This is a genomic window from Pseudoalteromonas sp. S16_S37 (assembly GCF_014694405.1).
Taxonomy (GTDB): domain Bacteria; phylum Pseudomonadota; class Gammaproteobacteria; order Enterobacterales; family Alteromonadaceae; genus Pseudoalteromonas.
This window is the reverse complement of sequence record NZ_JAAUWV010000044.1, coordinates 1-42,617: the sequence shown is the minus strand read 5'-3', so window position 1 is coordinate 42,617 and position 42,617 is coordinate 1. Positions and strand designations below refer to the sequence as shown.

Sequence of the window (42,617 nt, the reverse complement as noted above, 5' to 3'; positions counted from 1 at the left end):
GCAAGACTATATGGCGGGGCTCCGGCATTTTAAGAAAACCATCACTGACTTGAATTGGCAAAATTTGGATGTTAGTGATGTGTTTGAATTTAAATGATTATTTATGGGGATCCCTCAGGTAAAAACCTATCACGTTGTAAGCCGTTTTTGTATAGCTCTGATGGATGACAATTTGAGGTAGCAACAAGGACCATTCCATGAGCAAACAACGAATCGAATAGCCGTGCCATTATTATTGCGTCACCAATGTCAGTAACGAAAAATTCATCAAAACACAGCACTTTCGATTCTTGTGCCCATTGTACAGCAATATTGGCTAATGGATTATTTAGCCCTTGAATACAGTTAAGTCGGTTATGCACCTTTTTCATAAAATGGTGAAAATGTAAGCGTTGTTTAGGTATGCCTTGCAAAGATTCGAAAAACATATCCATGAGCATGGTTTTACCGCGCCCCACAGGCCCGTATAAATAAATACCACGACATCGCGCGTTATTTATTAATTGCCGATGTAATTGCGCAAGTTCTGTAACTGCATGCTCCTGTTTACTGTCAAAGTTGAGTTTGCCCGCCAGCAACAGTTGTTGATATTGTTCGTGCATAGTACCTTAAAACTATTTAGAGTGTTTTGAACTATTCGATATAATCGAAAGCGACAACTTACTGTCGAATAAAACAATTTTGATTATTTTCCCGCGTGTAAAATGGAGTTCAAATGTCTGATGCACTCAAACAACTACGCAGAGTTATGGAAAGCTATTCTCCCATATCTCAAACAACATGGCAGCAAATAGTCTCCTTGTGTACGCAAAGCACTTATAAAAAGGATCAATACATTTATCCTTATGGCGAGTTGCCTAACAGTTTTGCTTTTATAAACCGTGGCATTGTTAGGCTATTTGCCTGCGACCATCAAGGTCATGAGTATAACAAGCGCTTTTTTTGCGCTGGTGAGTTTCCCGGTATAATGAGTGCACTTCATCAACAAAAAGCCGTTGAGCAGGGGATTCAATGTTTGCAAGACTGCGAAGTGTTATTAATCAATTTCAAAGCTTATCGTGAGATCTTGTTCGATAACCCTGAACTAATGCGTTTTCAAATTAAGTATCTTGAAAAAAATTGGTTGCTTGAAAAAGACCAACGTGAAATTTGCTTAATTCAGCAAGATGCCACCGAGCGATACCTGCTATTTTTGAAACAAAACAGTGCTTTGGTTGAACAAATTCCTCAATACCATCTAGCGTCACATTTAGGTATTAGTGCCACACAATTAAGTAGGATCAGAAAATCATTAAAAACTTCGAGTTCATTTACATAGGTAAATGAACCGCGAGCGCTGAGTGATTATGCTGCATCTATGATTACTTAGAGGTAGAGAAACTAATGCAAGCCGAATCACTTACTCATCTTCAACCGATGCTGCAATGGAGATACGCAGTTCGTCGCTTTTCCGATGAAATTGTCAGTGACACCAAATTAAATCAAGTCTTAAAAGACACTCGATTAAGCCCGTCTTCTTATGGCTTACAGCCTTATAAACTGTTAGTTATCAAAAATCGTGAAATAAAGGACAAGTTAGTCGAAGCTAGCTACGGACAAGAAAAAATCACACTAAATAGTCATTTACTTGTTCTAGCCGCTGATATGAGCCCAATAACCGAAATGGTTGAACAGTATGTCCTTAGGTACTCGCTGCATAACGACCTCATTGGTAAAAAGCTCAACGCAATGAAGCAAACTATGCTCAGTTCCGTTGCCAAATTTGATAAGCCAACACAGTACCAATGGGCATCAGAACAGGCGTATATCGCACTGAGTACGTTGTTACTTTCAGCTGCTTCTCTTAAAGTGGATGCTTGTCCAGTGGGTGGTATAGATAAGGACAAATTTGACCAAATTTTAGAACTAGATAAGTTTAGGCTCAAAACAGTTATAGCCTGCCCAATCGGCTATCGCCATCCATTAGATCACGTTGCGCATGCTAACAAAGTTAGAAAGCCAATTGAAGATCTGGTTATTAAGGTAGATTAATATGACGTTTACTATCCTTGCATTTTTTGCAGGCGCAGCAATTGCACTGCAAGCCAGTATGAACGCTCAATTGGGCAGCTTACTAAAAAACCCTATTTTGGCAACAGTCTGTGCATTTTCTTTTAGCGCATTTTTTTCTTTGCTTGCACTGAGTGCCTCAAATAACAGCGCTCCAAGCGCCAAGCTCGTTGCCAATGTGCCTTGGTATCTATGGGGAGTAGGTGGTATTTTGAGTACTGCGGGCGTTGGCTTATGTTACTTTTTGATCCCCAAAATGGGCGTTGGCAATTTGATGTCATTTGTACTGAGCGGTCAGCTATTAATGGCGATGCTAATTTCACATTATGGCTGGTTTAGTGTGCCTCAAGCGAGTATCTCACTACAAAAATTAATCGGGATTATTGCCATGATTATCGGCTTGATACTTGTTAATAAAGACTTTAGCGCGAGTTAATTGTTACGTTTCCATGGGGTACAACATCAACCCCATGATGTATATTCTGTTATTTATAAACTGATAAACTCGTCTGCTCCTCCTCGCAAACTGCCTTGATTGCGGGATGTTTGGCTAATCCTTTAAGGTAACGATTGAGATTAGCAAAACTTAATGGCGGTTTTTTCATCTCATCAGCCCAAATACAGAGCATAAACATATAACAATCGCACACTGTAAACTGATCGTTTACCATGTACGTTTTGTCACCAATGTGCTTGTTCAATATAGCCAAACACTCACTTACTCTAGATTGCTGCGTGTTAACTATATCGTCATACATGATGGCGCTTTGCGTGTGCCGTTCAGGATAAAAGTAAACCATTAATTCGTTTTGCACAGTGGTCGTTAAATACATCAGCCACTGATAAAACTGTGCTTTTGCTTTCGCCTCTGTTGGTATTAAATGACCATCGGGGTGTTTTTCACATAAATATAAGCAAATAGCGGCACTTTCAAATAGCACAAAGTCATCGTCTACCAGTGTCGGTATTCGCCCCGTTGGGTTGATTTTCAAATATTGCGCAGATTTTTGAACAACTTTCTTGCGGTCAACTAACTCTAGTTGAAATGGAACGCCCAGTGCTTTCAAAACAAAATGCGGCGCAAGGCTTGCGTTTCGAGGATAATAAAAAAGTGTGTACATATACTACCTTTATGATTGGTTAATATTTCATTAGAAACCTAAGCTCCTTTTTTGGTGGGTTCTATTGAACTGTAGGTGAGCATCCTCTATTTAACAAATCAATTTTTACTTATTATGTCAGTATTTTATACTTTTTTGTTCCTAAATCACTCCGTTTGAAATGAAAACGCCGACATAAGTCGGCGCTGTAAATCCTTAAGGCGTATAATATATCGGTGAGTTTGGCCCAACCGGTAAGCCAAATCCAAATACCCAGATATAGAACAATAATACCCAACCAACAAAAAAGCACATGCTATAAGGCAGCATCGTTGCAACCAACGTACCTATGCCCATATCCTTCTTATATTTGGTGGCAACTGCCAAGATCAGTCCAAAATAACTCATCATAGGTGTAATTAAGTTAGTCACAGAGTCACCTATCCTATAGGCCGCTTGAATGGTCTCAGGCGCATAGCCTATCAACATCAGCATAGGTACAAAGATAGGAGCTGTCACCGCCCACTGCGCCGATGATGAACCTAAGCTCAAATTTACAACTGCACACATGAATATGAATAACACGAATACTTCAGGACCAGTAAGATTAAGTGCAGTAAGCAGGGCGGCACCATTGATTGCTAAAATAGTACCTAGGTTAGTCCATTTGAAGAATGCCACAAACTGCGCTGCAAAAAACACCAGTACAATGTACATGCCCATTGAACTCATGGACTTACTCATCGCGTTTATCACGTCGCGGTCATTTTTCATCGTTCCTACCACGCGCCCATAAACAAAGCCTGGTATCGCAAACGTCACAAAGATAAAGACCACGATTCCCTTTAAAAACGGAGAACCAGCCACAAGGCCTGTTTCAGGATGACGCAATATGCCATTGTCGGGCACGATTGTCAGAGCAAGTAAAATAGATACGATTAACAGTGTCACTCCTGCCCATTTTAGGCCAGACTTTTCTTTTGCTGATAAGTGCTCAATATTGTTTTCACCCAAGTCGATGCTTGCATCATTTGGGTTATATTTGCCAAGGCGCGGCTCAACAATTTTTTCCGTTACCCAAGTACCAACAATGGCGATTAAAAACACCGACACCATCATAAAATACCAGTTCGCTTCTGGGCCTACCTGATATGTTGGGTCGATCATTTGTGCCGCTGGCGTAGTAATACCAGCAAGTAATGGGTCAATAGTACCTAGCAATAAGTTTGCACTATAACCACCCGATACCCCAGCAAATGCAGCAGCTAAACCAGCTAATGGGTGACGCCCTAAACTATGGAAAATCATCGCAGCTAACGGGATCAGCACTACATAACCAAGTTCAGACGCGGTGTTAGACAATATCGCTGCAAATACAATCATGAAAGTAACTAAACGTTTTGAAGCGCCCATTACCATGCCACGCATTGCAGCTGATAGTAGCCCCGAGTGCTCAGCAACACTTACGCCTAACAGGGCCACCAGCACGGTGCCCAGTGGCGCAAACCCTGTAAAATTAGTAACCAAGCCAGTAACAATTTTTTGTAAACCTTCTGCGCTTAGCAAACTAACAACTTCAATAATGCCATCTGGGTCACGACCTTTTGCACCTTCTGGACGCGGGTCAATCGCACTTAATCCCATCCAATCGGCAATACCGCTGAACACAACAATCGCGATACAGAACATCGCAAATAAAGTGATAGGGTGGGGTAACATATTCCCCAAAAACTCAACAGTGGCTAAAAATCGGTTAAACCAACCTTTATTTTCCTGCTGATCATCGGCTTGTGTCTCTACAACATTTGACATAGCTTATAATCTCTAATTCTAAAAATTTGCAGTAATTTACCATTTTTTAGCTTTACTATCACATAGATTCGTTGGCCAGCCACTTTAGCAAGACAAAATGATTCAACTTAAGCCAATTGAGCACCCGACTAATGCTATTGGAGCATTAAAATAGCGATAATTGGTTTTTATCAATGTTTATTGGCACCGTTTTTTTAAGGCTTCTACCGCGCCTTGATGCGTGTTTTTTAATAACTCGCTTAGTTTCTGCGCTGTTTAAATGCTGCTTGTAATAGCTGGAGATCTTAAGTTTCGCTTGTCTTGCTGCTTCATCAGGTAGTATTTTTGGCCTGTCGTAGCAGTCTGTTTTTAAGCCAGTGTACAACCAAGGCATATGAATGTAGCTGTCAGGCACATGTGCAAGCTCAGGTATGTACCTTCGGATAAACTCGCCTTTGGGATCAAACTTTTGCCCTTGCATTAAGGGGTTATAAATACGAAACGGATTGATGCCGGTTGTGCCGGATTGCATCTGAACTTGCGGGTAATGGATGCCAGGCTCGTAATCTACAAACGTACTTGCTAAATAAGCAGCTGTTTTGGGCCAGTCCAGCCATAAATGGTAGCTGGCGTAGGCAACTAACATTGCCCTCATGCGAAAATTAATCCAACCAGTTTGAATCAGCATTCTCATGCAAGCGTCAACAAACGGAACACCTGTTTGCCCAAGTTTCCAACGCGCAAAACTGGCCTCATCAAAATCGCTTTCGCGCATACTAACTAGCGAACGATTTACTGCTTGCGTTTCATATCTGGGTTCTGATTCTAGTTTTTGTACAAAGTGACTGTGCCAATATAGTCTGGCCAAAAATCCTGACCTTTGCCGTTTATCTACTTGCAGCTCGCAGGCCATTTGCATCACTTTTTTTAAACTCAGCACGCCATAACATAGATAAGGACTCAATCGAGAACTAGATGTTACTGATTTTACCGGACTGGATATACCAAACAGATAATGATTAATCCGCTGTTCAAAAAAACTGTGTAGTGTTGCGTTTGCGGCATCCACAGAGCCTTGTTGCATTTGCTTGGCAGCAAAGCTATCGTTGCCGGGGTAGTGGTCTAACAGATGTAATCCGCTGTGATAACTGAGCACTGAGCGCACTTGGCTGGGCGCCGGCAATGACTCGCTGTCTAGCCATTCATTAGCACGGGTTTGCCATGAATCTCGATTTAGCCGACCTCTAAAAACCGCTTGTTGCCGATATTCCTGTATTTTTACGTGCTTGTCTTTACACCATAAATAAACTGCTTTATCCCTTGCATACGTCCACTGGTTGCCCGTTTCTTGATGGCAAAATAGCGCTTTTATAGGATATTTTTGATGAATTTTGCTCAGTATATCTGCCACATTGCCACTGCGAACACATAAAAAGCCCCCTAATTTTTCGAGCTGTTTGGCGTAAGAAAGTACAGCTTGTGCGATAAACGAAAATTGCCTCGCGCTGGTATCATCAAGCTGCCAATATTGCGGTTCTATAACGTATAAAAATAAAGTTGGCTCGGCGCATTTTTGACTATGGTGCAGCGGCGCATGGTCATCAACCCTAAAATCCCGCTTTAGCCAAACAACATTAATCACTTGCCACGCCTTTAAAAAGTAAGGGATAGCGCCTGATCCGTTTACCAATGTAATCATCGGCCAAAACTTGCGCTATGATTCTCTCAATATTGTCATCTACTTCAAACACCCATTCAAAGCGCTCAACGGCAAGTAGTAAACCTTTTTTTAAAAACGGCTGTTGTTTAAAAGCGTTACAATTGCTTTTTACAATATCAAGTTTGTGAGGGTTAGCCTTAAGCTCCTCTAACGCAGCATAAATAAACTGTAAGCCTCTGCTATCGCCGCCGTTCTTTTTTTGTCTGTTATGCCTGCGTGTCATACATCTCGCTAGTCACTGTCAATTTGCTTTTTAATTGCGTCAATCTTGGCAATAAAATCGTCTTTATGTTTATCGTGCTCGTAATCAAGGTGATACGTGTTATGAAAGCCATAGCGCATCAGTACGCCACTGCCTTGAAAGTAAATCGTATAAGCATCAATATCTGAAAACGCTGTAATGCCATCAAAGAACTTACCCTCTGGTGTTACTTCACCATGCTTTTGTATGTATTCGTAAACACTGAGTATCGTTTTACTGTCTAAATCGTTTTTCATGATGACTCCATTTCGTTGTCTTTGTTACGTATTAGAATTAGGGTAAGATCAATAAAATACAAGTATTAAGTCAATTAGCGCCATGCAAATTCAGTTTTTGGGCACCTCATCAGGCAGCCCAAGTCGTTATCGCAACATGTCAGCCGTTGCAGTTTCCTTTGACTCAGCCAAACAGTGGCTACTTGTTGACTGCGCTGAAGGCACGCAACATCAAATATTAGAAACCAATTTATCACCCGCTAAATTAGCGGTGATCTGTATCACCCATATTCATGGCGATCACTGTTATGGCTTGCCAGGTCTGTTATCGAGTATGTCGTTATGTGGCAGAAGCGAACCTGTATCGCTGATAGCGCCGCAAAAACTCATTCATTTTATTCATGCAAGTTTAGCGCTGACCGATGTTAAGCTCGGTTTTGATTTGATTTGCCATAATGTTGAAGAATTAAAGGCACCACTAAAACTTTCTTTGTGCCAAATAGAAGCCATTGAGCTCAAGCATCGAGTACCTAGCTTTGGCTATAAAATCACAGAAACGCAAATACCTAAAAAGTTAAAAATAGAGCAATTAAAAGCTGACAATATTGAAAGTGGCCCGCATTACAATGCTCTGCAAAAAGGTCATGATGTTGTGTATAAAAACATAACACTCCATGCTAAAGAGTATACCTTTGACAGTTGGCGTCCTCGCACCGTGATTATTTGCGGAGACAATGAAAAACCTGCAAAACTAGCCAATTACCTAAGCGATGTTGACTTGCTCGTTCACGAAGCAACGTTTACCCATGCAGATTTACTAAAAGTGGGTACTCATACTGGACATTCTGATGCTAAAAGAGTGGCCGAATTTGCTCAACAACATGCCGTTGCACGCCTGGCTTTAACTCACTTAAGCGTACGCTATCATGGCCCAGGTATGCTCGAGCCTCTAAAACGAGAAGCATGCGAACATTACCAAGGCGAGTTATATTTTGCTGAAGATTTATTGAGTTTGACTATCCCGAAGCAAAGCTTGTAGTAATTCTTGATCTGCCTGAACCACAATCGCATAGCGCTGTGCCGCAGTTATCAATTCATCAAGGTGGGGCTTGAGTTTTTCAACACATGCTTGTTGAAAAAGCGTCGAACGTCTATCGCCACGCATATGCGCTAACGCCAACGTATGGCCACAGCTTGTTGCATATTGAATAAAACCATTTTTTAACGCGGCACGTTTACCCAGCATGAAATCTTCTGGGTCACAGCCAACACGTGCGTGATGCCTAGAGCGTACTAACCAGTGTTTGTCTTGCCAGTATACGTCATCCAGTACAATATCTGGGCGGCGCTGCATTTTTCGTTGGCAATTAACAGTCAAATGGGCTGCATTTAAGCGATTTATTGGACTCAGGTCTGTGAAATAGTGAAGAGGCGCAGCCAAACGCTGTTGTTTAACCTCTACGATGTGGCACAAATGAAACGCTTGTTCGCACATTTTTGCACTTTGAGGGCCTACAAGTAGATAATAACGCGTCAGGTTATGTGAGCCAGTGCCAGCACTTAAGCGCTCAACCACATCTAGGATCTCATCATCTGCATAAGGTGAAAAAGTATCAATGAGATCATTATAAACTTGTGGATTTAAGCGTCTAAAGCGCTGCTCATCTTCTTTAAAAGCCAATGGCAAGGTAGCAAAATCAAGTTCCTTAGCCAAGGTGCTGGTCGTTTTAAACGCGGCACCACCTGCTTTTCTTTGCAGTGCTTTTTGCCAACGCTTATGCAGGATATGCTCATTGTCGAACGATGACAAAGCCGATTGTGTCGTGAGCTTATCATCAACAGAATCCTGACAAGTTTGCAGGTACGATTGTAAAAAAGCGTGTGCGCCTTCGTAGACTTGCTCTTTGTTCACTAACGGCTTTTGTCTAATTTTGATGTCATCAGAATTCATTTGCTGCTCTGCTGCATGATGACGGGCTAAATACAAACTCGTAATAAATCGAAATAGATCCCACACTGCATGACCTACGCAGGCGTCATCAAAATCATTTGGGGTGAATATAATGGTGTCACCGTGTGAGCCTTCTTCACTAATAAAACCAAAATTTGCTGTATGACAATCGCCTAAAATGCAAGTGAGTGGAATTTCAAACAAAGGAGCGGGTAAGGATATGGCGTTTTGAGCAAAGTCGCTGTACATCAAAGCTGCACTACCGCGTAAAAACAAAAACGGACTACTGGCCATTTTTACGTGCTTTTGTAATGTTCCAATTGTTTGTACGCCGTCAATCTTAGTTAGTATGGTTTGGATTTGCGCGCTTCTATTCATTTATACTCTCCTCGTTTTGGCATCATCAGCCATTGGTCCATATTTTAGAGTGAGCAATATAACCATTGATTTAGCTGAGAGCTTTCTAAAATACCTTACCCCACGCTAACCAAACGCTATGACAATTTAGTTGCAATAATATGACTTAAACTCGTTCTATTTATACAGTTTTGCTAATTATTGAAACAAGTTATTGCAAGATACAAATTAATAGCCTGAGCAGACTAATCTCAATGATAAAACCCCACACTTTAGTACCATTTTAAACTGTAATAAGAGAGGGCTTATGACGAAAAACGCATTTTTATGACTATTTGTTTAATGAGCAACCAACCAAATTAACGCCAGTTTGAAAATCCGTCAATATGTGAGATATATTTTATCTGTATCTGAGATTACCTCACTGTATCTAACGCGTTACTTTTAGGGATGCATTGTAAAATTCACAATACATACTAAAGACCAATCAAATCTGTTCACAAATTGACTACGCGCTGATTTTTTCATTCTCTATACATATAGCCAAATCAAATTAACTTATTTTCGATATGGCTAGTTGTCGTGCTTTGGCGGTGCAGTCAAACACAATAATAATAATTAAACCGATAGGATGTAGTATGCGCAATTTCAACCTTAGTAAAGTCGCACTTAGCTTAGCGACACTATTAGCCGCAGGCTTCAGCTACGCTGTTGAGCAAGACGGCGTTGAAGAAGTAGAAAAAATTCAAATAACAGGCTCTCGTATCGCCCGCTCTAGTGCACAAATGACCACTCCAACTACAGTGCTTGACGCCAAAGCTATTGAAATGTCGGGTGTTAAGAATATTGGCGACCTCATGCATAAATTGCCAGCGATGATTGATGGTGTGGGTGGGGTGACTGCGCGAGATCAAAACGGCAGCGGCTTATCTTCAGCAGGTCAAGAACTGGTCAACCTGCGCGGTTTGGGCACAGAGCGAAGCCTAGTATTAGTTAACGGACGTCGTCACGTACCTGGTGATGCTGGTAACTCTGCGGTTGATTTAGCGATGATCCCATCAGCTCTAGTTGAGCGAGTAGAGATAATCACAGGTGGCGCATCTGCCATTTATGGTGCCGATGCCGTAACTGGCGTTGTAAACTTCATTATGAAAAAAGACTTTGTTGGTCTTGAAGTTGACGCATCTTATGGTGAAAGTGCACAAAGTGATGCAGCAAGTGAAGACTTATCAATAACCTTTGGCCAAGACTATGCAAATGGCAAGGGTAACTTTACTGTTCATGCTACCTACTCAAAACGAGACGAGCTCAAAGCTACAGACCGTGATTACGCAAATATGAACCACTCTTTTTTGCCTAATCCAGAAAATACAGGCCCAAATGATGGGATTGCTGACACCGTATACATCAATGACCTGCGCTTCCAAGCACTCAGTGCAGAAGGATTAATTTATGTCCCTAATGAGAACTACTTTTTCGGTGATATGCCCATCACACATGCTCCAGTACCTACCTTTGCGAATGATCCAATTACTTTCCCATTTGGTAAGGTAGGATATGACACCTTTACGCTAGACCGTACAGATGGTCACTTCAGACCTTTCGAAAGCGGCTCGTTTTGTGATGGACCTGTACAATGTGACGGTGGTGACGGCTTTAGAACGCCTGAAACAATTTATCTAGTTGCACCAAGTGACAGATTGTTATTCGACTTTGGTACGCGCTACGACATTGCCGATGACCTAACGCTGTACGCAAACGCAAAGTATGCAAAAGTTGAATCATTCGCGACAGGGCAAGCGAGTATTTTCCATGATGATAACTTTGGACCGTTAGTCTCTTTAAAAATAGACAATCCCTTCTTACCTGAAGGGCTAAGACCATTAATGCAGGAACGCAGCTTAAACGAAGTTGCGCTGGCAGTTATTGGTTTGCCATCTAGCTCGGATAATACCCGCGAAACTCGTCAATTTACCTTCGGTGGTCAAGGCCAGTTTAGCGATTATGACTATGAGTTTTATGTTCAGCATGGTCAAGTAGATGCCGATATATATGAAAGAACCACTTATAATGAGCGCTATTACCGTGCCTTGGATGCAACAACCAATGAAGCTGGTGAGGCGGTATGTCGTGATACATCTGACCCTGCTTGTGTTCCTTATAACCCGATGTTTAAACAAGCTTCAGCTGCTGCGTTAGCTTATGCAAGCGTTAATCTACATCGCCAGCAGCAAATGAAGCAAACCTTGGCAAGCTTTGTAATTAATGGTGATTTGGGCTCAACCGATCTTGGTCCTATCGCTTTTGCTGCAGGCCTTGAATATCGTAAAGAAGAATCGTCAGATGAACCAGATCCTTTAACTTATGGCCGAGATGAAAATGGTGTCGGTCTTGGCTTAGTTGGATTAACCACAGGCCAAAGCCCTGAAACAAACCTATTCTTTAGCCCTGTAAAAGGTAGTTACGATGTTAAAGAACTATTTGCCGAAGTGAGCGTGCCACTACTAGCTGATTTACCTTTCATTGAGAGCCTTGATGTAGAAGTTGCAGGGCGTTATGCCGATAACAGCATTACTGGTGGTGATTTCACGTATAAAGGCGGTTTTAATTGGCAAATAGGGTACGACATTGGCTCAAGAATAAGCTTTTCCCGAGCCGTACGAGCCCCCAATGTTGCCGAACTGTTCAAGCCAACAACCGCTGGCGCTGGCAGGCTAACTGATCCATGTCATGCAGAAAACCTAGTCGCAAAAGAGTCAGTTACTGCAAACCGCAAAGCTAACTGTGCAGCATTAGGTCTATCACCTGATTTTCAGTCAAATGCGTCTTTTGGCACGGTATTACAACATACTAAGGGAAACCTTGAATTAAAACCCGAAACCGCTGACACGCTAACCGTTGGTCTAACGTATACACCAAGCGCTGACTTTAATTTGTCAATTGATTATTGGGATATCGAAATAACCGACGCAATCACTGAGGTTAGTGGTACCGATGTACTTGAAAACTGTGTAGATGGCTCTGCTCTAGATAGTACTTTTTGTGACAAAATCAGACGAGCTGACGACGGCAAAATTCTCTATGTTTCAGTCAATAACATTAACGCCGCTAAATTTACAGCCAAAGGGGTAGATGTTGAGAGTATGTTAGCTTTTGATTTACCGCTAGGGCGCTTAGATTTTCGCGCTAATCTCTCATATCTTGACGAGCGTATTTCTGAGCAAAACCCAAAGGCTGGCTTACCAACCGAAAACGAAGCAGGCAGTCGCCGTTATCCGCGCGTAAGAGCAAATATTGCTACTACCTATCAGTATGAAGATATTTCTGCGAGCTTGAACACTAACTATGTTGGCAGCGCGACATTTGATAAAACCAGATCTGATGAGTATTACCCTAAAGAATTTGGTAACAATATCCCAAGCTATACAACACACAACTTACGTATTAATTACAACGCAACTGATGAGCTAATGCTTTATATGGGTATCAATAACTTAGGTGATAAAAAGCCGCCTAAATTACCGCTGCTGAACCAAGGTAACATGTTTTATGATGCCGTTGGCCGAACATACAGAGCAGGTTTAAAGTACAAGTTTTAATCTTACACTTTACATTTAACAGCAAAAAAGCAGAGCCCAGCTCTGCTTTTTTATCTGCATAATCGTTAGATTAACGCGCGTTTGTGCTTTCGAAAATTTTATCTGCTGATGCCGCTACAAACCCAGTGTAGATTTCACCATCTGGTTTTTCATAGCGAAGCGCAAATTCATAGAAGCAACTTGGAATGCTAAACTCACCATCACTAAACTTAACATTGAAGTGATCAGCAAGTGTTGACGATTGCTCAAGTAACACCTCTGGTGAACCTTTGATTTCGCCACCAGAGCTGTTTAGTTCAAAACCAGCGTCTTTCAGTGCTTGGTTAACCGCTTCAATGGTGCTGAAGTTTTGCAAATAGTTAATGCTCACGGTGAAGTGGTTTGCACGGTAACCCCATGCAGCCATCCACGCAGCATATTCGCTTTCTTCTAATAACTGCTTGTACTGCTCGTGGCTAACTTGCCAGTGTGTACCTGAGTATAAAAAGTTGTCGGCAGTGATAGCACTTTCATCAATCTGTGCAACCATATCTTTCACAATTGCTTGTAATTGTGGAGAAAACTTCTCAACTAATAGCTCTGAAATAAACACTTTTGGCTTTGTTGGATCTGAGTGTTCAAAATGCTTTGCGTATAGCTTTTTAGCTTCGAAATGGTATTCGCCACACTCTTTGTAACCAACCGCTTTGAAGTGTGCTGCTAGTTTTTCTAGGCCAACTTTCTCAAGGTTGAAAGTACGTAGTGCAATGTGGTCATTGATCACATCATCTTTTTGCGTTGAACCTAGCAGCTCATGAACTTTAACAGCTGAAGGTGTTACCGAAAGATAATTATTCCAAAGTTCGTCAAATAGTTGATCAACATTGTTGTGCATAATGGGTTCCTTAATTTTGCGGATTGTCCGCGTTAACTTGGTGCGATTAAGCCCGACGCAACAAGTTTATAAAGTAAACGTTCTCACAGAGTCACCGTTGTTTAATGCCAACGCTTTAGCGACACTCGCATCAACAAATAATGTATTGCTCTGTTCATCATAAGAACATTTATCAGTAAAAGTTGCCTTAAAGTTTGCAAGCCCTTGGTTTGATATTGCACGTGCCTTTCCGGTTACATCGCTACGTATCTCAATGTGTGCCACCACGGAGCGCTGAACAGTGCGAATGTTCTTTAACTTAGCTTCAACCGTAGGACCTGCATCAAATAAATCAATATAACCTCTGTGCTCAAAGCCTTCTTTTTGCAGTAACTTTAAAGCTGGTTTAGTCTTTTCGTGCACTTTGCCAATCACGGCCTGTGCCTCTTCGCTCAGTAAATTAGCGTAAATAGGGTACTTGGGCATCAATTCACTGATAAACACCTTGTCACCCAAACCTACTAAATGGTCGGCTTGCGGAAACTCGATGCTGAAAAAGTGCTCTTGTAACCACTTCCAAAACGGTGAATTACCGTTGGCATCACTTACGCCGCGCATTTCTGCGATAACCGTTTCGCTAAAACGCTCACTATGATCAGCCATAAACACAAAGCGCGAACGGCTTAAAAAGCGCCCAGCTAAGCCTTTGCGAAATGGCTCTCTTAAAAACAAGGTACAAATTTCGCTGCAACCTGTGTAGTCATTACACATGCTCAAGATGTCAACGGTATTGTAAACATCAAGCGTGCGTGAATGATGCACAGTTTTACCTAAATGATAGTGATAAAGGGGAACCTGCATGCCCACAGCCGCTTCAATGGCGGTAGTGCCCATGATTTCGCCTGTTTCGCTATCTTCAAGTACAAACACATAACCTTCATCAAACGGTTTAGACAGTGTTTTGCTGAAGCTTTTTTCAGAGCGCGCTATTTTGTCTTGTAATATCTGGTCGTCTACTGGTAACGACGTAAAGCCGTGACCAGACTCTATGGCGATTTGTTTAAAAGCTGCGAAATCGCGACTCGCTATCGGTCTTAATATCTGCATAATTGCATCCAAAGGGAGGCGGTTACACCTCCCAAACCGATTAAGCGCTAGCTGCTTGCGCCGTAGCTGCTACAACATCAGCTACCGCCATTTCAAAGCGCGCTAAGCCAGCTGTAATATCTTCATTAGGAATAACCAATGAAGGTGTAAAACGAAGTACGTTAGTACCAGCAACTAGCGTCATTAGACCATGCTTGGTGCTTGCTAGCATAAAATCACGCGCGCGATCTTTGTAGCTATCGTTAAGTACCGCACCTAGTAACAAACCTTTACCACGTACTTCTGCAAATACGTTGTACTTGTCGTTAATCGCATTTAGGCCATCGCGGAATAGTTGCTCTTTAACTTTAACTTGGCTTAACACTTCCGGTGTATTTACGGTATCGAACGCAGCTTCTGCCACGGCACACGCCAGTGGGTTACCGCCGTATGTAGAGCCGTGAGTACCTACTTTAAGGTGTTTAGCGATTGCATCAGTGGTGATCATAGCGCCGATTGGGAAACCGCCGCCCAGAGCTTTTGCTGTGCTTAAGATGTCTGGCGTTACACCAAGGCCTTGGTATGCGTAAAGCTCACCTGTACGGCCAACACCTGATTGTACTTCATCGAAGATCAACAAGGCATTGTGCTTGTCACAGAGTGCGCGCACGCCTTCAACAAACTCTTTAGTTGCAGTGATGATACCGCCTTCGCCTTGTAGTGGCTCCATCATAACCGCACAGGTTTTGTCGCTGATAAGCTTTTCGAATGCTGCTAAATCGTTGTAATCGCAGTGTACGATGTCAGCTGGCTTTGGACCAAAACCGTCAGAGTAAGCAGCTTGACCACCCACAGTTACTGTGAAGAAGGTACGACCGTGGAAACCTTTGTTAAATGCGATGATTTGTGTTTTGTCTTCGCCGTAATTATCCAGTGCAAAACGACGTGCAAGTTTAAGTGCCGCTTCGTTTGCTTCTGCGCCTGAGTTTGCAAAGTACACTTTGTCGGCAAACGTAGCGTCGGTGATTTTTTTTGCTAAACGCAATGCAGGCTCATTGGTCATTACGTTTGATAAGTGCCACAGTTTTTGGCCTTGTTCAGTCAATGCATTAACAAGCGCAGGGTGACAATGACCCAAACAGTTAACGGCAATACCACCGGCAAAGTCGATATACTCGTCGCCTTTTTGGTCCCATACACGTGAGCCCTTACCTTTAACAGGAATAACTTCTGATGGGTTGTAATTTGGTACCATAACCTGATCGAATAATTCGCGGTTAGCTTGCATGACGACGTCCTCTTATTTTACTTCAACTTGTTGTGCATCTTTTTTAAACAAAAATAAAGATGCTGATTTATCAACATTATTACGATGATTAACGTAAATTTGCAGTGCAAAAATACACAAATTGTTTAAAATAAAAGTCAAATTGACGAACAAATTTAGCAAAATGATAAATTCACAAGACGAAAAGCTGATTGCGTTGTTAAGAAGTAACGCCCGCGCCAGTATTTCAGATTTAGCAAGAAGCTTAGATTTATCACGCTCAACCGTGCAAAGCCGCTTACAAAAATTAGAGCAATCAGGGGTGATAAAAGGCTACAGCGTAGAGTTTGGACACGAGTACCTATCTGAGCGAGTAGAAGCCCATGTATCCATAAAAGTTAAACAAAAGCTCACCACCAAAACCAACATAGCTTTAAAGCACATGAGCAACATAAGCGCCTTGTACGCCATCAGCGGCGAATACGACATGATAGCGGTCGTAGAAGCACAAAGCCTGCAACAGCTCAGCATCATTTTGGATGACATCGGTAATTTAGAAGGGGTAGAGCGCACCAACTCCTCGGTTATTCTAGAAACCAAGTTTAAGCGTTAGGGTAGCGTGGTTCTCACCTATGGTTTGAGGTAGTTGTTAGGTCGGATAAACTCGGTTTTGGACATAAACGCGTAGTGATCCAGCATAAGCAAAGTGCCAGTCAGGGCACTTTGCGGTAATTTAACACATCACGTTACCACTCAGTCGGCTTATGCTGTTCAGTTTTAGCGATATACCAAAGCATCATTAACCCAGCCAATGCCGAAAATACCGAGGCAAATAAAATGCCCAGTTTTGCAGCGTTTAACTGTTCGGGGCTGTACGCTAAATTGGCGATAAACAACGCCATTGTAAAACCGATACCTGCCAGCATGCCGCCGCCAAGGATCATGACCCAATGTAAGTCACTTGGAAGCCTTGCAATTTTTATTCGCACAGCCGCCCAACTAAACAACAAAATACCGATGGGTTTACCTAATACAAAACCAAGAAACACCGCAAGTGTGAGTGATGACGTAAAACTTACCTCTGCTAATGGAATGCCTGCATTGGCAAATGCAAATAGTGGCATCACGATAAAACCTACCCAAGGATGAAGCAATATCTCTAAGCGCTCAACAGGAGAGAGTGCTTCTCTTGCCGCTGCTTCTGCGGTTCTTAAGGCTTTACGGTCCGGCGTGTCGCCACTCCAATGCTCGCCAGGAGGGTAATCAACCACACAATTCATAATTGCATGGAGTCTATCATCACTTACCCATTTATTGGTTGGCGTTAACAACCCTAAAATAACACCTGTCACCGTGGCATGTATGCCAGAGGCATCAACAGCAACCCATATAAATATACCGACAATAAAAAACACGGTGATGCTTCTAACACCTAAAAAAGCCATTAGCTTAACGAGCACAAATCCCATTAAAGCGATACCAATAGCAAGCCAATCTAGGTTACCTCCGTAACCAATGGCAACAACAATTATCGCGCCCAAGTCATCAACTACGGCTAACGACAACATAAATACCCGTAAACTTTTGGGAATACCTGTACCAAGCAGTGCTAAGCAACCAAGCACAAATGCCGTGTCTGTGGCCATTACGGTTCCCCAGCCATGCTGGCCAGGCAGTGAAAATTGCAACGATAAGTAGACCAGAGCGGGCACCAACATGCCACCCAAGGCTCCAGAAACAGACAACATAGCTAGGCTTGGGTTGCGTAATTCACCCAATACCAACTCACGTTTAAGCTCTAGCGCAATCAAAAAGAAAAATAGTGTCATTGCTGCATCGTTAACCCATTCTTCTATCGAGCGTTCATATTCAAAAGTATCAAACTTGATCCCGATTGATATATGCCAAAAGCTTGCAAATGCCTCACTCAAAGGTGAATTTGCCAAGATCAAAGCAGCTATGGTTGATAACAATAAGGTGACACCCGCTGCTGCCTCCACTTTAAAGAACCGAGAAATTGGCTGTACAATCCAATCGATATGCTCTTTGGGTAGCCCAGTAGCGTGACCAAATTTTGTATTTTGCGAACGGTCACTCATGATTTTTACTTATCCCATTAACAGCAAAAAAATAAGGGACCAACACCTTATTTTTAAATACAGTTTTTTTACCATCGTGGTTTTGCAAATTGCTCAACCCCTATGCCATGTGTCGATAACAAAGACTGCACTTGAGTGCTGTATCTGTGCTTTAATCCTTCTTCTTAATTTTTGAGTCACTTATTGCCTCCATGCCTTTTAAGAACTTAAATAAATCGCTATCGGTAGACAAAATAAGCGTTGTATCATCGGCCATAATGCTCGGGTAAGCTTGCATAGTTCGAGTAAATTCAAATAAGCTCACAGCTTGCGGGCTTTGATTGTAGGCTTGGGCATAAATTTGCGCAGCTTTGCCATCTGCTTGCCCTCTAATTTCTTCTACTTGGCGGTAAGCTTCTGATTGAATTTTATTTAACTCTCTGACTCTGTCACCACGAATTCTAGCTGCTTCACCATTGCCTTCCGATAAAAACCTCTCAGCAATTTGGCGACGTTCACTCACCATACGCTCATAAATTTTAGGCCGAACACTTTCGTTATAGTTAATACGTTTAAAACGAATATCGAGCAACTCAATACCAAACACCTGTACTTTTTCAGCTGCGGCGGTAAAGATCTCTGCTTCTACCATCTGGCGGCCTTTATGAATTGGCACAAGCGCACCAATTTTAGTGTCAGCATCTAATTCACTTAGTAGCCCTTCACGCAAAGGCTTTCTATCTGCACTGGTGCGTATAATTTCGATCAGTTTATGTTTGGCAACCGAGTTGCGGGTTTCGCTTCCCAAAATATCATCCAATCTTGATTGCGCACTTCGCTCATCTCGAAGACGCAAAAAATATTGCAGAGGTTCGGTAATACGCCATCGTGCAAATATGTTGACCGAAATATAAAGTTTATCTTTGGTTGGCATATCTGAAGGGGCACCGTTCCACTCCAACACACGCTTATCTATTGCGTTTACTTGTTGAATAAAAGGGGCTTTTATGTGCAACCCTGCATCAACTATTGGTTCTCCGATAGGTTTACCAAATTGCGTAATAATGACTTGTTCAACTTCGCTAACAGTATAAAGTGCATTATTTAGGGTCAGCCCAACAACCAGAAGCAAAGCAACAGCAATGGTTATTTTTTTTGCTTTCATGGTTTTTCTCCCGACATTTTATTTAGATTAAGAAAAGGTAAAACATGCTGCGCTTTGTCATCTATGATCACTTTTGAACGAATGCTAGGTAACACAGACTGCAAAGTTTCGACATATATGCGTCGCTTAGTTACTTCTGGGGCTTTAAGATATTGTGCATAGAGCGCATTGAATCGGGCAACATCACCCTGGGCTTCATTTACTCGTTTTAAGCGATAACCATCGGCTTCTCTGATCCGTTGATCTTTTTCACCTAAAGCCAGTGGAATCACTTTGTTGTAATCTCGGCGCGCTTCGTTGATGAGCTTTTCTTTTTGCTGCTGTGCTTGGTTTACTTCATTAAATGACTCTTGTACGGGCATTGGCGGGTTAATATTTTTAAGTTGCACCTGATCGATACTTAACCCCATTGCATACTTGGTTGATAATGCTTGCATTTTTATAAGTGCTTGAGACTCTATTTCCTGTCGCCCAATGGTAATCACTTCATCAACCGTACGGTCGCCTACCACCTCACGCATTACAGATTCAGATACATAGCGTAAGGTTTCACTGGGCTCTCTAACTTCAAATAAAAATTTAACCGGATCAGAAATACGATATTGCACTACCCATTCAACAAGAGCGGCATTTAAGTCTCCAGTAACCATTTGCGTTTCTCGTAACCCTTCATTGCGGCGGGGGCTTTGATAGGGGTCATTGGCCCCCACTGTAGAGAAGCCAAACTCTTGTTTAAGTTGCCGTTTTACAGGCACTGTACTGGCATGATCTATACCAAATGGTAATTTGAAATGCAGGCCTGGCTGCTCAAGGGATAAAAATTTACCAAAGCGCTGTATAACCGCCACTGAATCACTAGGGACTGTATAGGCTGAATTCCATATTGTGAGTAATACGCAGATAAAGGCAAAAACGAATGGAAAACTTGGATGGCGACCGCCGGGTAATATAGTTGGCACATAAAATAACTTTTTTAAAATTTCATTTAAATCTGGTGGTGATTTATTACCCCCTCCCCAAGGGCTGTCAGTGTTATTGTTGTCACTCATTTTAAGTTCCTCTCTTTTAGGTTGTTAATCGCTTACATGAACTAAACGTAGGTTTTTAGAATTACGCGCTTAGGCGTTCCGTTTTAGTGATAAAAGTACTTACTAACATATGGGGAGGTCATTGCTGAGAGCAAACCACTGTAGTCCAGCTTAAATCTAATTTCTTGACCAACCTGCAAAGCTACTCCTGCACTTTCAACCACCAAGTGGTCACTGCAACTGGCTACAATCGTTATTCCTCGCGGTGGTATTATTCCTAATGGATTAACATCTTGACGACCAAGCGCAAGTAGCCCTTGTTTAACTTGTCCTCTATCAATAACTTGTGGCATTTCACCAAAGGCATTTATGGATCGTCGTCCCTTCGGTATTGATGGTTTAATGTTGGATTCAATAACTTCTGCTACCAAAGTGACGATATCGGTATGTGCGCCAGCTATGGGGTGTTTGTAGAGCGCTTCAACGCCAAAGTAAATCGCTTCACCCAGCCGTAATTGATTAACGCCATTATGTACATGTGGGTCTAAGTCCAGTGCCCAAAGTAGGTTTGCTGAGTTACCTCCAGAGATGATTTCAAAACGAATGCCAAATAGCGTTTCAGCTTCTTTTGCTAATTTGGCTAAAAAATCCATATTATCTTGCTGTGGCGCAACGCCATAACGGCACGTTAAATTGGCGCCAATTCCTTTTAAGGTAATATTTGAAAGTCTTAGTGTTTGCCTGATAATGTCAAAAAGCTTATCTGGCATAATGCCTTCCCTAAGGTCGCCTAACTCAACCATTACTATAACTCCATGAAGGAATCCCGCACTCTTTGCCGCTTTAGACAATGCTCTTATTACGATAAGCTCGGTATTAAGGCTTATTTCACAGTTTAATACCACGCGCTCGACCTGACTCAGCATTGGCGTTCGTATCAACATCATTGGTATGGTAATGCCGGCGTGTCTCATCCTTTCTATATTTTCTATACGTGAGTCGGCGAGCATTTTAACGCCAGATAAGATAAGCGAAGCTGCAACTGCAGGATGGCCCATAAATACTTTGGTAACGGGTACTATACTGATGCCATGAGGTTTTAGTATGCTGATAAGTTGTTTTGCATTAGCAACAATTTTGGCACAGTCGATTTCTAACCTTGGCGTGTTCATAACGGCGTTGGTATTTTTCTTTCAAGCAGTGGAAAAGCTTTAAAAACCATATGCAGTAAAAATTCACTTGAACGCTTTAGTGCGTCGGTAACGGGTATGCCAAATTCTTTTGAGTAGTGATATATACACTCGTCAACTTCGTGGTTGCTCATATCTTCATGATTTATGCTAATACCAATCACCTTTGTATGTGTGAAGTTTTCTATTAGCTCTATTTCACTTGCGAGTGATGGCATGCGCATTTGTGCAAAATCAACTCTAAATTTACGGTGTGGGGCATGTTGCACAATCACTGCATTAGGTGCAGAGCCTCGAATTATCATCGCACTTGTGCAAAATGCTGGGTGGCTAAGCGCGCCTTGTCCTTCGATGATAATGACATCTGGTTTCTCAGTTTCATAAGCTCGGCAAATTATCGCTTCGAGCTCTCCCGGGCAAAACTGAGCCGGTATAGAGTCCATCACTAAACTATATTTAGAGCCTTGCATTACGCCCGTTTGCCCAGTAGCGACTAAAACAACATTAAGGCCACTTTGCTTCAAAGCGTCAGCAAGTATCGTTGCTGTTGTGCGTTTGCCAACCGCACAATCAGTGCCCATTACCACGATTCTTGGGCAATCCACGTTATTGATAAGACCGCTAAAAATTTGTAAGTTGCGCTGCTCTCTAGGTTTACGTATGTCAAAAATCGCCACTCTATTTTCTCGGCTAATGCCGAGAAACTCTGGGTCATCATTTAAATATTCATGTAAGCCATTGATAATATTCATTCCAAGCTTCATTGCTTCAATAATAACAAGCCGTTGTGAAGTCGATAACACACCACTCGAAGGCGCAATGCCAAATATAAAATATTCAGGCCTCTCACTGGCCTTGTGAACAGCTTCCTGTAAGCTTGCATAGATTGGAATACCATTATTTTTGCGATCCAGTGCATATCCTGAATCTAACCCCGCTTTTTCGCTATCAATGACAGATAATATGCGAAATTTGGGAGAATAGCGGATCAGCCCATTGGCTGTTTTACCATCTGTTTTAGTGAAGTTTCCCTCACAAAAAATAACTGCACTAAGCGTAGCGCCGGTGTTATGACCGTGATTTGACCTAAAAGAATCATTTTGCGCTTTAGATTGTGCAACCTTTTTAGAAACAATTGAAAAAAGGTTGACTATATTTGGAGAAGACATTATTAGCCTCAGTATTTATAGAACCTAGAGGTCGATTTGTGCATACCGAGATTTTAAATCGGGAGAGGTACAAGTAGTCCCACTAAGCAAGTTGGGAGTGAGTCGGGAACTATAAAGATAGGCCATTTTTTATACATTAGATAGTATTATCTCATTTATATGCAAAAACTTAGTTACATCCACATCACGCAATTTTAACACTACAACAACGACAATTGGTTTAGTGACCCAATTTAACGGTATTGAGTAAAAAATTTAAGCAATCTTACTTTAGACTTTATTGATTCGCCCACCAAATAGCGTTTGTACGCCTGCTTTTTGCAATAGCTGTTGTTAACAGCCTATCCAGCCACGCTGTTAGTGCGCTTAGAACAAAAGCAGGCGCTAGCAAATGACCATTTTATTTATCTTATCATTTGAATTAGTATGGTTTTGCTTTTATAAGTGACACCTTATTTGCTTAACTTCCTGCCTATCATGGAAGGTAACCGCAAGGGATTGCTCATAGCTCTATTAGCGCTTTTGGAGGAACAATGAACATGAGGGATATTTTACAGTGACAGTGGGATGGGTATAGCAAATTTCACAAGTCTCGTATCAATTTGTGGATCCATATTTTTGCAGTGCCAGCATTTATTTTTGGTACAGTGTCTCTTATCAGTTCAGTTATTAGCTTGAATATTTTGTCGCTAATTTATTCTATGCTGTTAATGGCTATTTCAATTGCGGTGCAAGGTTTTGGTCACAGTAAAGAAGCGCTACCACCTGAACCATTTTCAAGTGCCAAAAATGCTTTTATACGTGTATTTTTGGAGCAATTATACACGTTTCCAAAATTCGTGATCACTGGAAAGTGGTATTCAGCTCTTCGAAATCATAAACCTTAACACCCATTTAAAGCAGCACGGGTAATGGCGCTATATTTAACGCAGATAAAAAAGGATATTTTATGGCTACGAACCATAAATTTAAAAGGTTGAATGCCAGCAGAGATTTTATCGCAGATAATTATCACGCTCCGCTGAGCTTATCCGATATCGCAAAGCGCTCATACATGTCTAACTATCATTTTTTACGCGTTTTCAAAGATACCTATGGAGAAACGCCCAACGAGTTTTTAATCCGCCTTAGAGTCGAGCAGGCCAAAAATATGCTGATCACTGAGAACTTTACTGTCTCAGAAGTTTGCGAAAAAGTGGGTTATACGAGTTTGGGTAGCTTTTCGTCGTTGTTTTTAAGGCAAGTTGGTATGGCACCTACTTTATATCGCCGCAAACTTTGGGCTCTGTCTAGTGAGGCATTCCGTTTCCCGGCGCAGGCAATACCAGCATGTTATGCCTATCATTTTTTACGTAAATTGACTAAGTGAGCAATATTGGAGAAATATCATTTTGCTTAAATCTATAAAATAAAGATGAATTAACAACAAGGACTTTAAAATGATCACATCCATTGCGCATACAACCATATATGTACTTAATCAGGACGACGCGCTTGATTTTTACAAAAACAAGCTCGGTTTTGAGGTAGGCGACGATATGAAAGTGGAGGGCGATTTTAGGTGGCTAACGGTACATCCAAAATCTAATCCGCAGCTTCAGCTGGTATTGGCAGAGCCAAAAGAGGGGCCAATGTTCAGCAAAGAGTCTGCTGAAAAAATACGAAGTTTAATCGAAGAAGGTGCGTTCGGCGCAGGTGTTTTTGAAACTGACGATTGCCAAAAAACGTATCAAGAGCTAGAAGCCAAAGGTGTAGAATTTATCCAGCCACCCACTGAGCAGCTTTATGGTATCGAAGCCATGGCCTTAGACAACTCTGGAAATTGGTTTAGTTTGGTTGAGCGAGTAAATACTAAATAATACGCAAAGCCTGCAAGGCGTCTTACACGACGCCTGCTGATTTATAAAGCTCAATGCAAAAGTAACACTCAAAAGCACAACTAAGCCGTAACGCCTAAACTGTAATTGCTCAGCTATGACTGGCACTTAAATTGGCGCTCATGATAGCTGCTACTTTATTAAAAGCTTTAATCTGTTCTGGCGTAAGACCAAGGCGCATTTTTTGTATAATTTTAGCTTCAATCGCAAGCACCCGTTCCAATACGGCTTTACCGTTATTGGTTAAGCTAAGTAAATGGCTTCGAGTATCGTTAGGGTTTTTGGTTTTTTCGATTAACCCCTTACTAATCATTTCTTTAATCAGTCTGGCCAATTGCCCTTTGTCTCGGTCCATTTGTTCTGACATCACAGCCGCAGTGCAATGCTCTGTTCTATTTATGAGATGAAGCGATTGTATTTCCATCGGCACAACCTCAATCCCTTGTTCTCTAATTGCTTTGAGTACCAAAGATTTAAATCTGAAGGTAAGTGCTAAAAAGCTATCGGGCAAATCGGTATTCAAAGTTCACTCCTATATAGTTGACATTATCAACCATAACACTTAACCTTACCCACATCAATAGTTGACAATATCAACCATAATAAAGAGGCCGTTATGAAATTACTTAAAAAGATACTTGTTATGGTACCCGTGGTGTTTACATTGGTCGGTATCCTCACTTTTGTGATGACCTATAAAAACATCGGATTATCGGACGGATTTGTAGCGCAGTGGCTCACCTCTACTTTATGGGCAGCAACAACCATGGCGCCTATTGGATTTGTAATGGCCGCGCTCATTTCCAAAGTGGTTGCAGTGTTGCAACCAAAAGCCAGAGACGCCATAAAAAACACGGTAATTGGCATTTCCATGGCAGTTATTATGGAAGGATTTATGGCTGCGGTTACGACCATTAATAATGTCCCTTACAAATCAATGGCAACATTTGTCGTTTATTGGTGGCAGGCGTTTATCTTAGCCTTGCCTGTGGGCTTGTTAATTTCGGTTTTTATGACCTTGACGGTAAAGCCGCGCCTTGAGCGTTTTATGGCCAGCTAACAACACTTTCCCTGCTTTTGAATAGGTGGGCAGGGCACACTGCCATATGAGCAAAATACACAGCAGTCACCTTTGAGGGGTTTTAATAACAAATTGCAATTGCTGCATTGATAAAAATACAGACATGAATCTGTTGGCATTGTCTCTTTAATCTTAAAACCGCACTCTGGGCAGGTGAGTTCAGACTCTAATATAATTTCCACAAGTACACTTCCTCGTTGATATTTAATAGGTAACACCGTAGTAAAATTTTCAGCTTGCTAAAAGCATATGTAATCAAAAATATACTGTCGCAAGTTTTACATTAGTCTTATCACGCTAAGCATGATAGCATCAGTCACGGTTAGCATAAAAACCATAACCAAGCACTCATAGGCGAATACTCGCCATCTTCTCTATTTTCAACAAGTTGTTTAAATCCTTTTGTTTGCACACACTGTAGGTAACGGCCAAAAACATTTAAGCATTACGCACATGAATAAACAGCGCAGATAAGTATGGCTTGTCACTTTGCTGAATGTTTCGCAATAATGTTAATTATTTGTTTGTTTTTTTAGTGTAACTCATTGAGAGTCTGATTAATTTTATTCACTTTACAGCTATATCACTTCGTATTAACGTAGCAATTAGTTAATAACTGGATAGTTGGTCTGTGTTTTGCTGTATAGCCTATACGCCTTAAACACAGTCCGATATCACATGATATTGCACATAAATGGTGCAATATTATTAAAAATGCACTGTCATAATGCGTAAACACTCATTTGATTTACTATTGTTATGACTACCACTGTTTCCGATTGTTAAGCAGTTAAAGGCACGGCACTGTGGCAAGGATTAATTTACCATCACTATGGTTTATTTGGAGCCTGCTATGTTAACCAAACGCTTTTTTAAAACTAAAGATGAAGCCGAAGTCACCTTTGAATTTTCACACCCTCAAGCCAAAAAAGTTGAACTTGTTGGCGAGTTTACCAACTGGAAACCGCTCGCGATGAAGTTTGTCAAAAAAGACAAGGCCTTCAAACTCAAACAGCGACTGCCCGTAGATAAACAGTATCATTTTAAATATCTGATCGATGGCAAACAGTGGGACAACGATGCCCAAGCAGACGCTTACGTGCCGAATAGTTTTGGTACCGACAATAGTATCGTCAACACTCAACGTTTAGCGTAGTCGCTTATATGCAGGGGTTATCTCAGCTTTTTTACTTACACGGTATTGGCTACGACTATACAAAATACACCGGAGAACATGTCGTATTTGACCAACAAACCAGAGCACAAGCACTGCGTTGTTGTGGTGTTGATACTGAAGATTTGGCCCATATCGATAAGTTGAATTTCGAGCTGGATATTGCACCATGGCTAAATGTTGTGGGTGATGTATGTATGGTAGAGCAACAAGACTCGCTCTTGAAAATACGCCTACCCGAGAGTCAGATAGATGGTATTGCCAGTGTTTATATTGAGCAATTGAACTACGAGCATCAGTTTTCGCTCACTAGCGGCTCTGTTGTAGGTGAATACCTGTTTGAAGGCATTCGATACGTTGAAGTAGCCTATCGCGTTAAAGCGATCCCAACGGGATATTTCGACACCAATATTTATTTACCATCGGGTAAGTACCACACCCAAGTTTGGTCGGTGCCAAGCGAGTGCTATAAACAATCTTCACAGCCATCTTGTGGTATATCGGTGCAGCTATATACCTTATCTAGCGATAGAAACCTTGGCATTGGCGACTTTGCTGATCTTCAAGAATTGGTTATACACAGCGCCTCTCACGGCTGTGATTACATTTTGCTAAACCCCCTACATTTGTTGTTTAAAGATCAACAGCATAGAGTCAGTCCTTATAGCCCAAACCATAGAGGGCTACTTAACCCCCTGTATATCGCCATTGATTGGTGTGATGACTTTGAGCAAAGTGACCAAATTAAGCGTCAATTCGAGTTGTCGTTGGCTGCCTTAGCGTCGCACAAACAAGCCCCCTTTATTGATTACGATGTGGTCAGCGAGCATAAGTATCGCTTGCTAGAGATGCTCTACCAACACTTTGAGCAACACAAAACATCTAAAACTGTGGATGCGTTTGCGTGTTTTAAACGTGAGTTTGCCAAACCACTGGAAGTGCTCAGCAACGATGAATGCCAAATTTATTGGCAGTATCTTGCAAGGCAGCAACTTAATCGTTGTCAGCGTTTAAGCCTAGAAAACGGTATGGCCGTAGGATTAATCAATGACCTAGCGGTAGGATGCGCCGAAGATAGCCTTGAATTTAACGCCAATAAAGCACTTTATGCAGGCAACGCCCACGTAGGGGCCCCGCCTGATCCATGGGCAGAAGCAGGCCAAGATTGGGGCTTACCAGCGCTTAACCCAATTAAATTGCGCTGCAATAAATTTGAATTTTTTAAGCAGTTGCTGCGCAGCAATATGAAATCTGTGGGCGGTTTGCGCATTGACCATGTCATGGCCATTAGACGCTTATGGTGGTGTTTTTCGGTGCAAGGTTCACAGCGAGGTTGCTATGTTTACTATCCATTTGAGCACCTTATTGCGCTACTCAAAATAGAGTCACAACTACAGCAAACCATGATCATAGGTGAAGACCTTGGGGTTGTGCCACCTGAAGTTCGCTCGGTTATGCTCGATGCCAACATGTTAGGCAATGTGCTTTTTTACTTCGAGAAAGACCAAAACGGCGAGTTTGTGCAACCAGAACATATTAGAAGCCAAGTGCTGCTCATGGTAGCAAACCACGATGTCCCGCCATTTAACGCCTGGTGGCAAGGTAAAGACCTGATTGTAAAAAGCCAATACCAGCTATTGGATGCACCAGCGCTAGCAGTTGAACAAACTAAACGAGACAGTGAAAAAGACAGGCTATTGCGCTGGTTTGAACAAGCGGGTGTTAGTCATTTTAACAAGCAAAGCGACGCTACATCAGTATATGAATGCTTGATTGCAAAACTGGCCACCTCAAGCGCCGCAATGTTGTGCATTCAGCTAGATGATTTAGACCAACAAGATTTACCGGTCAATATTCCCGGAACTTACCTCGAATATCCTAACTGGCGGCGCAGGCTCAAGCATAGTGTCAGTGATATTTTTACCAATAAAAGTGATTTTATAAATTCAATAACTCAAAGCAGGAAAGGATTATGAACAGTGTAGTATCAGCAAACAAACCAGTTCGAGATTATTCAGAGCAACTTAATGCATTACAAAATGGTTGCTTTGCTGATCCTTTTTCATTTTTAGGCTTGCACCGTGTATCTGCAAAAGAGTACGAATTAAGAGTTTATTTACCCGGCGCCGACTCGGTGAGCATTGAGCAGGGCAAAAAAAACGTTAAGCTCAAACGTTACCTAACGAGCGACTTATTTTTGCTGTCATTAACAGCGCCATTAAGCCATGACAACAAACTCATCGTTGAATACGCAAAGCAAAAACAGCTTAAACACGACGTGTATCGCTTTGGTTGCCACCTAGACGAACAAGCACTGTACTTGTTTAATGAAGGAACGCTAGAGCATGCCTACCAACACTTAGGCGCACACTTTATAACGCATGAAGGGGTTGAAGGGGTACGTTTTTCTGTGTGGGCCCCAAATGCCAAAAGCGTTTCAATCATTGGCGACTTCAATTGCTGGAACCGCTGCGAGCACTTTATGCGCTTTCATCCTGCCAGCGGTGTGTGGGAGCTATTTATACCTCAGCTGCAACCCAATCAATGTTACAAATACTCAATTGTCGATAACTATGGCAATGTTCAAGACAAAGCTGATCCATTTGCTTTTAAAATGCAACAGGCACCGGGTACGGCGTCTGTGTTGCAGCCTTTAAAAAAACATAAACAACTCACAGAGCAACAACGCGTGGAACGCGCCAAACGTAACCACGTAAGCGCACCTGTAAGCATCTATGAAGTACACCTTGGCTCGTGGAAACGCCGAACTGAGGAAAACAATCGCTATTTAACGTATCGCGAACTCGCTGATGACCTTATTCCATATGTAAAAGATATGGGCTTTACACACCTGCAATTAATGCCTATCAGCGAATATCCGTTTGATGGCTCTTGGGGCTATCAACCGGTTGGGCTCTTTTCGCCTTCGAGCCGCTTTGGCAGTTTTGAAGATTTTGTGTATTTTACCGAGCGCTGCCATGACGAAGGTCTGGGGTTATTGATAGATTGGGTGCCGGGACATTTTCCATCAGATCCACACGGGTTACACAAGTTTGATGGGACTCATTTGTTTGAGCATGCCGATACCCGACAAGGCTTCCACCCTGATTGGAACACCTATATTTACAATTACGACCGCCCAGAGGTTAAAAGCTTCTTGCTGGCCAATGCCATATATTGGTTAGAAGAGTTTAAGATTGACGGCTTACGCGTCGATGCGGTCGCATCAATGCTGTATCTAGATTACAGCCGCAAAGACGGCGAGTGGATAGCAAACAAATTTGGTGGTCGCGAGAATTTAGGCGCGATTGACTGCCTGCAGCAAGTAAACACGCGCTGCTACGGTAAAGACTCAAGCATTATGATGATTGCGGAAGAGTCAACAGCTTGGCCTGGCGTAACCAATACTGTTGATAACAACGGCCTAGGCTTTGGTTTTAAATGGAATATGGGTTGGATGAACGACAGCCTAAATTACATGAGCCGCGACCCACTTTATCGCCAGCATCATCATCATGAAATGACCTTTTCAATGGCCTATGCCTACTCAGAAAACTACATTTTACCGCTCAGTCATGATGAAGTTGTGCATGGCAAAGGCTCACTGCTAAGCAAGATGCCCGGTGATGATTGGCAGCAATTTGCCAATCTAAAAGCTTACTTTGCGTTTATGTATGCGCATCCGGGTAAAAAGCTGTTGTTTATGGGCAGTGAATTGGCCAGTCGCCACGAGTGGGATCATAACAAGGGTTTAGAGTGGAGCTTGCTTAAACACGAGTCGCATAGTGCGATTCAAAAAACCGTAAAAAAACTCAACACGCTATACACCTCAACCCCTGCTTTATATGAGTGTGACCATACACCGGCAGGCTTTCAGTGGATAGATTGCAACAACGCGGCACAAAGTTTGTTTAGCTTTGCGCGCTTTGGTAAGTCAACTAAAGAGCTATTAGTTGTGATTAGCCATTTAACGCCGCAGGTTTATCACCAATACACTATCGGTGTGCCGAAGTCTGGTGTTTATGAAGTGGTACTTAATACCGACGACCAAGCGTTATACGGCTCTGGCGTAAACGTTGTTGGCACCAAACAACAGCTTATCCAAACTCAAGCAGTGCCATCTCACGGTTTTGAGCAAAGTATTGTGATCAGCATTCCACCTTTGGCAACACTTTACTTACGCTGGATAACAGGCTAAGCAATGCTCAATTCAAGACGGGGTAGCTGTCGCCCGCTTGGCAGCACAGTCATAGAGGATGGTGTTAACTTTGCGGTGTATGCACCAGAGGCTAAAACTGTTTTTTTGTGCTTGTTTGACGCCAGTGGCCATAGTGAAATTGCACGTATCAATATGTACCTTCATGAAGGCGGCATTTGGAGCGTGTATGTTTCGCCACTTAAGGCAGGGGCGTTATACGGTTTCCGAGCCGATGGTGAGTACCATCCACAAAAGGGCAAACTGTTCAACGTTAATAAGCTGCTGCTCGACCCATATGCAAAAGATTTACAGGGTGAATTTACATGGAGTGAGCGACACTTTTGTCATATGCCTGTTGGTAAGTTAAGCCACTCAGACAACGCCATTGACATGCCCAAGTCTAAAGTAGTCACTATCGAAAAATATCAAGGGCAAAGACCAAATATCCCATGGTCCAGAACAGTGATATATGAGTGCCATGTCAAAGGCGCTACCGCACGACACCCAGAAGTGCTCAGTGCCTTACGGGGCAAGTTTACAGCACTTTGTGAACCTGCATTTATATGTCATCTGAAGTTTTTGGGCGTGACCACGCTTGAGCTATTGCCAGTGCATGCGTTTGTTAGCGAGCAGTTTTTAACCACCAAAGGCTTAACCAACTACTGGGGATACAATACGCTGAGTTTTTTTATCCCTCACAAAGCCTATTTATGCAATGCCGATATCCGTGAGTTTCAAGCGATGGTGTCGTCTTTGCACCAAGCTGGCATTGAGGTGATCTTAGACGTTGTATATAACCATACCGCCGAAGCGGGCGTTGATGGGCCAACACTCTCCCTAAAAGGCTTGAGCAATCAAGGGTATTATCGCAGTGTTGCGGGCCAGCCTGATGTGTATATCAATGATACGGGCTGTGGCAACACGCTCAATATAGATGATCCCTACGCACTTGGGTTAGTGCTCGACAGCTTACGCTACTGGGTAGAGGTAATGGGGGTGGACGGTTTCAGGTTTGACTTAGCAACAATTTTAGCGAGAAATTCCGATGGTTTTAATCGCTATCACGCATTTTTACAGGCCGTTATCCAAGACCCAATTTTACAGCAAGTTAAACTGATTGCCGAACCATGGGATATTGGCCCCGGCGGTTACCAGTTAGGCGCATTTCCTGCGCCTTGGCGCGAATGGAATGATAAGTACCGCGATACGGTTAGACGCTTTTGGCGAGGCGATCACAGTGTGCTACCAGAACTTGCTAAACGCATTCATGGTTCACACGATTTGTTTGAACACAATCTACGTGGGCCGTTAAGCTCAATTAACTTCATCACCAGCCACGACGGCTTTACCTTAGCTGATTGGGTGAGTTACGAGCACAAACATAATGAAGCCAATGGCGAGCAAAACCTCGACGGGCATGGCGCCAATCACTCAATGAATTGCGGCAAAGAGGGCTTTTCAACGGATCCAAAGGTAACGTCGCTGCGCTTAAAAATGCAAAAAAATGCCTTATTGACGCTGTTTCTGTCAAAAGGCGTGCCGATGATACCCTCTGGGAGTGAGTTTGGTCACTCACAAGGCGGTAACAATAATGCATATTGCCAAGATAACCGCAGCAATTGGTTAGCGTGGAAATCGTCTCAGTTTAATCACAGCTTAACGTTTTTCATTAAAGAACTAATCAACTTGCGTAAACAATTTGACGCATTTACGCATCCTTTTTATATCCACACCGACGACAGCCGTTTCTCTGTACACTGGCTAAATGAACATGGCGAACCAATGCAACCGCAGCAATGGCACGAAGCCAATCGTCAGTGGCTATTGTATATGCTGGTCGATAAGCAACAGCAAAAGGCGTTGCTTATCATGTTTAATGCTGGCAAAGACCCTTTGGATATGATGTTTCCTGCACCACCTTTTAGCGATCAGTGGCAATTAGCGCTTACCAGCTGTAAAAGCGCAGACATTATCGAACACTCAATTTCTATTTCTCCCCAATCTAGTTGGGTTTTTACATCTGTAAATGAAGGAATTACTCATGGCTAAGAAAAGCGCTGAAGTGTGCGTAGTAAAGCATTGGCAAGAAGCACCAAAACTTGATGAAAGTACCTTCAGTGACGATTTGATGCGTCACTTTTATTACACGTTAGGACGAGACAAAGTTGGCGAGTCACAACTGTATTTATATCACGCATTGGCAATTACCATTCGCGATAGACTCGTATCGCGTTGCAGAGCCACTAATCAATTCCTAAAGCAGAAAAAGACCCGCAAGGCGGCTTATCTGTCGCTAGAGTTTTTAATGGGCCGCGCGTTAGGTAATGCGGTACTTAACCTAGATTTGCAAAAAAGCACCGAAGATGCACTTAAGCAATACTACGCTGATTTAGAAAGCGTAGGGGAGGCTGAACACGATGCGGGGCTTGGTAACGGCGGTCTTGGACGTTTAGCCGCGTGCTTTTTAGACAGCTGCGCCAGTTTGGCTTTACCTGTGATTGGTTATGGCATTCGCTACGAATACGGCATGTTTAATCAATCCATTGAACAGGGCAATCAGGTAGAGCATCCGGATAATTGGCTTCGCGAAGGACACCCTTGGGAGCTTTCTGCACCAGAGCAATCGCAACGTGTTAAGTTTTTTGGTCATGTTGAAACGTTTCGCGATAAAAGCGGCAGAGAGCACAGGTTATGGGTTGAAACGCAAGATGTGCTCGCAGTGCCTTATGATGTGCCGATCCCCGGTTATAAAAATGGTGTAGTAAACACCTTACGACTATGGAAATCAGAAGCCACTGACGAATTTGATTTATCTGAATTTAATGCAGGCAGTTACTCAGAAGCAGTCGCCAAAAAGAACCTAGCTGAACAGATCACTATGGTGCTGTATCCAAACGATAGTAGTGAAAATGGTAAGGAGCTGCGTTTACGTCAACAGTATTTCCTCTCAAGTGCCAGCTTACAAGATATCTTAGTGCAATGGGTAGAACGATACGGCGCTACCTTTACTGACTTTGCCGAGTATCATGTTTTTCAATTAAACGATACACACCCAAGCATTGCCGTTGCAGAGCTCATGAGATTATTTGTAGATGTGTATGAGTTGGGCTGGGGTGAGGCTTGGCAAATAACAACGCAAACCATGGCTTATACCAACCACACTTTATTGCCAGAAGCACTAGAGAAGTGGTCTGTGCCATTGTTTGCAAAGCTGCTGCCGCGATTACTAGAGATCATTTACGAAATTAACGCGCGTTTTCTTAAGCAAGTGTCACTGCACTGGCCGGGCGATGTTGATAAACAACGTGAGTTGTCGTTAATCGAAGAGGGTGACGTGCCACAAGTACGTATGGCTTATCTTGCCATCGTAGGTAGTTACTCAGTAAATGGCGTGGCGGCGCTGCACACTGAACTATTAAAGTCCGGCTTGTTTAAAACCTTCTACGAACTTTGGCCTGAAAAATTTAACAATAAAACCAATGGTGTAACACCAAGACGCTGGCTAGCCCACTGTAACCCAAGTTTAAGTAAGCTGATCAGTGACAAAATTGGCTCAGGCTGGATTGCTGACTACAGTGAAATATCCAAACTACGTCGCTATTACGACGACGAAAAATTCCAAAAGCAATGGCAAAAAGTTAAAAAAGCCAACAAACAAAAATTGTGTGAGTTGGTCAAACAACGCTGCGGCGTTGAGTTTGATGTCAACATGATGTTTGATGTGCAAGTTAAACGTATTCATGAATATAAACGCCAACTACTCAATATCTTACATGTTATTCATTTGTACGATCGAATTTTAAAAGGCGATGTACAATCACTCGCGCCAAGGTGTGTGCTTATCGGCGGAAAAGCCGCTCCTGGCTATTACATGGCGAAAAAAATAATCAAGCTGATTAATAACGTTGCAGAGGTTATTAACAGTGACGACAAGGCAAAACCGTATCTAAGAGTTGCGTTCTTTCCAAACTATAACGTCACGGCTATGGAAGCTATTTGCCCAGCGACTGACTTGTCGGAGCAAATTTCTACAGCTGGCAAAGAAGCCTCTGGCACTGGCAACATGAAGTTTATGATGAATGGTGCTATTACCATTGGGACACTGGACGGTGCTAATATCGAGATCCGCGATAACGTCGGTGCTGATAACTTTTTCCTATTTGGCGCTCATGCTGAGCAAACAGATGAAATACGTGCCAAATACAATCCTGAAAAAATTATTTCTCAAGACCCTAATTTGAGCTCGGTGATGCGCCTACTAGAGAGCGGTCACTTTAACCTACTAGAACCCGGCGTTTTTGATGATTTAATCAACGCCATAAAAAGTCCACAAGACCCATGGCTTACAGCCTATGACTTTGCAAGTTACATAGACGCTCAGCAAAAAGCGTCTGATACTTACTTAGACCAGCCAACTTGGACACGTATCAGCATTTTAAATACCGCGGCCAGTGGAAGTTTTTCCAGTGACCGAACCATTTCGCAATATTGCGACGAAATCTGGCGCCTTGCGCCAATGCAATAGACCACGACACAAGGATATTTGGAGAAAGTTATGCCCAGTTACGCAAACCGCTACATAAGTAGCTTAACCAGAGAAACCTACGCTTTAATTTTGGCGGGTGGTCGAGGCTCTCGTTTACATGAATTAACCAATTGGCGTGCTAAGCCTGCTGTATATTTTGGTGGTAAACATAGGATCATCGATTTCCCCCTATCAAACTGTATCAACTCTGGGATCAGACGAGTAGGCATCGCAACACAATACAAATCACACTCGCTTATTCGCCATGTAAATAGAGCGTGGGGACACTTCAAGAAGGAACTAGGCGAGTCGGTAGAAATTCTGCCAGCATCACAGCGCTACGGCGATGAATGGTACTGTGGAACAGCGGACGCCGTTTTTCAAAATATGGATATTATTCGTCACGAATTACCTAAATATGTGATGATCCTCTCAGGCGATCACGTCTATCGAATGGACTATGGCGCACTATTAGCTAAGCACGTAGAGACTGGCGCAGATATGACCGTGTGTTGTATTGAAGTGCCATGTGAAGAAGCTGCGAAAACCTTTGGTGTAATGACTGTTGATGGCGATAAGCGTGTACGCCGCTTTGATGAAAAGCCAGCGAACCCGACCTCTATTCCTGGTAAAGACGGCCTGTGTTTAGCATCTATGGGTAATTATGTTTTTAACACTGAGTTTTTGTTTGAACAATTAAAACAAGATTCAGAACGTGAGGGTTCAGGTCGCGACTTCGGTCACGATATCATCCCAGCCATCATTGAAGAGCACAATGTATTCGCGTTTCCATTTCGCGATCCAAGCCATGCAGGGCAACCCTATTGGCGTGACGTGGGCACACTCGACTCATTTTGGGAAGCGAATATGGAGCTGGTTTCTCCAGAGCCGCAACTTGACTTATATGATCCAACATGGCCAATTTGGACTTATCAAGAGCAACTTCCTCCAGCAAAATTCATTTTTGATGATGATGATCGCCGGGGGATGGCCGTTGATTCAACCGTGTCAGGCGGGTGTATTATCTCGGGCTCTAAAGTTAAAAAGTCATTGCTCTTCTCAAATGTACATGTGCATTCGTATTGCGAAATTGAAGGCTCAGTCGTACTACCTGGTGTGGTTATTGGCCGCAATTGTAAAGTACGTAATGCCATCATCGATAGGGGTTGCCATTTACCAGAAGGCTTGGAAGTCGGCTTTGACCCTGATTTAGATAAAGACAATGGCTTTAGAGTAACAAATAAAGGTATAGTGCTGGTTACAAGAGAAATGTTACTTGCATACAAGCGAAAGCAACTAGCAAATAAAGAAAAACTCCAAACTGCATAAATAAGGCGTAACATGCGGGTATTAATGGTCGCAGCTGAAAATGATCGGCTGCCAAATTGTAAAGTTGGCGGCGTTGCAGATGTCATTCGTGATATTCCTTATGCATTAAGTGCACAGGGAACTGCTGTTAAAGTCGTGGTGCCTGATTATGGGCAAAGTAATTTAAATAGAACGTTTGTTGGTGACATTGCAGTGCCGTTTCGCCAACATCTAGAAACAGCAACTTTATGGCAAGTAGAACAAAGCGATGGGGTAACGCAATATGTGATTTCCCATTCATTGTTTAGTGAACATCAAGGCGCAATTTATTGTAGTGATGACCACAATCGTCCATTTGCTACCGATGCAACTAAGTTTGCATTTTTCAGCGCGGCGGTTTGTGAAGCCATCGAGCACAAAATGTTTGATGAACTGGATGTCTTGCATTTACATGATTGGCATGCGGCGTGTGTTACCGTACTACAAACATTTAGTCCTAGGTTTGTCTATTTAAAACAACTCAAAACGGTTTATACCGTTCATAATTTGGCGTTGCAGGGCATACGACCGTTTGGACACGATGAGTCGTCTTTGGAGGCATGGTTTCCAACCCTTGGCTACAATGGCCAGCAACTTTGCGACCATCATCACCCGCATTGTTTTAACCCGATGCGCAGTGCTATTTATTTAGCAGATAAAGTACATGTAGTATCTCCAACATATAGCGAAGAAGTGCTCCATAACAGTGAACCCGATAGGGGCTTTTTTGGCGGCGAAGGGTTAGAGCACGATATGCAAATCGCCAAGCGGCAAGGGAAGCTAGTCGGCATCCTTAATGGTTGTGAATACCATGAAAATGACGCTTCGCACGGTATCACTCTCGACCAATACTACGATTTGGTCGATTGTGAGCTAATTCAATGGATGGCTAAACAACCTCAGCTGTTGGCTTGCCACTATATCGCTCATCAACGGTTAAAAAAATGGCAGAGCCAAGTATCACATGGCCCGCTCATCACCAGTGTTGGCAGATTAACCGATCAAAAAGCATTGTTGCTGAGACAACGTTCAAGCCAAGGAATTGTGCTTGATGAGTTAGCGCAAATTGCAGCCGATATCGACGCTAGAATTATCATTTTGGGTTCTGGCGATCGCAATTTAGAGAACCTCTTTACGCAGGTGATGTCTCGTCACGAAAATATCCTTTATTTAAATGGCTATGGACAAAATCTTGGCGACTTTTTATATCCGCTCGGCGACTTGTTTCTAATGCCAAGCTCATTCGAGCCATGTGGTATAAGCCAGATGTTAGCGATGCGTGCTGGGCAACCGTGTTTGGTGCATAAAGTTGGCGGACTTGTTGACACTGTTAGCCATTTACACAATGGTTTTTCGTTTTCAGGAGACGATTTATCAGAGCAAACCGCTGAACTCATTGAAACGTTCAGATTTGCGCTCACTATGTATCAATCCAACCCCGAGCAGTATAAACAATTAGCTAATAATGCCTCGCAAGCCAGATTTACTTGGTACTCATCAGCACAGCAATACATCGAAAAGTTGTATGAGAGCTAAGAACTAACGTATAAATTTTACATACGGTAAACATTTTTATAGTATTTTCTAAAGAGCAGGCCAAAGCCTGCTTTTTAATTTGTAGCTGCTATAGTTATTAAGTTAATTTTCATGAGTATTAATATCTTAGTTCTATATTAATTTTAGTCATTTAGGTTTAGAATCGCACTTTCTACAAATAATAAAGTGCTACATTTGAAGTGGCAAATACCGAGGAGTCAACGTTTGAAGGTTTTTGTTGCTCGACAAGCAATTTTTAACCGCCGTAAACAGGTGGTGGCTTACGAGTTATTATTTCGAGATGGCACGCGTAACAGTTTCCCAGACATTGCTGAAGACGTTGCAACAGCAAAACTCATCATGGATAACCAGTTAAATTTGGGGACTCGCTATCTTACATCTGGTAAAAAAGCGCTCATAAACATTGGACCAGATTCCTTAAAACAAGAGTTAGCACACTTTTTACCCGCCAGAGATGTCATTTTAGAACTGTTAGAAAGTATTAATCCAACTTCTGAAAACTACGAGAAAGTCAGACAGCTATTTCATCAAGATTATAGGCTCGCCCTTGACGACTTTGAATATACAAAAAAATGGGAGCCATTTTTAAAACTGATCCGACTAGTTAAATTTGATATCCAGCAAAATTCTTTAGACTCAATTTCTGAATTGGTAAATGAGTTTAAAAGAAGAAAGAATATGAAATTACTAGCAGAAAAAGTAGAAACTGAAGCCGAGTTTGAACGAGCCAAAGAAATGGGTTTTCACTTTTTTCAAGGGTACTTTTTCGCCAAACCCAGAGTTATCCAACAAAACGACATTGAAACCAACCATGCCATAGTGATGCTTATATATTCCGAAGTGTTAAGAAAGCACATGAATATAGATAAGATCGCACGCTTGTTTGCACAAGATACCGCGCTTGCATACAAACTGCTGCGCTTGATCAACTCGGGGGTTTTCCCGCTCAAAAATCGTATCGAATCATTGAAGCAAGCACTCGTTTACTTGGGTGATGAGCGCGTTAAGAAGTTTGTTGGCTTAATTATGACAGCCCACGTTGCAGAGGGTAAACCAACAGAGTTAACACGTCTAAGTATCGTACGCTCTCGGTTTTGTGAGTTGATAGCTAAATCGGTTAATCCCAATATTAAAAGCATGAGTTTTTTAACCGGTTTGTTTTCTTTGCTGGATGCAATTTTGGATAGACCCATGGAACAGGTTGTATCTCGTCTGCCATTTCCCGAAGAGTTACACGACGCACTAATGGGCAAACACAACTTACTGTATTACATTTTAAATGTTGTGAAAGCTTATGAAAGTGGTAGTTGGTGGCAGTTGCAAGAAGCCTGTAGCTTATTAAATATTGACGATAGCCGTCTTCCTGACTTTCATGTTGAAGCAATTCGTTGGGCCGACATGTATAATGAAACTCTATTCTAAAATTTGATACCTAAGCATAGATGAACAGGATTTCTCAGCTCGACAGCTTACGGGGTATAGCGGTATTAGGCTTATTGTTGCTTAACGTTTATTACCTCGCATTATTCGAAACAGGATATGTGCAGCCTTCAGTGCCTGTTTTAAGCGACACTATAATTCAATATTGCAACATACTGGCACTTGATAGTCGCTTTCGCTCACTATTTTGCATGCTTTTTGGTGCTGCGCTCGTAATACAATACAATAAGCACAAAGATGTCGATGCGCTTAAACCAAGACTAATCACCATCGCCATTTTTGGCGCTCTGCACAGCATTTTTATATGGCCAGGTGATATTTTATTTAGTTATGGAGTAGCGGGTTTTTTGGCTCTGGCATATCTGCAGCAGAGCGATAACAAGGTTTTAACGCATGGCGCAGCAATGTTCGCTGTAAGTTGCACGTTGTTGCTGTTGTTATCTTTTACCTCGCCAAATGAGCTAATCAATCGGCAAAGCTCTGATTTTCAAGAAGCTTTGCTAAATGCGCCTACTGATTTTTTAGGCCTACTAATACACAATATATCCATGAGTGCCGTGATGTTGCTCATGTTACCCATACTCACGCTATGGAATGCCTTAGGCCTTATGCTCATTGGTATTTACTGCTTTAGAAATAACATCTTTACCTCTGGCCTATCAAAACCGCAGTTGCTGTTAACGCTCAGCGCGCTGATTATTTTGTCTATCCTCAATATCTTGATTGAGGTTGCTACGGGGAGTAATTATACCGGTATCAATGAGTCTGTTGTTTGGGCCAATGCATTTTTTGGTGCGCTACTTATCACCCATTTAAATGCCAAAGCGAATGTAGATCATTTACTGATACGACCAATTCAAGCGGTCGGCAAGATGGCGCTTACCTGCTACCTAATACAATCAATTGTTATGATCGTATATTTTGTGTGGATGAATCCACAGGCTCGGGTTACTTATAATCGTGTTGACTATGTAGAGATAGCTCTGCTTGGAATAGGCATACAACTTTTATTAGCTCCTTTGTATTTAAGTTACTTTAAACAAGGTCCTTTTGAGCAGCTACTTAAGCAACTAAGCTTAAAAGTCGCGCGAAGCAGGGCACTTTGATGGCTTTATAAGCAACCTAAGCACATAAATTTGGGCATTTTAATACCGATTCGTTTAAAATGCCTTTTTTAGACATTTTAAAAGGGTGCTCGGTGGCGCAATTAACTCGACTCAATAAATATATCAGCGAAACAGGGTTTTGTTCTCGTCGTGAGGCAGACAAACTTATCGAAACTGGTCGCGTTAAAGTCAACGGGAATTTGCCTGAAATGGGCTTAAAAGTGTCTGACGATGATCTTATCCTCATCGACAACAAGCCACTTAAAGCTAAGCCAAAACGCGTTTACATTGCCTATAACAAACCAGTTGGTGTTACTTGTACCACTGAGAAAAAAATCAAAAGTAACATTGTTAGCGCCATTGATTATCCAGAGCGTATATTTCCAATAGGACGTTTAGACCGCCCATCTGAAGGATTGATCTTTCTTACTAATGAAGGAGATATCGTTAACAAAATTCTACGGGCAGGTAATAACCATGAAAAAGAATACGTCGTTACCGTAGATAAGCCTATCAATAAACGTTTTATAGAACGTATGGCAGGCGGTCTGCCAATTTTAGATACGGTGACAAAAAAGTGTTTTGTAAAGCAAACCTCTAGTGACACGTTTACTATCATTTTAACTCAGGGCTTAAATAGACAGATCCGCCGCATGTGCGAATATTTGGGCTATGAAGTTACAAAACTCAAGCGTGTACGCATCATGAATGTCAATTTAAATGGCTTACGTCCCGGGCAATGGCGTCATTTGACAGATGCTGAGATGAAACAAATTAATGACTCGATTGCTGATTCGGCAAAAACCGAAGAGGGCTCTGTTGATCCAAACAAACGAGAGCCAAAAGCAGCAAAGCACAAAGCTAGCCCAAAGACTCATCATCAAAATGATTCTGTAACTAGGCCACAACACAAACCCAATAAACCTAAACAAAACCGTCCACCGACACGAAAATCAGGCACACTTTCTCTTAAAAAACGTTAGTCTTTAGAGCCATAACAAGTCACTTATTGAAGCCTTTGAATCTTTGTAAATAATCAAAGGCCACTCGTTCGAAGAAGGTTTACGGAACTACTGTAATGAAAAAATGGATTTTTAGGCTATTAGCAAGCGCTATTTTTATCATCATGTTTGCGAGTTTAATTTTATCTACGCTACAGCCTCAGCGCCTAGATATAGTGGCCTCTGCTGACAAACAATTCAATATTTTCAAAGAGTTTGGAGAAGAAAAACAACCCCTTCCTTATGCCACCTTGGTGTATATCGAACAAAATAGGGGCTTTGTATTTAATCGCAGCAAAGCACTCGTTTTTGCAGGGCCCGAGCACACTTTGTTAATTCCTGTTAACCAAACAAAAGCTCTGCTCTAAAATCATCGTCAAAACTAGCAGCAACGAGCTTGCTGCGAATTGAGCCTTTGCTTTTTGTGTGCT

38 protein-coding genes are annotated in these 42,617 nt (G+C 42.3%); 21 read left to right on the top strand and 17 right to left on the bottom strand.

Annotated features, from left to right (window positions below; genetic code table 11):
- Positions 1–101: 101 nt before the first annotated feature.
- Positions 102–602 (bottom strand): cell division protein ZapE, encoded by a 501-nt coding sequence (gene zapE / locus HC733_RS16660; protein WP_190366143.1) that lies wholly within the window; start codon positions 600–602, stop codon positions 102–104.
- A gap of 113 nt (positions 603–715) precedes the next feature.
- Between zapE and HC733_RS16655 the strand changes: the two genes are divergently transcribed.
- The 3 genes from HC733_RS16655 to HC733_RS16645 all read left to right on the top strand — a co-directional run bounded on the left by HC733_RS16655 (position 716) and on the right by HC733_RS16645 (position 2,485).
- Positions 716–1,318: a Crp/Fnr family transcriptional regulator gene (locus HC733_RS16655; protein WP_190366142.1), complete on the top strand. Its 603-nt coding sequence runs from the start codon at positions 716–718 to the stop codon at positions 1,316–1,318.
- A gap of 65 nt (positions 1,319–1,383) precedes the next feature.
- Positions 1,384–2,031 carry a nitroreductase family protein gene (locus HC733_RS16650; protein ID WP_190366141.1) on the top strand — a complete coding sequence of 216 codons (648 nt, stop codon included), beginning with the start codon at positions 1,384–1,386 and terminating at the stop codon, positions 2,029–2,031.
- Between the two features lies 1 nt (position 2,032).
- Positions 2,033–2,485 (top strand): DMT family transporter, encoded by a 453-nt coding sequence (locus tag HC733_RS16645; RefSeq protein WP_190366140.1) that lies wholly within the window; start codon positions 2,033–2,035, stop codon positions 2,483–2,485.
- 49 nt (positions 2,486–2,534) lie between these two features.
- On the opposite strand, the gene HC733_RS16640 is transcribed toward HC733_RS16645, so the two are convergent.
- The 5 genes from HC733_RS16640 to HC733_RS16620 all read right to left on the bottom strand — a co-directional run bounded on the left by HC733_RS16640 (position 2,535) and on the right by HC733_RS16620 (position 7,158).
- Positions 2,535–3,170, bottom strand: coding sequence for a glutathione S-transferase family protein (locus HC733_RS16640; RefSeq protein WP_190366139.1), 636 nt, complete (start codon positions 3,168–3,170; stop codon positions 2,535–2,537).
- Positions 3,171–3,365: 195 nt separating this feature from the next.
- Positions 3,366–4,961, bottom strand: coding sequence for an AbgT family transporter (locus HC733_RS16635; RefSeq protein ID WP_190366138.1), 1,596 nt, complete (start codon positions 4,959–4,961; stop codon positions 3,366–3,368).
- A gap of 145 nt (positions 4,962–5,106) precedes the next feature.
- Positions 5,107–6,582 carry an FAD-binding domain-containing protein gene (locus HC733_RS16630; RefSeq protein WP_190366137.1) on the bottom strand — a complete coding sequence of 492 codons (1,476 nt, stop codon included), beginning with the start codon at positions 6,580–6,582 and terminating at the stop codon, positions 5,107–5,109.
- The gene (locus HC733_RS16625) at positions 6,575–6,883 is read right to left on the bottom strand and encodes a hypothetical protein (protein ID WP_190366136.1); all 309 of its coding nucleotides are present in this window, start codon (positions 6,881–6,883) and stop codon (positions 6,575–6,577) included. Before HC733_RS16625 ends, HC733_RS16630 begins: the two co-directional genes overlap by 8 nt.
- Positions 6,884–6,891: 8 nt before the next feature.
- Positions 6,892–7,158 (bottom strand): DUF3081 family protein, encoded by a 267-nt coding sequence (locus tag HC733_RS16620; protein WP_190366135.1) that lies wholly within the window; start codon positions 7,156–7,158, stop codon positions 6,892–6,894.
- Positions 7,159–7,240: 82 nt separating this feature from the next.
- Between HC733_RS16620 and HC733_RS16615 the strand changes: the two genes are divergently transcribed.
- Positions 7,241–8,176 (top strand): ribonuclease Z, encoded by a 936-nt coding sequence (locus HC733_RS16615; protein WP_190366134.1) that lies wholly within the window; start codon positions 7,241–7,243, stop codon positions 8,174–8,176.
- Here the strand turns inward: HC733_RS16615 and HC733_RS16610 are convergent.
- Positions 8,141–9,466 carry a DUF2252 family protein gene (locus HC733_RS16610; RefSeq protein ID WP_190366133.1) on the bottom strand — a complete coding sequence of 442 codons (1,326 nt, stop codon included), beginning with the start codon at positions 9,464–9,466 and terminating at the stop codon, positions 8,141–8,143. The genes HC733_RS16615 and HC733_RS16610 overlap by 36 nt on opposite strands.
- A gap of 617 nt (positions 9,467–10,083) precedes the next feature.
- Here HC733_RS16610 and HC733_RS16605 point away from each other — a divergent pair.
- Entirely contained in the window at positions 10,084–13,044 is a 2,961-nt protein-coding gene (locus HC733_RS16605) for a TonB-dependent receptor domain-containing protein (protein ID WP_190366132.1), read from the top strand.
- A gap of 70 nt (positions 13,045–13,114) precedes the next feature.
- On the opposite strand, the gene HC733_RS16600 is transcribed toward HC733_RS16605, so the two are convergent.
- The 3 genes from HC733_RS16600 to HC733_RS16590 all read right to left on the bottom strand — a co-directional run bounded on the left by HC733_RS16600 (position 13,115) and on the right by HC733_RS16590 (position 16,271).
- Complete coding sequence (locus HC733_RS16600; protein ID WP_190366131.1) at positions 13,115–13,918, bottom strand: DUF1338 domain-containing protein; 804 nt, start codon at positions 13,916–13,918, stop codon at positions 13,115–13,117.
- A gap of 66 nt (positions 13,919–13,984) precedes the next feature.
- Positions 13,985–15,004: an arginine N-succinyltransferase gene (astA, locus tag HC733_RS16595; RefSeq protein ID WP_190366130.1), complete on the bottom strand. Its 1,020-nt coding sequence runs from the start codon at positions 15,002–15,004 to the stop codon at positions 13,985–13,987.
- A gap of 40 nt (positions 15,005–15,044) precedes the next feature.
- Positions 15,045–16,271 (bottom strand): aspartate aminotransferase family protein, encoded by a 1,227-nt coding sequence (locus HC733_RS16590; protein ID WP_190366129.1) that lies wholly within the window; start codon positions 16,269–16,271, stop codon positions 15,045–15,047.
- 142 nt (positions 16,272–16,413) lie between these two features.
- On the opposite strand from HC733_RS16590, the gene HC733_RS16585 reads away from it, so the two are divergent.
- Positions 16,414–16,863, top strand: coding sequence for an Lrp/AsnC family transcriptional regulator (locus HC733_RS16585; RefSeq protein WP_446727644.1), 450 nt, complete (start codon positions 16,414–16,416; stop codon positions 16,861–16,863).
- A gap of 133 nt (positions 16,864–16,996) precedes the next feature.
- Here HC733_RS16585 and nhaA read toward each other — a convergent pair whose 3' ends face one another.
- The 5 genes from nhaA to HC733_RS16560 all read right to left on the bottom strand — a co-directional run bounded on the left by nhaA (position 16,997) and on the right by HC733_RS16560 (position 22,880).
- On the bottom strand, positions 16,997–18,349 hold the full coding sequence (gene nhaA, locus HC733_RS16580; protein ID WP_190366127.1) for a Na+/H+ antiporter NhaA: 1,353 nt from the start codon (positions 18,347–18,349) through the stop codon (positions 16,997–16,999).
- 151 nt (positions 18,350–18,500) lie between these two features.
- Positions 18,501–19,493, bottom strand: coding sequence for a protease modulator HflC (gene hflC, locus HC733_RS16575; protein ID WP_190366126.1), 993 nt, complete (start codon positions 19,491–19,493; stop codon positions 18,501–18,503).
- Positions 19,490–20,542: an FtsH protease activity modulator HflK gene (gene hflK, locus HC733_RS16570; RefSeq protein ID WP_190366125.1), complete on the bottom strand. Its 1,053-nt coding sequence runs from the start codon at positions 20,540–20,542 to the stop codon at positions 19,490–19,492. Before hflK ends, hflC begins: the two co-directional genes overlap by 4 nt.
- Before the next feature lie 83 nt (positions 20,543–20,625).
- Positions 20,626–21,693, bottom strand: coding sequence for an alanine/ornithine racemase family PLP-dependent enzyme (locus tag HC733_RS16565; protein ID WP_190366124.1), 1,068 nt, complete (start codon positions 21,691–21,693; stop codon positions 20,626–20,628).
- Complete coding sequence (locus tag HC733_RS16560; protein ID WP_190366123.1) at positions 21,690–22,880, bottom strand: DUF1611 domain-containing protein; 1,191 nt, start codon at positions 22,878–22,880, stop codon at positions 21,690–21,692. Before HC733_RS16560 ends, HC733_RS16565 begins: the two co-directional genes overlap by 4 nt.
- A gap of 623 nt (positions 22,881–23,503) precedes the next feature.
- On the opposite strand from HC733_RS16560, the gene HC733_RS23225 reads away from it, so the two are divergent.
- The 3 genes from HC733_RS23225 to HC733_RS16550 all read left to right on the top strand — a co-directional run bounded on the left by HC733_RS23225 (position 23,504) and on the right by HC733_RS16550 (position 24,739).
- Entirely contained in the window at positions 23,504–23,767 is a 264-nt protein-coding gene (locus HC733_RS23225; RefSeq protein ID WP_238937590.1) for a terminase, read from the top strand.
- 62 nt (positions 23,768–23,829) lie between these two features.
- The gene (locus HC733_RS16555; RefSeq protein WP_190366122.1) at positions 23,830–24,249 is read left to right on the top strand and encodes a helix-turn-helix domain-containing protein; all 420 of its coding nucleotides are present in this window, start codon (positions 23,830–23,832) and stop codon (positions 24,247–24,249) included.
- A gap of 70 nt (positions 24,250–24,319) precedes the next feature.
- The gene (locus tag HC733_RS16550; RefSeq protein ID WP_190366121.1) at positions 24,320–24,739 is read left to right on the top strand and encodes a VOC family protein; all 420 of its coding nucleotides are present in this window, start codon (positions 24,320–24,322) and stop codon (positions 24,737–24,739) included.
- Positions 24,740–24,848: 109 nt separating this feature from the next.
- On the opposite strand, the gene HC733_RS16545 is transcribed toward HC733_RS16550, so the two are convergent.
- Positions 24,849–25,280, bottom strand: a complete 432-nt coding sequence (locus HC733_RS16545) for a MarR family winged helix-turn-helix transcriptional regulator (RefSeq protein WP_190366120.1) — start codon at positions 25,278–25,280, stop codon at positions 24,849–24,851.
- A gap of 93 nt (positions 25,281–25,373) precedes the next feature.
- Between HC733_RS16545 and HC733_RS16540 the strand changes: the two genes are divergently transcribed.
- A complete protein-coding gene (locus HC733_RS16540; protein WP_190366119.1) occupies positions 25,374–25,817 on the top strand; it encodes a DUF2798 domain-containing protein in 444 nt (147 codons plus the stop codon).
- On the opposite strand, the gene HC733_RS23220 is transcribed toward HC733_RS16540, so the two are convergent.
- Complete coding sequence (locus HC733_RS23220; protein WP_342366025.1) at positions 25,814–26,020, bottom strand: GDCCVxC domain-containing (seleno)protein; 207 nt, start codon at positions 26,018–26,020, stop codon at positions 25,814–25,816. The genes HC733_RS16540 and HC733_RS23220 overlap by 4 nt on opposite strands.
- Positions 26,021–26,691: 671 nt before the next feature.
- Here HC733_RS23220 and HC733_RS16535 point away from each other — a divergent pair.
- The 11 genes from HC733_RS16535 (at position 26,692) to HC733_RS16485 (ending at position 42,554) form a co-directional block, all read left to right on the top strand.
- Complete coding sequence (locus tag HC733_RS16535) at positions 26,692–26,994, top strand: isoamylase early set domain-containing protein (protein ID WP_190366118.1); 303 nt, start codon at positions 26,692–26,694, stop codon at positions 26,992–26,994.
- An 8-nt stretch (positions 26,995–27,002) separates the two neighbouring features.
- Positions 27,003–28,988, top strand: coding sequence for a 4-alpha-glucanotransferase (gene malQ, locus HC733_RS16530; protein ID WP_190366117.1), 1,986 nt, complete (start codon positions 27,003–27,005; stop codon positions 28,986–28,988).
- Positions 28,985–31,210 (top strand): 1,4-alpha-glucan branching protein GlgB, encoded by a 2,226-nt coding sequence (glgB, locus tag HC733_RS16525; protein ID WP_190366116.1) that lies wholly within the window; start codon positions 28,985–28,987, stop codon positions 31,208–31,210. The genes malQ and glgB overlap by 4 nt, the downstream gene beginning before the upstream one ends.
- A 3-nt stretch (positions 31,211–31,213) precedes the next feature.
- On the top strand, positions 31,214–33,259 hold the full coding sequence (gene glgX / locus HC733_RS16520; RefSeq protein ID WP_190366115.1) for a glycogen debranching protein GlgX: 2,046 nt from the start codon (positions 31,214–31,216) through the stop codon (positions 33,257–33,259).
- Positions 33,252–35,735 (top strand): glycogen/starch/alpha-glucan phosphorylase, encoded by a 2,484-nt coding sequence (locus HC733_RS16515; RefSeq protein ID WP_190366114.1) that lies wholly within the window; start codon positions 33,252–33,254, stop codon positions 35,733–35,735. Before glgX ends, HC733_RS16515 begins: the two co-directional genes overlap by 8 nt.
- A 30-nt stretch (positions 35,736–35,765) precedes the next feature.
- Positions 35,766–37,064: a glucose-1-phosphate adenylyltransferase gene (gene glgC, locus HC733_RS16510; RefSeq protein ID WP_190366113.1), complete on the top strand. Its 1,299-nt coding sequence runs from the start codon at positions 35,766–35,768 to the stop codon at positions 37,062–37,064.
- A gap of 12 nt (positions 37,065–37,076) precedes the next feature.
- On the top strand, positions 37,077–38,618 hold the full coding sequence (locus HC733_RS16505; protein ID WP_190366112.1) for a glycogen synthase: 1,542 nt from the start codon (positions 37,077–37,079) through the stop codon (positions 38,616–38,618).
- 225 nt (positions 38,619–38,843) lie between these two features.
- The gene (locus tag HC733_RS16500) at positions 38,844–40,061 is read left to right on the top strand and encodes an EAL and HDOD domain-containing protein (RefSeq protein ID WP_190366111.1); all 1,218 of its coding nucleotides are present in this window, start codon (positions 38,844–38,846) and stop codon (positions 40,059–40,061) included.
- A 20-nt stretch (positions 40,062–40,081) separates the two neighbouring features.
- Entirely contained in the window at positions 40,082–41,185 is a 1,104-nt protein-coding gene (locus HC733_RS16495; RefSeq protein ID WP_190366110.1) for a DUF418 domain-containing protein, read from the top strand.
- Between the two features lie 92 nt (positions 41,186–41,277).
- Positions 41,278–42,168, top strand: a complete 891-nt coding sequence (gene rluF / locus HC733_RS16490) for a 23S rRNA pseudouridine(2604) synthase RluF (RefSeq protein WP_190366109.1) — start codon at positions 41,278–41,280, stop codon at positions 42,166–42,168.
- A 95-nt stretch (positions 42,169–42,263) separates the two neighbouring features.
- Positions 42,264–42,554, top strand: a complete 291-nt coding sequence (locus HC733_RS16485; RefSeq protein WP_190366108.1) for a hypothetical protein — start codon at positions 42,264–42,266, stop codon at positions 42,552–42,554.
- The last annotated feature ends 63 nt before the right edge of the window (positions 42,555–42,617 follow it).

Excerpts from the sequence above, each read along its gene's own strand:
- zapE (WP_190366143.1), bottom strand. The coding sequence starts at position 602 with ATGCACGAACAATATCAACAACTGTTGCTGGCGGGCAAACTCAACTTT.
- HC733_RS16655 (WP_190366142.1), top strand. The coding sequence starts at position 716 with ATGTCTGATGCACTCAAACAACTACGCAGAGTTATGGAAAGCTATTCT.
- HC733_RS16650 (WP_190366141.1), top strand. The coding sequence starts at position 1,384 with ATGCAAGCCGAATCACTTACTCATCTTCAACCGATGCTGCAATGGAGA.
- HC733_RS16645 (WP_190366140.1), top strand. The coding sequence starts at position 2,033 with ATGACGTTTACTATCCTTGCATTTTTTGCAGGCGCAGCAATTGCACTG.
- HC733_RS16640 (WP_190366139.1), bottom strand. The coding sequence starts at position 3,170 with ATGTACACACTTTTTTATTATCCTCGAAACGCAAGCCTTGCGCCGCAT.
- HC733_RS16635 (WP_190366138.1), bottom strand. The coding sequence starts at position 4,961 with ATGTCAAATGTTGTAGAGACACAAGCCGATGATCAGCAGGAAAATAAA.
- HC733_RS16625 (WP_190366136.1), bottom strand. The coding sequence starts at position 6,883 with ATGACACGCAGGCATAACAGACAAAAAAAGAACGGCGGCGATAGCAGA.
- HC733_RS16620 (WP_190366135.1), bottom strand. The coding sequence starts at position 7,158 with ATGAAAAACGATTTAGACAGTAAAACGATACTCAGTGTTTACGAATAC.
- HC733_RS16615 (WP_190366134.1), top strand. The coding sequence starts at position 7,241 with ATGCAAATTCAGTTTTTGGGCACCTCATCAGGCAGCCCAAGTCGTTAT.
- HC733_RS16610 (WP_190366133.1), bottom strand. The coding sequence starts at position 9,466 with ATGAATAGAAGCGCGCAAATCCAAACCATACTAACTAAGATTGACGGC.
- HC733_RS16605 (WP_190366132.1), top strand. The coding sequence starts at position 10,084 with ATGCGCAATTTCAACCTTAGTAAAGTCGCACTTAGCTTAGCGACACTA.
- HC733_RS16600 (WP_190366131.1), bottom strand. The coding sequence starts at position 13,918 with ATGCACAACAATGTTGATCAACTATTTGACGAACTTTGGAATAATTAT.
- astA (WP_190366130.1), bottom strand. The coding sequence starts at position 15,004 with ATGCAGATATTAAGACCGATAGCGAGTCGCGATTTCGCAGCTTTTAAA.
- HC733_RS16590 (WP_190366129.1), bottom strand. The coding sequence starts at position 16,271 with ATGCAAGCTAACCGCGAATTATTCGATCAGGTTATGGTACCAAATTAC.
- nhaA (WP_190366127.1), bottom strand. The coding sequence starts at position 18,349 with ATGAGTGACCGTTCGCAAAATACAAAATTTGGTCACGCTACTGGGCTA.
- hflC (WP_190366126.1), bottom strand. The coding sequence starts at position 19,493 with ATGAAAGCAAAAAAAATAACCATTGCTGTTGCTTTGCTTCTGGTTGTT.
- hflK (WP_190366125.1), bottom strand. The coding sequence starts at position 20,542 with ATGAGTGACAACAATAACACTGACAGCCCTTGGGGAGGGGGTAATAAA.
- HC733_RS16565 (WP_190366124.1), bottom strand. The coding sequence starts at position 21,693 with ATGAACACGCCAAGGTTAGAAATCGACTGTGCCAAAATTGTTGCTAAT.
- HC733_RS16560 (WP_190366123.1), bottom strand. The coding sequence starts at position 22,880 with ATGTCTTCTCCAAATATAGTCAACCTTTTTTCAATTGTTTCTAAAAAG.
- HC733_RS16555 (WP_190366122.1), top strand. The coding sequence starts at position 23,830 with ATGGCTACGAACCATAAATTTAAAAGGTTGAATGCCAGCAGAGATTTT.
- HC733_RS16550 (WP_190366121.1), top strand. The coding sequence starts at position 24,320 with ATGATCACATCCATTGCGCATACAACCATATATGTACTTAATCAGGAC.
- HC733_RS16540 (WP_190366119.1), top strand. The coding sequence starts at position 25,374 with ATGAAATTACTTAAAAAGATACTTGTTATGGTACCCGTGGTGTTTACA.
- HC733_RS16535 (WP_190366118.1), top strand. The coding sequence starts at position 26,692 with ATGTTAACCAAACGCTTTTTTAAAACTAAAGATGAAGCCGAAGTCACC.
- malQ (WP_190366117.1), top strand. The coding sequence starts at position 27,003 with ATGCAGGGGTTATCTCAGCTTTTTTACTTACACGGTATTGGCTACGAC.
- glgB (WP_190366116.1), top strand. The coding sequence starts at position 28,985 with ATGAACAGTGTAGTATCAGCAAACAAACCAGTTCGAGATTATTCAGAG.
- glgX (WP_190366115.1), top strand. The coding sequence starts at position 31,214 with ATGCTCAATTCAAGACGGGGTAGCTGTCGCCCGCTTGGCAGCACAGTC.
- HC733_RS16515 (WP_190366114.1), top strand. The coding sequence starts at position 33,252 with ATGGCTAAGAAAAGCGCTGAAGTGTGCGTAGTAAAGCATTGGCAAGAA.
- glgC (WP_190366113.1), top strand. The coding sequence starts at position 35,766 with ATGCCCAGTTACGCAAACCGCTACATAAGTAGCTTAACCAGAGAAACC.
- HC733_RS16505 (WP_190366112.1), top strand. The coding sequence starts at position 37,077 with ATGCGGGTATTAATGGTCGCAGCTGAAAATGATCGGCTGCCAAATTGT.
- HC733_RS16495 (WP_190366110.1), top strand. The coding sequence starts at position 40,082 with ATGAACAGGATTTCTCAGCTCGACAGCTTACGGGGTATAGCGGTATTA.
- HC733_RS16485 (WP_190366108.1), top strand. The coding sequence starts at position 42,264 with ATGAAAAAATGGATTTTTAGGCTATTAGCAAGCGCTATTTTTATCATC.